Source organism: Endozoicomonas sp. ALC013, from assembly GCF_049310205.1.
In the GTDB taxonomy this organism is placed as follows: domain Bacteria; phylum Pseudomonadota; class Gammaproteobacteria; order Pseudomonadales; family Endozoicomonadaceae; genus Endozoicomonas.
Genome location: NZ_JBLYNS010000003.1, coordinates 1 through 57,671 on the forward strand (window position 1 = coordinate 1; position 57,671 = coordinate 57,671).

Below are 57,671 nucleotides of genomic sequence, written 5' to 3' on the forward strand. Positions count from 1 at the left end.
GCCAATTACTTACCCATAAAAAAAGAGCACCTTATGGTGCTCTTTTTCTGTTTTCCCGCAAAGGGAAAAGCTTATACTTTCTCTACGTTGGCAGCCTGAAGACCTTTCTGGCCCTGCTCAACGTCAAAGGTCACAGCCTGACCTTCAGCGAGAGTTTTGAAACCGTCACCAATGATGGCACGGAAGTGAACGAAAACGTCTGGACCGCCGTTATCCTGAGCGATAAAGCCAAAGCCTTTCTCTTCACTGAACCACTTTACCGTTCCGGTCGATTTAGACATGCAATGTCTCCTGAATATTTCTATAAAAATGCGTTGTACACGCGTTAAGCCAATGTGTAGTCACATCTTCATATATCTATTTAAGAGTAAAGCAATCAAAGCAGCATAACTTAAACTAAGAAGTGGTGTGACGATCAGGAAGTACTCAAAAAGTAAAACGATTTTTCGTTCTTCTCAATAATGGCCAATAGGAACTCTAATAGCTGTCCGAAGGGATGTCAAAGATTTTATCAAGTTTGTGAAAAACAAATTATCGGAGGAATTTTAACCACAAATCAGGGGTTGGAAGAGCCGTTTGGATAAGAAATTAATGCTTTGATTTATATAGTGTTTGTTACTTTTTGTTGACTGTTTTTCGCACTCTTGATTGGCAGTAACAGGTCATGGGTAATTGGAATAAAGTGACTGGACGATTGAATCAGGGAAGATGCTGTCAGCGCCTCAACACTGTAGACCTCAGTTTGCCGACCAAAATCCTGCTGCACCTTTTGCAATAGCAGGTCAAAGTCACCATCACCGGAAGCGAGGGCAATGGTATCGACCTCGGGTGCCCAGCTCATAACATCCAGTGTTATCCCGACATCCCAGTCCCCCTTTGAGGTGCCATCGCTTCTTTGAATATAGGGTTTCAGCTTTACTTCAAAGCCAATGGCTCGAAGAATGTCCTGGAATTGCCGCTGTTTTGGATCTCCGCGATCAATCGCGTAGGCGATGGCCTTGGTGATCTTTCTGTCTTTACTGACGAGTGCCCAGAATGCGTTGTAATCAAAGTGACTGTTATAGAACTGTCGGGTGGTGTAATAGATGTTCTGCACATCAACAAACAGCGCAACATGCTTTTCAGTCATAGGTTCTGGTCTCCCCGCGTTTGTTTGCCGCCTGTCTTATGATGATGGTGGCTGATGCTTTCTGGGCAAGATAAAGCAGTCCGCCAATGGAAAGAATCGATGCTATCACCACGACGATAACGGACAGATTACCTTGCGTCGGGTTGTTCAGTAAAGAGATCAGGTCTCTTGCCTGCATGCCTGCCCAAAGGGCAAACAGCGTTCTGGGTAACATGCCAATAAAGCCAGCGATCAGGAATGCAGGAAGGCGGATACCAATCGTGGGTAACACCAGGTTCATTAATGAAAAGGGCAGCACCGGGGAAATCCGGGTCAGAACGACCAGCGGCCACTGATGATGTTTCAGCTCCTCAAGCATCAGATGTATTCGGGAGTTCGGCGGGAGTGTTCGCATCAGCTTCCCATGATCCAGTGATTTCCCGACCAGATAACCGAGGACAGACGCTGCCGGGTAGGAAATCAGGATATAGAAAAGTGCTGTCCACCCCAGAAAATAGCCACTGATCAGGGCAATCAGCGTAGACGGTGTCAGGGCCAGCGCCATGGTCAGGGCGCTGGCTGAAAAGAGCCAGGCCCACTGGCTGATGGATAGCGTGGAAAGCATGTCCTGCCAGGTGATCGACAGTGTGGTGACCAGGGTGCTGCCAAAGAGGGAGGTAATACTGAGCAGGCCCATCAGTGAGAGTATCTGACGATTCTTTCTGAAAAAAGAGCCTCGCAAGAAAGCGCTACGAAACAATAAGCAATTCACTGGAAAAGACTGGCCGCTGCCTGTAAAACCCACAAGCATAATGGCTACGACAGAGAAGAGGCAATAATGCGTGGATAATTTCAGCGAGAGCCTGATCGTTTGTTGAGTTTTCGCTGCAGTGTCCTGCGGTGCATGCCCAGGCTTCGGGCGGCGGCAGAGATATTGCCATTGTGCTCCAGAAGGACTTTTTGCAGATACTCCCATTCCAGCTGGTAAACCGGCATTCTTGTTTCCGGGATGACAGGGCCGGGTTCATGAGGCCGCTGGCTGATATTGAGTGCCGAGAGTATCTGCAAGGTATCGACCGGCTTGCAGAGATAGTCTTTAGCCCCAAGTTTGATGGCGCTGACTGCGGTGGCAATGCTGGCATACCCGGTTAGTACGATGATCTCAATATCTGGATTGACGTTGCGTAACAGTGAAATAAGCCGGAGGCCACTCTCACTGCCGATTTTCAGATCAACAACCGCACTGGCCGGGCGGTGTTGTTGTTGCAGGGTGGTCGCCTTACTAATGGTGTCTGCCGTAATGGGGTTGAACCCCCTTTTTCTGAGAGAGGTGGCAAGGGTGTGTAACAGGATCTGGTCATCATCGGCAATCAAGATAGTCGATAACTCCAGAGCTTTTCCGGGGTTCATCGTCGCTTTACGGTTCCTGTTCTGGTTGGCTGAGGATGGGGAGTTGGACTTCAATCAAGCTTCCCCCGCAGGTCAGGGGGCGCATCTGTATCAGACCTCCCAGCCGTTCAATACTGGCCTGGCTGAGTAGCAAACCAATCCCGAGGCCATCTTCTTTTAAGCTATAAGGCGTCCTTGATAAGGTGGTTGGGTTCCCTTCTTTTATAGGGGCTGAGCTTTTTTTGGGTCTGCATTGCGGGAAGCCCGCACCTTTATCCAGAATCTGCAGGGTCAGGTTTTGGCGGTTCTGCATCACGTGCAGTGACACCTGGCCCGGGCTGGCATCTTCTGCATTATCAAGTAATGACGTGATTGCCTGATACAGTGTCAGATCACAGGGAATAGATACTGAAACAGGCCATTGAGCGGCGTTGTAACAAAGCTCGGATTCAGGTCTGATCAGCTGCCATTTTTGGATGACTTTAGTCAGAAAATCCTGGCTATCGATACTCTCAATACCTTTATATTGGCTTTCCGATACCAACTGTTGCAGCCTTTTCTTGCATTCATCGATCTGATCCCGGAGAAATATCAAGCGCTCAGCCAGTGCGCTGCCCTGGTATTCCTCCTGCAGATCCCTGAGCACAATGGCCATTGTGGTGAGTGGCGTTCCCAGTTCATGGGCTGCACCCGCTGCCTGAAGGGCAATGGCAAGAATGCTTTCATCTCTCAGTTGACGTTCTCTGCTGATGGCTATATCCCTTTGCTGTTTTCTCAGGGCTGAGGCCATCAGTTCGACAAAGTAATTGATCAGAAAGGCACTCAGCACAAACGTTAGCCACATGCCAAGCAAATGAATGTCGATCATCAGCTGCTGTTCTGGCAAGTGAAGCATCGAACCAGGGCCGGATGGAACGTACCATTTCATCAGCAGGGTATAGAGCAGCGTTGCAGTGAATGTCACGCCCCAGCTGTATTTGCCCGGCAGCAGTGCAGCGCCGATACAGACAGTGATCAAATAGGTCGATACCAGTGGGTTGGTATAACCACCACTAAAGAATAACAGCGTACTCTGGGAGAGAAGGTCCAGCAGCAGTTGAACAAAGAACTCCTGATCGCAGACATGGCTTTTGATCGCATGTAACCGAATGATAGTACCAATAATCATCAGCAAGGCGATGAAACCGGCCAGAACAAGGCCGGTGATCTGGATGTCAAAATGGCGGCTGGCCAGGAAAAAGGCCATACCCTCAACCGCAATCAGGGTTCCACGGAGCCAGCACAGGCGCTTGAGGTTCTCTGCACCAATCGAGAGGTTGGGTATTGTGTTCGTCCTCATTAAGTAACTAACCAAATCAAATCATATTGAATACCCTTAGACTCGAAAATTGGTTTTTTTATCCCGGTCAGGGATTTTCCACGTCATCCTCTGCATCTGCGCTCTCAATGGAAACCGAAATACTCTTTAGTTTTAATGAATGAATGGTCTTCCGATCACAAAGCAGCTCATCTGTCTGGGTACAAATAGTTTCTGCCTCTGCTTTGTGAGCAACGATTTTGTCTCGCAATGCGTTTTCACCCTCAGAGTTGCGATAACCCATTTCCATTAACAGGTCACCGAGTGACGTCACGATGAGCGAATGCATGTTGATCATTGGGAAATAAGAGTCTTTTCCCGAAAGGATTTCTTCCTGCACCGCTTTCTTAAGCCATTCCATCTCCTTATGGATAAACTGCTTACTGATTTCTTCCTGTTTAATTTTCAGTTCTTCCATAGTACTGGTATTTTCAAGCTGCATCAGTTCATCATACGCAATGGATTGCCTGACCAGGCCCGCACAATCAGTCATGTATTGTTCAGAGAATGCCAATCGACTGATTGCTTTATTAATGGCAACAGAGAGATTGGGGTACTTTTGCGAGCAGGCATTCAACGTCTTGATGACCGATTGACAAAACCATATAGACTTCCGGTAAGGAGCCAAAAAAAACTTCGCTTCCCGTAACGATTTGTTCAACATCTCCTCATTTTCAATGCTTTCTGGGGAGTCATCGTTATCTCTCTGATCCTTCCTTATCTGAGAAATTATTGCCTCATACTTCGTTTCGATAAGCTCAGTCCCTTGCAGGATGGGTAGTTCGGTATCAGCAGGTCTGATGAGAAGCAGGTCATCATCGTTCGTCGGTGAAGGTGCATAAACGGAAGAGACATAAGCTGCCTGGGGAACCTGGCCAGTTTCGATGATAGGGTGCTGCAATAAATCATGGCCGACATAATCTTTGTATTCAAGGAGCTGCTCGTCTGAGATTGACAGGTCGAAGCCATAATATGATACAGTTAAATTGTTAAAATCATTGATATTGTAAAGGGGCTGGCTTTTCTTGCTCAATGATCCATTCATATCATCCCCGGGCATAAGGAAAAATCCAGATTTTGCTAATTCAGCTATACGTTCATCAGATAATTGAGGATGCCTGGACGTATTGAAATGATAAAACGATTGACGCCTGTTCTGCTCACCAACCTCTCCAAGCGTTTGGTATTTATTGTCACTAACCAAGACAGCAACCCTGCTTTGCGCCAGTGTTTTCAGGGAGATTGTTTCACAGCGGTTAAAAAACTCAGCGGGCATAAATCGAATATCCGGATTGAGGCGAACTATTTCCGTGTCTATCGTTTTGAGCACGCGCTTATAATCAAAACCTCTAAATAAATACTCGTCACCATAATAATAAGAATAACTGGGTATAAACGGAATGGCAAAGTAGGCTGCTTTGACTGGCACCTGAAACAATTTAATAACATGATCTCGGTCATGCGGTTTCTCCCTGTGCGCTTGACCCTCCGTAAAATTGTCATCAGGTATGCTAAAGGGCTTGCCAAAAGTGGTGCAATTGGCAAACAGGCTGACATTCATTTTCATTTCCATCTGTTGCTATTGTATGTTGAGACTTGACAGGAGTTTTCCCGGGAGGCTGTCCTGTTTTCCGTCTTCTTAGACACTGGTTATCGTTAAATAGTTCTTGTCCAAAAACGCAATTCTCGGTCAGCCTCCTGGCCCGCTCCTTTATCCAGAATCTGTAGGGTCAGGAATTTTCAACGTCATCCTCAGCATCTGTGCTCTCAAAGGGAAACCGAAATACTCTTTAGCTTTAATGAATGAATGGCCTTCCGATCAGAAAGCAGCTCATCTGTCTGGGTACAAATAGTTTTTGCCTCTGCTTTCTGAGCAACGATTTTGTCTCGCAATGCGTTTTCGCCTGGTGAGTTGCGATAACCCATTTCCATTAACAGGTCACTGAGTGATGTCATGATGAGCAAATGCATGTTGATCATTTGGAAAAAAGAGTCTTTTCCCGAAAGGATTTTTTCCTGCGCCGCTTTCTTATGCCATTCCATCTCCTTATGGATAAACTGCTTACTGATTTCTTCCTGTTTGATTTTCAGTTCTTCCATCGTACTGGTATTTTCAAGCTGCATCAGTTCATCATACACAATGGCTTGCCTGACCAGGCCCGCACAATCAGTCATGTATTGTTCGGAGAATGCCAATCGACTGATTGCTCTATTAATGGCAACAGAGAGATCGGGGTGCTCTTGCGGGTAGGCATTCAACGTCTCGATGGCCGATTGACAAAAGAGTATAGACTCCTGGTAAGGAACCATAAAAAACTTCGCTTCCCGTAACAATTTGATCAACACCTCCTCATTTTTAAGAGGTGTTGGTTGACCAACGTTATTAGCCAGATCAATCGTTATCCGGGTAATTATTGCCTTATACTTCGTTTCGATAAGCTCAGTCCCTTGCAGCATCGGTAGTTTGGTATCAGCAGGCCTGATGAGAAGCAGGTGATTATCGTTCGTCGGTGAATAAACGGAAGAGACATAAGCAGCCTGGGCAACCTGGCCAGTTTCGATGATAGGGTGCTGCAATAAATCATGGCCGACTAAATGTTTGTATTCAGGAAGCTGCTCGCCTGAGATTAACTGGTCGAAACAATGATATTTTTCACTGAAACCATCAATATCATTGATATTGAAAACGGGATGGCTTTCTCTACTAAATGCTCCACTCAAATCATCCCCGGGCACAAGGAAAAATCCAAGTTTTGCTAATTCAGCTATACGTTCATCAGATAATTCAGGATGCCTGGGCGTATTGGAATGATAAAACGATTGACGCCTGCTCTGCTCACCAACCTCTCCGAGCGTTTGGTATTTATTGTCACTAACCAAAACAGCAACCTTCCTGTTCGCCAGTATTTTCAGGGGGATTGTTGCACAGCGGCTAAAAATCTCAGCGGGCATAAATCGGAGATCCGGATTGAGGCGGATCATTTCTGTGTCTACCACTTCGAGCGTATGCGCAAAATCATAATCTCCAGATAAATACCTAAACTTATAATTATTATAAGGCTCAGGCACAAACCGATTGGCAAAGTAGGCTGTTTTGACTGGCACCCGAATCAATTTAATAAGATGACTTCGGTCATGCCGCATCTCCCTATGCCCTTCACCCTTCGTAAAATTGTAATGAGGTGTGCTGCAGGTATTGGGCACGCCAAAAGTGGTGCCATTGGGAAACAGGTTGATATTCATTTTCATCCCCATCTGTTGCTATTTATGTTGAGACTTAACAGGAGTTTTCCCGGGAGGCTGTTCTGTTTTCCGTCGTCTTGGACACTGGCTATCGTTAAATAGTTCTTGTCCAAAAACGCAATCCGCTACTTTATCCAGAATCTGTAGGGTCAGGGATTTTCAACGTCATCCTCTGCATCTGTGCTCTCAATGGAAACCGAAATACTCTTTAGCTTTAGTGAATGAATGGTCTTCCGATCAGAAAGCAGCTCATCTGTCTGGGTACAAATAGTTTTTGCCTCTGCTTCCAGATCAACGATTTTGTCTCGCAATGCGTTTTCGCCCGGTGAGTTGCGATAACCCATTTCCATTAACAGGTCACTGAGTGATGTCATGATGAGCAAATGCATGTTGATCATTTGGAAATAAGAGTCTTTTCCCGAAAGGATTTTTTCCTGCGCCGCTTTCTTATGCCATTCCATCTCCTTATGGATAAACTGCTTACTGATTTCTTCCTGTTTGATTTTCAGTTCTTCCATCGTACCGGTATTTTCAAGCTGCATCAGTTCATCATACACAATGGCTTGCCTGACCAGGCCCGCACAATCAGTCATGTATTGTTCGGAGAATGCCAATCGACGGATTGCTTTATTAATGGCAACAGAGAGGTCGGGGTGCTCTTGCGGGTAGGCATTCAACGTCTCGATGGCCGATTGACAAAACTGTATAGACTCCTGGTAAGGAGCCATAAAAAACTTCGCTTCCCGTAACAATTTGATCAACACCTCCTCATTTTTAAGAGGTGTTGGTTGACCAACGTTATTAGCCAGATCAATCGTTATCCGGGCAATTATTACCTCATACTTCGTTTCAATAAGCTCAGTCCCTTGCAGCATGGGTAGTTTGGTATCAGCAGGCCTGATGAGAAGCAGGTGATTATTGTTCGTCGGTGAATAAACGGAAGAGACATAAGCTGCCTGGGCAACCTGGCCAGTTTCGATGATGGGGTACTGCAATAAATCATGGCCGACTAAATGTTTGTATTCAGGAAGCTGCTCGTCTGAGATTAACTGGTCGAAGCAATGAGATCTTACACTGAAACCGTCAATACCATTGATATTGAAAACGGGATGGCTTTCTCCACTATATGCTCCATTCACATCATCCCCGGGTACAAGGAAAAATCCAAGTTTTGCTAATTCAGCTATACGTTCATCAGATAATTCAGGATGCCTGGGCGTATTGGAATGATAAAACGATTGACGCCTGTTCTGCTCACCAACCTCTCCGAGCGTTTGGTATTTATGGTCACTAACCAAGACAGCAACCTTCCTGTTCGCCAGTATTTTCAGGGGGATTGTTGCACAGCGGCTAAAAATCTCAGCGGGCATAAATCGGAGATCCGGATTGAGGCGGATCATTTCTATGTCTACCTTTTTTTTGAGCATGTACTCAAAATCAAAATCTCCAAATAAATACCTTGCCTTGCCATAAGGCCTGGGTATAAACGGAATGGCAAAGTAGGCTGTTTTGACTGGCACCCGCATCAATTTAATAAGATGACTTCGGTCATGCAGTTTCTCCCTATGCCCTTCACCCTCCGTAAAATTGTCATGAGGTATGCTATAGGTCACGCCAAAAGTGGTGCCATTGGGAAACAGGTTGATATTCATTTTCATCCCCATCTGTTGCTATTTATGTTGAGACTTGACAGGAGTTTTCCCGGGAGGCTGTCCTGTTTTCCGTCTTCTTAGACACTGGTTATCGTTAAATAGTTCTTGTCCAAAAACGCAATTCTCGGTCAGCCTCCTGGCTCGCTCCTTTATCCAGAATCTGTAGGGTCAGGGATTTTCAACGTCATCCTCTGCATCTGTGCTCTCAATGGAAACCCAAATACTCTTTAGCTTTAATGAATGAATGGTCTTCCGATCAGAAAGCAGCTCATCTGTCTGGGCACAAAGAGTTTCTGCCTCTGCTTTCCGAGCAACGATTTTGTCTCTCAATGCGTTTTCGCCCGGTGAGTTGCGATAACCCATTTCCATTAACAGGTCACCGAGTGACGTCATGATGAGCGAATGCATGTTGATCATTGGGAAATACGAGTCTTTTCCCGAAAGGATTTCTTCCTGCACCGCTTTCTTATGCCATTCCACCTCCTTATGGATAAACTGCTTACTGATTTCTTCCTGTTTAATTTTCAGTTCTTCCATCGTACTGGTATTTTCAAGCTGCATCAGTTCATCATACACAATGGCTTGCCTGACCAGGCCCGCACAATCAGTCATGTATTGTTCGGAGAATGCCAATCGACAGATTGCTTTATTAATGGCAACAGAGAGATTGGGGTGCTCTTGCGGGTAGGCATTCAACGTCTCGATGGCCGATTGACAAAACCTTATAGACTCTTGGTAAGGAGCCATAAAAAACTCCGCTTCCCGTAACGATTTGACCACCCCCTCATTTTTAATACTTGTTGGTTGGCCAGCGTTAACGGCCCGATCAATCATTGCCTGATACTTCGTTTCGATAAGCTCAGTCCCTTGCAGCATGGGTAGTTTGGTATCAGCAGGCCTGATGAGAAACAGGTGATTTTTGTTCGTCGGTGAATAAACGGAAGAGACATAAGCTGCCTGGGAAATCTGACCAGTTTCGATGATGGGGTACTGCAATAAATCATGGCCGACTAAATGTTTGTATTCAGGGAGCTGCTCGTCTGAGATTAACAGGTCGAAGCAATGAAGTGATTCACCGAAAGTGCCGCTAAAATTGATATTGAAAACAGGCTGGCTTTCTTTCCTCAAAAATTTAAATGTACTCATTCTTTCCCCCTCCCAGGGCATAAGGAAAAATCCAGGTTTTGCCAATTCAGCTATACGTTCATCACATAATTCAGGATGCCTGGGCGTATTGGAATAATAATAAAACGATTGACGCCTGTTCTGCTCACCAACCTCTCCGAGCGTTTGGTATTTATTGTCACTAACCACGACAGCAACCTTCCTGTCCGCCAGTATTTTCAGGGGGATTGCTTCACAGCGGCTAAAAATCTCAGCGGGCATAAATCGGAGATCCGGATTGAGGTGGATCATTTCTGTGTCGACCATTTTGAGCATACGCTCAAAATCAAAATCTCCAATTGAATTCCTTGTTTCGCCACAAGGCATGGGCATAAACGGATTGGCAAAGTAGGCTGTTTTGTCTGGCACCGGAATCGATTTAATAAGACGACTTCTGTCATGCAGTTTCTCCCTACACCCTTGACCCTCCGTAAACCTCTCAGGAGGGACACTGTAGGGCACGCCAAAAGTGGTGCCATTGGCAAACAGGTTGATATTCATTTTCATCCCCATCTGTTGCTATTTTGTTGAAACTTGACAGGAGTTTCCCCGGGAGGCTGTCCTGTTATCCGTCTTCCTGGACGGCCATCGTCAAATAGTTCTTGTCCAAAAAGGCGACCCGTAGTCTAGCCCGGATATTTCATAAACGTGCTCCCGATCTCGCTTGTCCTTTGCCACTCTAAGGGAGTTTTGCTCAGTCGACCGTACTCCCCGGTACGGCGCTCCTTCACAAAATCCCTTAGAGCGACAAAGTCCTTCGCGATATTCGGGGCAGTTTATGAAATATCCGGGCTGGTGCATAAAAGCGTTAATACCCGTACACTACGTTCTGTTTCATGGGGTTAAGCCTGCAAAAAAAAAACCTGCTGTGCAGCCAAGGCACAGCAGGTTTTTTTGCAGGAGGAATCTTGCCGATCACGCTGTCAGGAAAATAAGGACACCTGGCAGAATGAAGAAGGCGATGAACAGATAGGCAAACGCATACATTCTGTTTCTGGCTGCCAGATCAGACAGTTTGTCAGCCATATACAGCGGGATCTCTCTCAGCCACTTGATGCCGTAAATAACCACAACCGCACAGAGGTTAAAGAAGAAATGCACCATGGCGATGGTTAGTGCCGGCAGGGCCGCAGGACCGGTAATTGCCGTGGCAGCCAGCAGGGCGGTAATGGTTGTACCGATATTGGCACCCAGGGTGAAAGGGTACATCTGTCGTACAGTAAACAGACCATTGGCCACCATTGGAACCATCAGGCTGGTGGTGGTTGAGGACGACTGAACCATCACGGTCATGGTCATACCGGACAGAATGCCGCTGATCGGACCCCGGCCAATGGACTTGTGCAGGGCATCTTTGGCTTTACCCACCATGACCTTTTTGAGCAGCTTGCCCAGACGAACCACCGAGAAAAAGATCAGGACAATACCGATACCAATCATGGCGATACCTGCCAGTGTGCTGTCCGGCAGTACCGATACAAAACCTTTGACAATGTCTTCAGCCGGAGAGGTTAATGGGTCAATAAAGTTCAGGCCTTTCATTGACATATTCTGACCGCCAACCAGCATGCTGGCTACCGATACAGAAAGCTTGCTCAACAGACCTGTGAACAGTTCCAGAGGCAGAAGAATGAGAACCGCCAGCCAGTTAAAGAAGTCATGAACGGTAGAGGCAGCAAACGCCTGCTTGAACTCTTTATGGCAGCGAATATGACCAAGACTTACGATGGTGTTGGTGATGGTTGTGCCGATGTTGGCACCCATAATCATCGGGATGGCCAGGTGAACCGGCAGGCCGCCAGCGACCAGGCCGACAATAACAGAGGTGACTGTACTGGAAGATTGTACGAGCGCTGTCGCCAGTGTGCCCGCCAGCAGACCCATGACGGCATTGTTGGCAAAACTGAACAGCTGTGCCGCGGCTTCACTGCCACCCACTGCCATTTTAAAGCCGGAGCCGATGACACTAACAGCTACCAGCAGAGCGTAAATCCATAGAACAACGCGTAGCCAGATACGACCGTAATGTCGCGTGGTCATGGTTTCGAAATCAGCGCCCTGTGAAGAAGCAGATGTCATTTCAGACATAGAGAGTGCACCCCGGTGCTTATAAAGTTGATGCTAAAAGTATCGAGTCTTTATTACAGTTTTATGACAATTTCTTCACAAACAATCAGCAGATTTTCTTTTTCGGGGGTTCATAACAGTCTGAAGCGCTCTCTTGATCGACCTGTTTTTGCAAAAAGTCGATCATATATTTTCTGTCTTCTTTCGGTTTTTCCCTGGCTCTGGCGATCTCTTTATCCAACAGTTCTTGCGCTTTTTCCGGTTGGGACTTGAAGGTGGTGAGCTGGTGTTTTAACAGCCATCCTGCGATATAGGGATCACTGAACTCCAATGCTCTCTCCAGGATACGTGGCGCAAATGGTCGCAATTCCTCAAGGGTTGCTCCTCCCACCTCTAATAACCAGTCAATTGGCTGGTGGGTGTAGATGGGCTCCACCACTTCTTCCCGGGAAAGATAGCCATCAAAATAACTGAGCAATGCTGAGGTGGCTTTACCGGGGTTCTGTTTGGCCTGGTGATTATCCATCAGCCATTGGGCTACCCGGGTATTATAATGGCTCATGGCCTGCTCAAATTGATGCTGGGCTTGCAGATTGGCTCCCTTATCAATCAGCCATCGGGCGTTGGCAAGATACCCGCAGTAAAGGGAGGTATTCAGAGCCTGGTTGAGCAGCGCAGCGGAGGCTTCAGGTGTCAGGCTTGCCCCATTGGCCAGCAGCCAGTCTGCCTGAATGGCCATATCGATATGAGTCTCAGCAATCACCTCCAGCAATGTTGTATTGATATCGTTGCTGAACGAGCCGATGCCCTGGGATCGCCTGTTGATTGATGGGGTGGTTGCTGTGGTGGTCAGGTGTTCTGTTATGTTGCCGGGCTGATTGGGATCTGACCGGGATTTCAGCTGGCGCAACGTTGTCATCGCTGTTTTGATATTTGCCCCGTTTTCCAGGCACCATTGTGCAGTTCTGGTATACCCCTGCAAAATAGCGTGGGGCAACAGCTTATCCAGTCTTTCGGATTCTGTCAGTTTCCTGAGTTCTTTACCCACCAGCGGTGTCAGCTCCAGATCCTTCCCGAACCGCCCTGAATTCCCGGCTTTACGCTGTTGGAGTTGCTGTAATTCACGACACTTTTCAAGCTGTGCAAACGCGGCATCCGGCAGATCGCTGGTTTCCCTGAGCCTGCCGACTCCCTTGGATTTAAGGTTTATTTTCGCGGTGACGACCGGATGCACTGGACCATCATCAAGTTCAGCCCAGAGTGTTTCTTTCATTGCCCAATTGACCAGAGTTTCATCATGCTTCCATTGTTGGCCGGTCCGGCTGACATCAAACAATAACTGATCGTCCACCCATGGGTTAAGAATCCAGCCCTCCAGGGCCAGAAAATCACTGTGAATCTCTGCTCTGAGGCGCTGGTCAGGGATATACCGGTCACTGTAAGGTATGACCCGCTGATAAATTGACCTGACGGTAAATGCACTCTGTCGAACCTCCGCCTCCGGGTGATTATGGAGAGTTTCGGTTGGTGCCGGTGCTGGCAGATCCGTTTTGCTGGCAGGCGGAGGAGGTAGTTTTGGATGGGCGGGATGGGTGGTCAATGTGCGTGAAGTATTCACGACGGGGGCAGGTAATCTTTGGCCCTGCGGCGCTTGCCTGACGTAACAGGCAGAAGCGTGGCTTGGCTGTAAGCTAAACCCAAGGTATCCGGACATCCGGTTGGCTGGTACATGGCTCCCGATATTGTCAGCCCCCCTGCCGGGACTTGTGTTAACCTCTCCGGTGTGCTGCTGAAGATGGCCACTGCTGTTATGTTGATGAATACAGCCCTTGGCGGCCTGTCTGTAGTACTCTCTGGAGAGAGGGGCCTTGAAATGGGCGTTATCCACGTTTCCACCAGTTCTTTTACGGAAGCATATAAAAATTGACCCGATATTCGATATTAAGTTCCACATCGGTGGTCATCGAGTGAAGGATAAACGTTAGTTTAAATTAGAAGGGAAATGGGAATAGCCTCGCGAATAAACGAGCAGGCTATTCTTATAGTGGCTAGTGCAGCTAGGACATGGTTTCAATGAGTTTGACGGGTTGTCGTGCCCCCGCACTCCGTTCGTCCTGAGCCTGTCGAAGGGCGGAAACTCCGGACTCTGATAGATCGTGCCAAGCACCCTTCGTCCGTGCATCCTGAGCGGAGCCGAAGGACGCTCAGGGTGAACGGAGACTGTACACGTCAAACTCGTTGAAACCATGTACTGGTTTATTTCAGCAGGTCATCAAACAGCTGCACATTCACCAGCTCACCCGCTGGTTTATCACCGTCTTCTTCCGCCAGTACGATATAGCAGTCAGAATGACTCATGGTGCTGAGAACTCCAGACCCCTGATGACCGCTTGACATAACCTGCAGTTCACCGGATTCCCGGTAAACCAGCTTTGCCCTCTGGAAATCCCGGCGTCCCGGGCGCTTTCTGAGCGGGGTTTCCGTCGCCAGTGTAAGCTCCACTTTTGGTTCCGGTTGCTGGTGCATCATATGGCGTAATGCTGGCGCGGCCAGCTGCTGGAAGGTGACGGTAGCCGATACCGGGTTACCGGGCAGGCCAAAGAAGACACTGTTCGGGAGCTGTCCAAAGGCAAACGGCTTGCCCGGTTTGATGGCCAGTTTCCAGAAGCCGGTTTCTCCCAGCTCATCAAGAATGTCTTTGGTGTAATCCGCATCGCCGACAGAAACGCCTCCGGAGCTGATCACTGCGTCAGCTTCCTGATCGGCTTGCAGAAAGGCTTCTCTTAACGCCGCTTTATCATCAGGAATTCTGCCAAGGTCGATGATGTCGACGGCCATTTTTTTCAGCATGGCTTTGATAACAAAACGATTACTGTCGTAAATATCACCCTGTTTCAGTGGCTCACCGGGCAGCTTTAATTCATCACCTGTGGAAAATACCGCAACTTTGACTTTCCGGTAGACCGTGACATTGGCAATACCCAGCGAGGCCAGCAGCCCGATATCCTGAGGGCGAACTCTCCGGCCCGGTGTGAACACCCGGGTGCCTTCCGGAATATCTTCCCCCGCTGTTCGGATATTGTTACCGGGCTGGTCCGGTTTCCGCAGAAATCGAATGCCTTGTTCTGTGGTTTCAGTCTGCTCCTGCATGACCACCACATCGGCACCTGCTGGAAGGCTGGCCCCGGTCATAATGCGGATACAATGTCCGGCGGGAATCTCCCCGGAAAAAGGGTGACCGGCCAGGGACTGGCCTGCCAGGGGTAAAGTATCACGGTTGTGCAAATCCTTCAGCGCCAGGGCATAACCATCCATGGCCGAGTTGTCATGGGAGGGCACATTGATGGGCGATACGATAGGCTCTGCGAGTACCCTGCCAAGGCTGTCTTCCAGGGCAACGGTCTCGGTTTCGGATACTGGCTTGACACTGCTGATCAGCGTTGCCAGGGCTGTTTCCAGCCTTATTAATCCATCAGTGGCACAGCAGTCACTCATGATTGCCCTCGTTCATTGACCATAGCGGGTGGAAAAAATAGCGTGTTTAACTCTCTGTGATGCCAGGTGGTGATGCAAGCTATTTTTCATGACAATAGTTTTCAATAAAGCTGGCAATATGTTCTGGGCTGTTGATATCCAGTTCTGCCAGATGACCAGGAAGGTTGATGCCGGGATTGCCATCCCAGGCGATGGCGATGATATGGGGGTCCTCAGTAAACAGGAAGGGCTTGTCATAATCACTGCGATGAAGCTCGATTTTAGCGATGGGAGCCTCACGAAAACCTTCCACCAGGATTAAATCCAGCTGATCCTGATTGAGAAGTTGCAGTTGCTCCTGCAGCTGTCGTTCATATCCATTCGGGTACTCGGTATAGCAAAGGGATCGACCAGGCATGCTCAACACCAGTTGACTGGCACCGGCATGGCGTAAACGGTAACTGTCTTTTCCCGGTGGGTCGGGTTCTATCCTGTGATGCGTGGCTTTGACCACACCGGTTCGAAGTCCCTGGCCTGCTAACAGTGGCAGTAGTTTCTCGATAAGCGTGGTTTTACCGGTACCGCTAAAGGCGGCGATACCAATAACCGGGATGGAGGCACTGATCTTTGGGGGTATCATCATAGAAGACATCTTTCGTTTTTTGCAACCTGCTCGTCCGGATATTTCATCAATCAAAAGGGGCCCATGGGCGGTAGGTTTACCGGGTAATCCAATAAAACAATAGTACCTGATAGCATGGTTTTTCGAGAAATAAGCAGGTAGGATTCACTGGGCTGTTGATAAAACGATCTCCCGGGAATTTTTTTTTAACAGTCAAATGAGGTTGTTTAACGTAGTGATTAAACTGAATTAACAAGCGAGCGCCGAGCTTCGGTACCTAATGGGTATGATCCTATGGACTGGAAGCCGCAGCCAGAGTGCGTATCACTGGCTGCCAGGGCTGTAAAAGAAACTTTGCAGCCTCCCGCGATTGGAAAGGTGTTCTATGCATTCTAATTTACCAGAGCTGCAGGACCGTCAGGGACGGAAATTCCCTTACTTGCGACTGTCAGTCACAGACCTGTGCAATTTTCGTTGCAATTACTGTTTGCCTGACGGCTGCCTTGACCATCATCACAGTGAAGCACTGACCATTGACGAAATACGTCGTCTGGTAACGGCTTTTGCTGCGGTCGGTGTGGAAAAAATTCGTCTGACCGGGGGGGAGCCTACCTTACGTCAGGACTTTTCCGACATTGTCAGAACCATCAAGCAGGTCCCCGGCATAAAAAAGCTGGCCATGACCACCAACGGCTACAAAATGGATCAGCGGGTTATGGACTGGCTGGATGCGGGTATTGATGCCATCAATGTCAGTGTCGACAGTCTTGACCCCCGGGCCTTTGAGCTGATTACCGGCCACAACCGGCTGCGGGAAATTCTGGCCGGTATTCAACACGCATTTGACCATGGTCTGCCATCTATCAAGGTGAATGCGGTGGCGATGAAAGGCATTAATGATGATGAACTTGATGCCTTTCTTGGCTGGATCCGGGATTATCCCGTCTCTTTTCGTTTTATCGAGTTGATGCAAACCGGGAACAATCAGGATTTTTTCCAGAAGCACCACTTCCCCGGAAAACAGATTCAGGAACTGCTCCTGGCGCGCGGCTGGGTAAGAAAAATGCGTCTGGCCGACGCCGGGCCTGCCCAGGAGTATTGCCACAGTGATTATGAAGGTACGGTTGGCTTGATTATGCCTTACAGCAAGGACTTCTGTAACGACTGTAATCGACTGAGGGTGACCAGTCTGGGGCAGCTCCAGCTTTGTCTGTTTGCTGAGTCCGGCATTGATCTGAGAGACCTTCTGCACAGCGATGATCAGCAGGAAGTGCTGGTGGCTCGAATTCGTGATTCCCTGCAGCTTAAAGACGACAGTCATTTCCTTGAGCAGGGCTGGACGGGTGGCACGGATAACCTTTCCCAGATGGGAGGCTAGTTCGCGGTTTCAATAAGTTTGACGTGTACAATCTCCGTTCACCCTGAGCGGAGTCGAAGGGTGCTTGGCACGATCTATCAGAGTCTGGAGTTTCCGCCTTTAGGCCCTATGGGGCCTTCGACAGGCTCAGGACGAACGGAGTGCGGAGGCACGACAACCCATCAAACGCATCGAAACGATGACCAGTACACTACCAAATCAATTTATTGAATAAGGTCGAACATAACGTGGAGAGGGAACTTATTTTAATGAAACCCGACTAACTTGTGCCACGCAACAACTTAGTGATGGGTGCTTTAACATGAATCCAATAACGAGTTCTTCCGATCAGCTTCCGGTACATCCACAAACAAGTTCTCTCAATTCCGGGTCAGGTGATGACAGCAGAGTAGCGGATCTGCAAGCCTCACTCAGCCGCATGAGTATTCCTGATGATCCGCCAGGAGCAGGCAGCACACCAAACCCGGTTAACATCACTGACAGATCGGCCAGTATTCCTGCCAGGCCGACAACCTACGACTATGTGTGCGCTACTGATGGTAAAACTTACAAGGTGCTACCTAAGCAATTTACCCATCGTGATGGTTCTTGCGGCCTTAGATTAAAGCTGGAAAATGGCGAAAGGTTTATGCAGTGCTCAATACGATTTTCCAGTTATTCTCAGCTGGTACGCAGCTATACCGATCCTGATTTTAATGAAGATCAACATATAAAAAAATTGGTGCTGATCAAGGACCTTGAAGGAAACAAAGGATGCCTGGATTTTCTGATAAAGAACGATATTGTAAAAGTAGTGGGCAAGGTGGATTCCGAGGGCGCTGACTGCACGATAGTTCAGTTAACTGCAGATAGAAAGTTAAGTAAAAAAAGTATTGGATTGGGTTCGGCTGATGCTATATCAGCCCGAATTGATGCCTTTTCCGCAAGAGTTCTTGTTCCCCTATCATCGAAATCATTTCAGAAATTTCTTGCAAAAGGAATGAGAACCAAGGAAGCAATGCCCCCAGCACAGTTGATAGTGCTCAGGAAATACGTTGCTGAAGGTGATCCGAAAATACTTGAACGCTCTTCTTTTAGACACATTGCTGCCTTTATTGATCATGGTCAACAAACGGACAGACTGCCCGTTGGCTGTAGTGATTTCGGCTACACGTTAGAAGAACTGAAACAGTTTCGTCTGGAAAAGAAAAGTTCAGTTGATGTTGCTTTTGAAGTGCTACTAAGGTAGCGGCTTTTCGACCTTGAATTATCTTTTTTTCATCTTCCGGGAGTGACGGGATATTCAACGTTTTAAGTTGGCCTGGCAGGGCATGGCCGCTTTTCTGTCTTCTAACTGCAACAATGATTTTTCTGAATCGATACTCAGAATTAGAATAAAGAGGCTGTAATGACTTACGGAACTATTGCTGACCGATACGCTTATGAATCACCCTGGTTAAGGAGTCGGACGAAGGAAGCATGCCCTGATAATGACCAAAAGTCGTGCATGGGGGCTCGTTCTGCTGAATCCGTCGAGCCTGATAGTTATTTATCCCGGGCTAAGGATCTTATTTGTTCTGTCCCCGGAACCTGCTATTCAATTTTATCAAGATCTGCGGTTGTCCTGACGCCTTTTCATTGGATGATTGAAAACCGGCTGGGGGTTGCCAAGGTTGTTGGTATTGCCCTGGTGCGATCGCAAGTGTTTCCATGGCTTGGCAAGACTTTTCCTGACAAGTTTCCGTGTCTGGCGAAATTTCCGGGCTTACAGGAAAGTCGTGAGATTGTTAAGGAAGCCTGTGAGGCAAACAATACCCATGGCTTTTGGTTTGAGCCGCTCCCGATTAAACATGATTCGGGCATATTGCAGGGTGTGATTTGTTATCCTCCCGACTGGGACCCGAATAATAGTCAATGCATTCTTTATCACAATCCAAATGGTATGGTTCTTTCACAGCTGCTGGGTAGAGGTTGTCTTCATCCGGGGTCAGCACCCGGACGAATACAGTCAGAAAAAAAATGCCCGGTCATTCTTTATGACTATAGGGGGACGGGGTTAAACCAGAGCGATGGGTTGTCGGGTTATCTGCCTTTCTCAACCTATGAAACCGTTGTTCAGGACGGTGCTGCGGCCCTGGGCTATGCGTTGGAAAATTTTGAGTATGTCTACGTCGCTGGGACTTCTCTGGGCGGAGGTGTGGCAACCGTCTCGCTTGCCAGACACCTTGAAGCCAGGGGAGGGCAGGATGATTCAAGGGTCGAGTTACTGTCCCATGACTCGTTTACCACAGCGCCAAGAGTTGTCATGCCAGACCGGCCCCGGCTTGCCAATTTTCTGGGGTGGCTGATAGGTGGGAATCTGGATGCTGAAGCCCCTATGCGTAAACTGATCGATCGTAAGGTTTACATCGTGTCACTGAACCATCGTGATGATCCGGTTATCCCGAAAGGGGCTCGTATGTCAGAATTTATTAAGTCGCTTCATCATGGTGAGCTGGATCCCGGGCAGGTATTTGCCAAGGAATTTTCCGGCAATAGCCACGCAGTACTGACTTATGAAATGGTAAAGTACCTTTGAGTGAATCAATGTTACTATGTCTGCACCATATAATAAGTAACCCGATTGGGTTGGAGTCTTATGAATCAAATTCCCCTGACTATTTTCCTACCTGAAGCCAGCAGAATCGCCGCCGGCTGTATGGGGTTGGGTGGAGGCTGGGATAATAACCCGGTTTCAAAAGATCATATGATGCAGGCGCACCAGTTTCTCGATAGTGCCCTGGAGAGCGGCATCAACTGCTTTGACCACGCCGATATCTATACCTTTGGTAAGGCTGAGCAGGTATTTGGTGGCGTGCTGGGTGATCGGCCGGAGCTGAGGGAGAAGATATTCCTGCAAGGCAAGTGCGGCATTCGCTTCGCCGAAGGGAGCATTCCCAATCGCTACGACTTCTCCCGGGATTGGATTCTGCACAGTGTGGAAAAGAGTCTTGCCCGTTTAAACACCGACTATCTGGACCTTCTGCTGCTGCACAGACCGGATCCGCTGATGCAGCCAGAGGAGGTTGCCGGGGCGTTTCATCAGCTGCAGAAAGATGGCAAGGTCAAGCATTTTGGCGTGTCAAATATGAATGGCCACCTGATCAAATACCTTCAGTCATTCCTTGATCAACCTATTGTGGTCAACCAGTTGCAGATGAGCCTGGCCCATCTGGACTGGCTGGATGAAGGTGTGCTGTTCAATCACCCGGAAGGGCAGGCGGTCAGCTTTACCCCGGGCACTGTTGAATATTGTCGCGGCCACAATATTCAGCTGCAGGCCTGGGGCTGCCTGAGCAACGGTCTGTTCACCGGGAAAGATACTCATGGTGAGCCTGAGTCTATTCAGAAAACGGCTGGGCTGGTCAAAACGTTTGCAGAGCAGCTGGGTGTTTCCAGAGAGGCTATTGTGCTGGCCTGGCTGATGCGCCACCCCGCAGGTATCCAGCCGGTGATTGGCACAACAAATGCCCAGCGTATCAGGGCCTGTAGCGAGGCTGAGACTATTCAGTTAAGTCGTGAGCAGTGGTATCAGTTGTATGTAAGTGCCCGGGGCCGTGCACTGCCGTAGCCTGAAACGATTGGGGTAATATCCATGGATGTGATAATCCCCTAGTTCATTCAGGGATAAAAACAGTATTCACTGTCTAAAAAACACGCTAGACTAGCAGACCTTTTTCTATCCCCATGTGCAGTCCTTCTTATGGACACAGGGGTTTGTTGGGAAGTCCTGGCACTTCGTTTCCTGCATTTAATCCGGCTGACAAGTAAACTGTCTGCTCTTTTGAAAGTCTATGGCAATCAAGAGCTCAGCCACTGGAAGATCAATAGATCTTATTATCCTCTGCCAATGCAGGCCAAGCTTGTTCATCAAGCCTCTCCAAACGCAGTCGTGGACCTCACAGGCGATTCGGTAACGTCTTTCTGTATTCGATCAGAGGGGTGTTCCGGATAGCGGCACCAGGAAGTCCATGGCTGCAAATTTTCCGAATGCTACTGGAACAGCGTCGGAAAAGTGTACTGCCATCCTATTTCTGTTTGCTCCAAACGTCGCCAGCACTATGAGCCGGTTTACCGGACGATCAAATGCCGTCTGATCCTGACAGCTTTTGACAGCAAAATGGCGGCATTTTTATGGCAAAGAATGAATTTACGGAGTATCAAATGACTGATACCAACAACGCAATGACTTTTGCGGACCTGCCCCTGTCGGAAGCGGTAATCAAGGCTGTTCAGGATGTCGGCTATGAGAGCCCGTCACCCATCCAGGCACAAAGTATCCCTCACCTGCTGGAAGGTCGTGACCTTCTGGGTCTGGCGCAGACCGGTACCGGTAAAACCGCCGCATTTGCATTGCCATTGCTGTCAGCCATTGATTTGAAACAGCGCGATCCGCAGGTTCTGGTCTTAACGCCGACCCGTGAGCTGGCAATACAGGTGGCAGAAGCCTTTCAACGCTACGCCCGTCACATGAAAGGATTCCATGTGCTGCCCGTTTACGGTGGCCAGGATATGCGCGGCCAGTTGCGCAGCCTTCAGCGTGGAGCCCATGTGATTGTGGGCACGCCGGGCCGGGTCATGGACCACCTGCGTCGTGAAAGCCTGAAGCTGGATAGCCTGAAAACCGTGGTTCTGGATGAAGCGGATGAAATGCTGCGCATGGGCTTCGTGGATGACATCGAATGGATCATGGAGCAAACACCCGCTGACCGTCAGGTGGCCCTGTTCTCTGCCACCATGCCTTACCAGATTCGCAAAATTGCAGATACTCACTTAAAAGAGCCTGCTACGGTGGAGATCAAAGCCAAAACGGCGACGGTTGACACCATTACCCAGAAGGTCTGCATGGTCAGCGGTTTCCACAAGCTGGATGCCCTGACACGGATTCTGGAAGTGGAATCATTTGATGCCATGATCATTTTCGTGCGCACCAAAACCGCCACGGTTGAACTGGCGGAAAAACTGGAAGCCCGTGGTTTCGCTGCGGCGGCGCTGAATGGCGATATGAGTCAGGCACTGCGAGAGAAAGTGGTGGATCGTCTCAAGAAAAAATCCCTGGATATTCTGATTGCTACCGACGTAGCGGCCAGGGGCCTGGATGTTGAGCGTATGAGCCACGTAGTGAACTACGATATCCCGTACGATACAGAAGCCTACGTTCACCGAATTGGCCGTACCGGGCGTGCTGGCCGTCAGGGCACTGCGATCCTGTTTGCTACCCATCGTGAGCGCAGGATGCTTCGTGCCATCGAAAGTGCTACACGACAGCGTATTGATACCATGCGCTTGCCTTCCATGAGTGACGTGCGTGATATTCGTATCCGTCAGTTCAAGGAAGATGTCGTCAAAGCAATGGACATGGGCGAAGAGCTGGATGTATTCCGTGAGATTGTTGCCGAGCTTGAGCAGGAAAATGCCCTGAGCTATGAAGATATGGCAGCAGCGCTCTGCTTTATGGCCCAGAAAGAACGCCCGTTCCCGGATGCCAAAGAACCGGAGCAGCCCCGTCGTGAAGGCCGTGATCGTGGCGAAAGACGTCGTGATGGCGAAAGACGTGGTGAGCGTGGCCGTGAACGCAACAATGATGGCATGGTCCGTTACCGTGTCGAACTGGGTCGCGACCAGGGCATCAACCCCGGTGACCTGGTGGGTGCCATTGCCAATGAAGGCAAAATTTCCGGACAGAGCATTGGCCATATCCGACTGTTTGATAACTGCTCGTCAGTCTATCTGCCAGAAGGAATGGACAAGAGCGTTATTGAAGCCCTGAAAGGTGCCAGGATTCGCAACCGGCCAATGGAGTTGAAACTGTGGACCGGTGACGAGCCTCAGACAGAGCGCCGTGGCCGACGTGATGGTGGTCGTGGTCGCTACGAAGGTGGTCGCCGTGAAGGCGGTGCCCGTCGTGAAGGTGGCCGTGGTGGCGATCGTCGTCCGCGTCGTGATAATAACGGCAATCGTTAATATCATTCCGGGCTATTGGTTTTTCCAGTAGCCCGGACTTTCTGAAACCGGGAATTTATCAGTTTTCTATCAGCTGTTTCACCTGAATGGCGTCCCTTACCCAGGAATTCTCAAAAGCACCCCGGCTGATCTCGATTTCCCAACCGTGGTATGGGTCTCGAATAAGAACAGACTTGTCTGTAACCGCATCAACAATAATGACGTGTCCTCCCGATTTGCATCTGCCTACGGAGACTATTGCAGACCCACGCTTATTAACCGCATTGGCCAGTTTTTCAAGATTTGAACACCGGGTTTTAATCGGGGTCAGGCCAGCAGTAGATAATGTTCGACGTATCAGCCTGTCATCGCCAAGGTTGGTTGACTGTAAGGCACTTACCGAAAAGGTGCGGTGATGTTGATGTAACAGCATTGCTGCGGCAGCGTAAGTACAGCCTCTGGTTGCCTGTTGTTGAATGATGGGTCTGCCATTACAGGTGTATTTGACTTCAATCGGTTTAAACTTCTCAGACTCCTGAATATGTTCTGTTCTTATCGGTTGATGCACTGTTAAGATTTCATGGTCAAGATATGTGAGCACATATCCATGCGCTCCAGAAAACGATATATTTTTGAGAACAGGGTCAAACCGGAAAGCATACTGGACAACAATTTCCAGCAGAGAGCCCGGTCTATTCCACATAAAATGATCTTTATTAAACATTTCCTCTCTCAGGCTTTCCGCTGCCAGAAATTTTTTAAAACCTCTATCCTCAAGTAACTTATAGGAGGCAATAATATCTTCAACCGTCTTTTTGGTTTGTTCACAGGTTGTCTCGTCACCCACACGAACGGTGTCAACAGTGGATACTGGTGGGTATTGTCTCTGGTAAACGGAAGAGGGGATACCAGCCAATTTTAACAGTGTGGCCATAAGTTCCGGCGTTGGTTTATAAAAGGGGTTACTACTCTTGCCAGAAGGAGAATTAAGCGGCGTACGCCGACCGGGTGATGTCAGTTCTGGCATTTGTGAGGCAGGCTTGCCTGACGGCCCACTGGCCTTAATTTGAATAATGGGAAGCCTGGCTCTGTGTAGCCTTGTTTTTTCATGAAATGGTTTTCGGCCATTGGAGGACAATGACGGACCTTGTTTCAGGGGAGAAGATATTGGTGGAACCTGTTTGACCAGATGGCCACTGGAATCTGCTGTTTGCTTACATGGAGAAATAACTTCGTCTTTCAGAGCGATGTCTGTTTTCGGAGCAGTATAGCCGGATGAGGGCTCGTTCAAGGGGATCATAAACCAGTATCTTCAAAAAGTGCTTTATTACCAGTACACGGTTTCGATGCAATTGACAGGCTCCTGCATAGACCTCAAGGCTCCATTCACCCTGAGTGGAGTCGAAAGACGCTCAGGGTGAACGGAGATTGTACACATCAAACTCATCGAAATGATGTGATGGTTTTGATTGAGTAATCGCCAAATAGTTTCCAGAGAAGCTAAAAAAAATTTATTTTTCTTCAGGCTGGCGGTAATACATGGAATAAAACCGAAAAGAAGTGACAGGCCGACCCACCTAATACAAAGAGATGCCAGATTGCGTGATTGAAAGGCAGCTTTTTCCATAAATAAAAGATCACGCCAACGGTATAAAGCAATCCACCGGCAACCAGCCAGTATATGCCATTGGTTGATAAGTTCTCTGCCAGCTCTTTGGAGGCTGCCAGAACCAGCCAGCCCATCAGAATGTACGTGGTTAACGACAGTTTTTTGTACCTGGCCCCAAACACCGCCTTGAAGATAATGCCCAATGCGGCCAGGGTCCAGATGACAGCAAAAAGAATCCAGCCAGTCACACTTCTCATGCTAACCAGAAGAAAAGGCGTGTAGGTTCCGGCAATCAGCAGATAGATGGAACAGTGATCCAGTATCTTGAAGACGCGCTTGGTTTTTGGATGTTGAAAACTGTGGTAAAGCGTAGAGGCCAGAAACAGCAGAATCAGGGTGCTGCCGTAGATGCTGAAACTGACCACCCGCCAGACATCAGCCTGATGGGCGGCATAGGTGACCAGTAGTGTCAGACCGGCGACACTGAGCAGAGCCCCCAGACCGTGAGTAATACTGTTGGCAATCTCTTCAGCCAGGCTGTAGCCACGGTTGATCAATTGGTTTCCTGCGGTAGATTTCGGAGCCATAAAGCGGTTTCTAATGGGAGCCAGTGCTGCTGATCATACTGAATCTTATGCCCTGATGCATGGGAATTATCAGCTCATCCTGAATGTAGTCTCGGACAGCCTCCCGGGGACCAGGTTCGGGTGGAAAATTAGAATGGCGGCAATACCTGATGATCGACTACTTTAACACTATCAGTTTCTGCTTTGCTGGCTGATCAAAGGGTATTTTTGCCAAGGTCATCTGCCCCAGGCAGTCACCCTCTACAGGTTATCGCTGATGGCTGTCCCGCAGGAGTCTCCTGAACTCAGACTTACCACCCACGCTTAAGTCCGACAGCCTGCAAGTTTATCTTTATTCCCGTTGCTGGAGTATGACATGAAAAGGTTGATCCACTCTTGTATTGTTTTGGTTGCAGGTGCTGCCCTGTTCGGGTGCAGCTCCCACAAGCTGACCAGTGTTGAGCCCCGGTTGGTTGAGAACAAAACCTGGGTATTGACGACAATGAACGGTCAGCCGGCATCGGGCCCGAGAGTCACCATGGAGCTTCGCCCTGCCACGGCCCTGGATGGACGCATTGGTGGCCAGGCACCTTGTAACCGCTACTTTGGCAACTACCAGGTTGCCAGCCATAAAATTCACTTTACCTCAATGGGGAGCAACCGAATGGCCTGCCCGCCACCATTGATGACCAGTGAAGCAGAGTATCTGGCAATGTTCCCAAAACTGGACAATATCACCATAAAAGAACATGGACTGGTATTGAACAGCGCAAGCAGTGACCAGGAACTGACCTACGTGACCGAGTCAGCCAATGTCAGCGGTCAGATTACTGCCAGTGAAGGCTCTTTTGCACCGGGCTCTGAAATTATTGTGGTTCTGCAAGATAGCGCCATGCCCGATGACCCGGCTGGCATCATTGGCATTGAGCGAATCCGGGTCGGCAGGGCGGTGGATGTAGTGGATTATGTGGTCCACTATGCACCTGAACTGGTGAATCCGGGCAGCAACTATGAGCTGTTGGCAGAAGTGATCCAGAATGGTCAGGTGATGTTTGCCACTGCGGTGAAGCCCTCTGTTCAGCTTAAGACTGCTCCGGCAAATCACTGAGTCGTTTGTGGGTGAAGTGCGCTACTGGTGCATGGTTTCAATGGGTTTGATGGGTTTGATGGGTTTTCGTGCCTCCGCACTCCGTTCGTCCTGAGCCTGTCGAAGGACCCATAGGGCCTAAAGGCGGAAACTCCGAACTCTGATAGATCGTGCCAAGCACCCTTCGACTTCGCTCAGGGTGAACGGAGATTGTACACGTCAAACTCATTGAACCATGCACTGGTGCACACTTACTCACAGCATCAAGCCATTTCCGGCACTTCTGACTCCTTCTCTGCCCTGATACGGTGCGGAGTCGGATTGCCCATTTCGTCAACACAGACAAACACAATACGATCAACGACGATAATCACCTGTCGGGTGACCTTATTGCGTACCACACAACAGATGGTCAGTGAGGTCTTACCGGTACTGACCACTTCAATACCGAACTCCAGAATATCACCGCAGGCGGCGGAGCTGACAAAGTCGATTTCTGACATATATTTGGTCACCAGCAATTTGCCCGGGCCCATTTTGCAGGAAGCATAGATAGCGGCTTCCTCATCAATCCAGGCCAGCAGTGTGCCACCAAACAGTCGGTATGCAGGGTTGAGGTCGCCGGGTTTTACCGCGCGGCGTGAAAAATACTTCATTCTGATGCTCCTTGCCTGATTATTATGACAACAGATTTATTGTGAATAATTTATATGACATTAATAAGGCAATTCTCATGCCGGAAAGAATTGGTCGGTGGCTAATGACGGGCACTTCCAGTAAACTGCTCCGGTTTTGCATTTCCCTTTTGCTCTCGTTCCGAGAGGTCAACATTTTCCAGCTTAACAGGTGATCAAATGGGCAAATTTTATACCCAGACCAATCTTCAAATTGACGATAAACAGGCTTACCGGGTTTTCGACGGTAAAAAACAAGCCCGTCTCGGAACAGAAAAGAACCCTGCCGTTCTTACTGTGCAGACCGAAGAGCGCCGGGCTGAGCTGGAACAAGAGTTTCTGGAGAATGGCTGGTTTTGCCAGATTCACGTGGATGAAGAAGCCGCAGAGGATACCTCTGCCCTGCAGCTGTTGAAGGATACGCCCAAAACCACAGTACTGGAAAAAGTGCCGGGCCGAAATGATCCTTGCCCTTGTGGCAGCGGGAAAAAATATAAAAAGTGCTGCGCCTGATAGCCAGGGTCTATTAAGGGTTTACTGCGAGCAAGCAAAAAAACTCTATAGGCCCGGGGTCAAACTCCCTTCAGATTGCTGGCAAAACACCGGATAAGTAGAAAAAATTCTAATTCAGTCCATTATTAGTACTGACAGGTTATTTATAGAGCCATGTTGTCGATCTATTTTATATAAGTTTCCCACTTTCAAAAGCCACTTTTAGTGGCTTTTGTTTTATCAAGCAGGTGGACCGAATATGAAAAGTCAGACGTTGGGTAGCAGCCTTCTGGTCGCCGGTACTTCCATTGGTGCAGGCATGCTGGCATTACCGCTGGTGTCCGCACTGACCGGTCTGGGCTGGGGCGTATTCCTGATGTTTTTGATGTGGGGGTTATCAACCTACGGCGGGCTGTTGATTGCCGAGGCCTGCCGGGCCTGCCCGGAAGCAGAGAATCTGCATGGTGTTATGGGGCGTTTGATGGGGCCGGTTGGCCAGGGTATTGCCGTGGTCGCCATGCTGTTTCTCTATTATTCCCTGTGCGCAGCTTACATTTCCGGTGGTGCCAACGTGCTGGGCAGCCTGCTGGCCAAAGAGGGGATTCATCTGCCTTTTCGCATCACGGCAACGGTGGTGGTGTTGCTGGTTGCCATTCTGGTGGTGACCGGTACCCGGGTGGTTGATGTGGTCAACCGGGTGATGTTCGCACTGATGCTGGCCCTGCTGCTGTATATCGTGGTGTCACTGTTGCCCGAGGTCAGTTTGAGTAATCTTCGGCTGGAGAACAGCACCCCTGGCATTTTATTCGCGGCGCTGCCGGTGTTATACACCTCATTTGGCTATCACTGTGCGGTACCCACCGTGGTTCAGTATGTGCAGGGAAAACCCCGGCGGTTTCGCTATGCCCTGATCGGTGGCAGCGCCCTTCCGTTCAGCATTTATGTGATCTGGATGGCGGTGGTGATTGGTGTGGTTTCTTCTGCAGTGGTGGTGACCATGGCACACCGTCCGGATGGTGTAACTTCGCTGATGGATGCCATAGGCCACCATTCCGGCGCGTCCGGTTTTGATTATATGATCAGTGCCTTTGCTGCCTTTGCCCTGGGCACGTCCTTCCTGGGGGTGGCTCTTGGGTTATTTGACTATCTGGCAGAAGTGTTCGGCCGTTCCCATGGTATTTGGGGGCGTATCGAAACCATCACGCTCACGCTATTGATTCCGTTGCTGGCGGCTATTTTTATGCCGGGGAGTTTTGTCACAGCCTTGGGGTATGCTGCTGTAGCCCTGGTGATTCTGGCGGTATTTATTCCCGTGGCCCTGGTCTGGAAGGTTCGTAAGCTCCATATGGAAGAACCCTATCAAGTGGCTGGCGGTATTCCGGCACTGGCCATTGCGATTATTGTGGGGCTTTTGGTGATTGTTGCCCAGTTTGGGGTGATCAGTGGTGTGTTGCCTTCTATTGGCTAAAAGGCTTTCTGGGAATAGACTCACTATTTCAGTGGCCCCGAACAATTCCTGCCGTGGTCAATTGGATCAAAAAGCAACTTGGAATCGTTCAGGAAGAGCAAAGAATGTCGGATGGATGTTGGTCGGTTTACATAATTCTTGCCAGTGATAGCAGCCTTTATACCGGCATCACCACGGATATTGAACGGCGCTGGCGTCAACATTGCGGTACTGCCGGGGGAGCCAGGTATTTCAGGGGGCGGAAGCCACAGCAGTTGGTCTATCTGGAAGGTAATCATAACCGTTCTTCGGCCAGCCGACGGGAAGCGGCCATCAAAAAGCTGACTCGCCCACAAAAGCTGAGCTTGCTCGCCTCACCGGAAAATTGCTGTGAACTCTGGGCTGGGAAATTGCTTAATACCCATCGCTGACTCCCATGATCAGAGAGTGTCACACAAGCCTGAAGAACACGCTCCGAAGCTGGTCGCTTCCCATTGCCCGCTGACCCCTGGTACATCATTTCGATGAGTTTGCAGGGTTCCCTCTATCAATGACGCCCAAACTCCGTTCGTCCTGAGCGGAGTCGAAGGGCGTAAACACCACACCCTGAATAAAGACTGTGCCAATCACCCTTCGTCCGTACATCCTGAGCTGAGCCGAAGGGCGCTCAGGGTGAGTGGAGATTGTACACCTCAAACGCATCGAAATGATGTGCTGGCCCGAAAGCTTTTTAGCGCAAAAAGAAGCATAAATTATCATTTTGGGTTCAAGGTTGAACGTTTAGATAGTATGATCCTCAGAAATAGATGAAGCAAAAAGGATTTTTGTAAGACACCTGCTTCATAAAAAGCAGGCCAGGGAAATAACTGTTTCATCGCCTTCCGATAACAACAAAAAATAAGTATGAGGTGTTCATGGAAGCCAGTTTTTGGGATGGCAAGCGCGCCCCCGGTATTGCAGACCAAATTGATCTTGAAAAGTTCAAAAACCTGGGCGAAGTCATTGAACATGCAGTTCATCAATACGGCGACCGGCCAGCCTATACCAGCATGGGCAAAACGGTTACCTACAACGAAATCGATCAGCTAAGCACCCGGTTTGCTGCCTATCTCCAGAACCATACGACACTGAAGCCCGGTGACAGTATCGCTATTCAGCTGCCGAACCTTATTCAGTACCCCATCGTCGTTTATGGCGCAATCAAGGCTGGCCTGGTTATCGTCAATACCAACCCGCTCTACACCGCCCGGGAGATGAAGCATCAGTTTACCGACTCAGGAGCCAAGGCGCTGGTCTGCCTCAATGTGGTTGGCCACCTGGTGGAGGAAATCATTCAGGATACGCCCATCAAGCACCTGATTGTCACTGAGCTGGCCGACCTGCTGCCCTGGCCCAAGCGATCACTGATTAATCTTGCCGTAAAACACGTCAAGAAGATGGTTCCCTCTTACCAGCTGCCACAGGCGCTGAGTTTCAATCAGGCCATGAAGCTTGGGGAAAAATCCCGGTACAGCAGGCCGCTACCGGCCAACCCTGATGATGTGGCGGTGTTACAGTATACTGGTGGCACCACCGGCGTGGCCAAAGGCGCTATGCTGACTCAACGTAGCCTGGTCAGTAATGTACTGCAGACGGTCAATGTGTTGTCCCAGACCGATGATAATGGTGTCCCAGTGGCAAAGCCTGATGGCAATACCGCAGTTGCGCCCCTGCCTCTTTATCATATCTACGCGTTCACCGTGCATCTGATGGCGTTCTTCCATCAGGGGGGACACAGCATTTTGATCGCCAACCCACGGGATATGGATACGTTCGTCAAGTCCCTGAAGCCCCACAGGGTGAATATCTTCATCGGCCTGAACACACTGTTTGTTGGCTTGATGAATCACCCGGAGTTTAAAGACCTGGACTTTTGTGAACTGAAGTTAACCATGTCCGGTGGTACTGCCTTGCAGGCGGCGGTTGCCAACCGCTGGCAAACTATCACGGGATGTTCGATTTCCGAGGGTTATGGCCTCTCTGAAACCTCACCCGTGGTATCCCTGAACCCCGCAGGCAGTTACTCCAAACTGGGCACTGTCGGCTTGCCAATGTCCGGCACGGCGCTGAAGACCATTGACGATCAGGGTAATGAGCTGCCATTGGGAGAGCGTGGGGAACTCTGTGTCAAAGGCCCGCAGGTGATGAAAGGTTATTGGCGGCGCCCGGAAGCCACGGCAGAAGTGATTGACAGCGAAGGCTGGTTTAAAACCGGAGACGTGGCCATTATCGATGAACAGGGTTATGTGCAAATCGTCGACCGGGTTAAGGATATGGTGCTGGTCTCAGGCTTTAACGTGTACCCCAACGAAGTGGAAGATGTGGTTTCCAAGCACGATAAAGTGCAGAACTGTGCCGTTATTGGTGTACCCGATAAGAAAACCGGCGAGGCCGTCAAACTCTTTATTATTCCACAGGACAAAAGCTTAACGGCGGAAGAGGTCAAGGAGTACTGCCGACTGAACCTGACCGCATATAAAGTGCCAAAGCAGGTTGAATTCAGGGATGTTCTGCCAATGACGCCAGTGGGTAAAATTCTGCGGAAAGATCTTCGCGCCGAAGAAATGAAGAAGCACGAAACGGTTGCCTGATTTTAGGCATCAGCAAAGCCCCGGTAAGTGTTCCGGGGCTTTGTAATTAAACTGACTTTTAATATGCTTGAAACTTATTGCTTCAATCCATTGATTCAGTTTCAGCCAGAGTTCCGGTTTTTTGGCGTATTTTTGAATATGAATTAAACTCAGTAGCTAGGCTTTCATGAAATAAGCAAGCGGCCACTTTTTATTTTTTCCTGAAATGTGAGTAAATGATTGATCAGTATTCTGGCTTTAATTAATCTTTCCTGTTTCATGCTGCTGATTTCTACCTTAACTGTTAACCTTTACTGACTCTCCAAACCATGTGATGAGGAACCTGATTCTTCGTATTATCCCTTATGACTTATGGCTCCGTCGTAATGTAATTGGCTGTTAAGTAGTTGGTTAACTACTTACGCATAACGATGTCTGAAAACACATTTTTGCGAGGTAATGGGAAAATATGCTCATTTTTTTATCAACTTTTTTACCAGCTATGCACGGGTTTTTGTCTATTTACAGGCAGAATTGTCAATGTTAAGTTTTTTACCAATTTTAAACCCTGCGTTTAATGGATCCTTTGATTTACCAGATTGGTTCAAACCATGAATATTTTTGATGAAGCTCTCGGTGTTCTGAAGTCTAAAGTTCAGGTGCGCAAGCTCTTTCACGATATGCACGCTGAAGACCTTCAGCGCGTCATCGGTCGCATTGAAGCCATTTACGAAGAAAAAGTGATGGCTCAAATGGAGGTGGAAGAGCAGCAGGCCCGCAAAAAAGAGGCGCTGGATGCGGTGGTTAAACAGATGAAAGAGCTTGGTCTCTCCCTGGGTGATATCAAAGACCTGTCAGAAGAGAAAAGCAGCGGTGGCCGTAAAGGAAAAACACGCCAGCGTTATTTGTTTCGCTACGAAGCCGTTGATGGTTCATCAGTGGATTGGGAAGGGGCAACAACCGGGCGTATTCCCGCGGATTTCTCAGACTATCTTGAGCGAACCGGTAAAGATCGCAAGGCCTGTATCGTTTCTGAAATCTGATGCTTTAAACCCTTGCTTATTAAAGAGCTTAACAGGAACAGTCTTTAATTAACTTGCCGGTTTGGAATACGATCTCCGTTCATCCTGATTGCCATTCACCCTGATCTCCGTTCATCCTGAGCGGAGTCGAAGGGTGCCTGGCACAATGGTGAGCCGGAGTTCACGCCTTTGTTACTTTCACTCCTGCCTATTTGATTTGACTGAGCCTTTTATCAATCATCTCCTTCAGAACATTTTCCTGGGTAAACCCACCCACCACCTCATCGGGAAACACCAGTGCCGGAGTTCCGGTAATGCCCAACCTCTGGGCCAGCATGATATTACGGTCCAGTTGTTTGTTAATCTCTTTATCATCTACTACGGCGGTTTTCAGTGCCTCCACATCCAGCCCCTGTTTTCTGACAATGCTGGCAATGGAAGCCGAGTCATGCCGGGCACGATGAGACATCAATGCTTTATGCAGCGCCAGATAGGCGTCATTACCTTCAGCCCTGGCTGCCAATAAGAGCGCCGCAGCCTCCCTTGAACTTGGCCCGAGGATGGGCATGTCTTTATAGATAATTTTCAGATCAGGGTAATTGTTGACCAGCACTTCCAGAACCGGGTCCTGCCGTTTGCAAAATCCACAGTTCACATCACCAAAGTAGGCAATGGTCAGTTTGGGGGTTGAGGAACCGGCAAAGGGATCATCACTGTGAAAAAGCTCGGCCATATTGCTGGTAAGCACCGAGTTTTGCGCCTGTGATTTGGCTAACTCTTCCCGCTTTTTCAACTCATTGACAACATCGAGAAAAATTTCAGGGTTTTCCATCAGGGCTTCACGCACCAGCTCTTTGACCTGTTGTTGCTGTTCCCGGTCCAGCGGTGCGGCCTGACTGCTGATTGGCAGGATAAGTGCGGTAGCGGCAATGGCCAGCAGCTTTTTCATGGTTAACGTCCAATGTAATGATCAGGAGTGTTTTTCACCATCATACCGGTTTGACGGGCGGTAATGGAATGCAGTCACCATTGGTTAAGGCAATAATCTTGTAAATATTGCTATTTTTATTCTGGTTATTTATTAATCGCTGCCTTTGCTGATCAAAAAAGCCGGGACTCCGGAAAAACTTGATCCAGGTCAAAGTACATCGGGTCCAACCTGCGTATGGTTTTTATAGGGATAGCTTAAAGAGACCGCTTGAGAGCGTAGCGTCAAGACCGCTGGAGTACCCGAAAGAACAGATTATCGGTATCAGCCAATGAGATTGGAGAAGCCAAATATACTTCATTTCAGGTGTTGTATTGGCTTCAGGCATTTGCCGGAAAAACCCATTAAGCGGCTAAATGATCGCAGCCGGGGCCGATAACAACAGTTCCTTAAAAAAACACGTAAAGGACTGAAACAATGAAAGTAATTGCTGTTGCTGTAGCGGGAATGTTATTGGCCGGTGCTGTTCAGGCTGCTGATAAAGCGGAAGATCTTCAAAAACAGGGTATAGTCTGTTACTCAATGGGCCAGGTCAATGCCGAAAGACAATCCGGTGGACGTGGAATGGCTCCGGACCTTACTGTCAATATTGCTCCGACTTTTTATATCACCAGTGACCGTGACTATAAAGCCTGCCGTAAGATGGCGGCGGAAAAGGGCGCTCATGTGATTGTTGATCCGAATGCTTGAGTTTTTGTTGAATCGCAAGGGCTTGAGGTGCTGAGTGAAAATGATCTCTTGGTATTTCAGGTCTGCGTTTAGGTTCTGATTTTGTTCCCACGGGGCTCCGTGGGAATGTCTGTAACTCCCTGCCAACTACCTGCGACAAGAATATCTGCGAACTTCCATATGCATTCCCACGCTGAACATGGGATTGACTCACCCTGACTCTTACGTGTGCTGTTTCGTAGTTGATGCTAATTCTGTCAGTAAGGTTTTTCTGTGGGAGGGTGTAGCTGGTATGCATTCCCACGGGGGAGCGTGGGAATGAGGTCAGAACTTATGGGTAGGCTTGGACAGGCGTACATCCCTGACCAACAAAGTCTGAGTTAATGATAGTCTGGCAGTTCCAGCTGCCATCAGCAGCTCGATAAAGTCTTACATCGTTGTTTATAACGGCAGCATTTCCCACATTAAAGGTGAACTGGACGTAGCCTGCACCATTGCCGTCGTCATTAAAGGCAATTACACCGTTACTAGGCTGTACAACACCTAGATCTTGTGGCCTTTCACCTCTAATAAATGGTACTGCTGGGTTACCATTTTGAGCAGGTTGAGCGGCCCGTTCAGCTGTTTGGCCATCAGGGAACTCGCCAAAATTAAGCACATAATCCTCAAGGCTTGTTCTGTTAGAAGTCAAGCTAGCAACTGCAGAAGATACGTTAGAACGACCAACATAATTCTGATACTGCGGAATAGCCACAGCCGCCAAAATACCAATGATCGCCACAACGATCATCAATTCAATCAGCGTAAAACCCTGTTGTTTTTTCATTTTTTCTGTCCCCCGGGAACATCATTTATAGTTTTTTTAGCATGCATCTTATTGCAAGACATGCGTCTTTTAACCACCCTACCCTGGGTACATCGTCCTTTCTCAGTGTGTATTCCACTAAGAGCTTATGGTTATCATTTATATAGCCCCGCAGAACACGAAAAAAGTAACATGGTTTGAAATGTGTCACAACACTAAAACCAGAGTTTTGCTAAGTTACAGCTTTTGTAGAACTCTCTCCTTGCGAGCCGACACCTGCTCCAACCCCCTAACTCCGTTCGTCCTGAGCGGAGTCGAAGGGCGTAAACTCCATGCCCTGAATAAAGACTGTGCCAATCACCCTTCGACTCCGCTCAGGGTGAACGGAGATGGTACACATCAAACACATTGAAATAATGCACGGTTACACGGTTCCAATGTATTTGATGGGTTCTCTCTATCAATGACGCCCAAACTCCGTTCGTCCCAAGCCCACCGACAGCATGATCAGCTTCAGGTATTTGTTCATAAATTATGAACTGCCCGCTCTATGGAAGAAGGCTGTCAGGAAGCGGTTGCCGTCAGGCGATGCGCCCACTTGGTTTTTGCTGCCAGCTGCATATCCACCACTTCGTCACTTTCATCGACGATTTCGCGGCCAAGCAGTGTTTCAATCATATCTTCCAGTGTCACGATACCACGGATATCGCCATATTCGGTGACCACCATGGCGATATGGCTGCGTTTTTCCAGGAACGTTGCCATCAGTTTTGGCAGTGGCTCCTTTTCCAGCACGGCAATAATCGGACGTTTCAGGCTTTCCAGTCTGGTACTGCCGCCTTCCCGAAGGTGGGAAAGCAGAATGTCATTTCTCATGACAAAGCCGTTGATATCATCCGGGTCTTCACCGTACACAGGAATACGCGAGAAGCTGGAACCGGTGAACTCCTTCATATAAGCGTCAGTGGTGGTAGATTCCGGTAATGAAAACAACACTGAGCGAGGCGTCATGATTTCCACAATCTGGAGATCACGAAACTTCAGCATGTTTTTCATCAGCTCAGACTCGACACCCTGTAGTGCACCCACCTGAAAGCCAAGGTCGGCCATCGCCTGAATTTCATCACGCAGATAAGGGTTCGTTTTGTCTTTTGGGCTCAGCTTGCTGGTCAGTAACTCGGTGATCCAGATAATGGGCAGTAGCAGCTTAACCATAAAGCGCACACCAACGGCCATGACCGGAACCAGGGATTGCCACCAGGACGCACCAATGGTTTTTGGAATAATTTCAGACAACACCAGGATCAGTAAGGTCAGCACGGCGGAAAAAACACCAACAGCAGCATCACCAAAGACTTTCGCCGCCTGGGCACCCGCACTTGCCGCACCAATGGTATGAGCAATGGTATTCAGGGTAAGGATAGCGGCCAGAGGGCGGTCAATATGATCGTGCAGCTCACGGACAATCTTTGCCCATTTGCTGTTTTTCTGCTCAAGGCTAACCACATAGGCCGGGGAGATACTGAGTAGGACGGCTTCAAACACCGAACAAACGAAGGACACCGCAATAGCGATGACAACATACGCAACAAGCGTAACCACGCATGGCTCCAAAGGTAATCAAGGGAATGCTATTCTAGCCTGAGAATTTAATCTTTGGCGATAGAAATTTCCGAATATTACATTGTAAAGCTACGGAACATTCTTGCGAAATTTTGGTCAGTATGAATTGTGTGGATCATTTGGCCAACTTCTGACTGGGGAAGACTTGCGGATATGAATGTTTTCGAAAGAATTTCCGGTTTATTCCTTGGTGGAATCTTTCCCTCCAGTCCTCCGGCTGTTGGCAATTCATCATCAAGTGACGAGTTATTTGATGAATACACGCCAATTCTTCAGATGTCACCGGAAGATGATACTTCTTCCAGTGGCCCGGGCCGTGAAAGACGGCCAATTCATAGCTTTGCTATTGCCGCAACGGAAAATAAGAGAGCGGATACCGCCAACCCGGTGAAGTTTGACTGTGTCATCATGCCGCCTGATGATGACGTAGATGCACTGTTGGACAGGCTGTCTACCTTTGAGTATCAACGTGCACAAAAGGGCGAGGCCGGTGCTGAGATTCACCTGATACAAAGTTTTGAAGATTTGTCCAGGGACAACCTGCGCCAGCGTATTCATCTGGAAGGTGGTGGCAAATGCCAGCGTTCCCCCGGCAAGCTATTTGACAACAGTCGCCCGATCCGGCTGGTGGTTGATTTACAGAAGATGCACCCCAGCGATACCGTGGCACTCAATGACCTGCTTGACCCGGAAAGCCCTGCGTTAAATAAAATCCGATTAGGCAGTCATGTTGAGATACTGGTCCTGGTGCAAAAAAAGCAGCTGCATACCGGTAATACCTTTTCATTGGGTGCCGATACCTGTCGGCGCATAAACCGGGTAGACAATACCTGGGATTATCAGAAAAAGCTGGCATCCCTCACCAGCGTTCCTGAAGCACACCGTCCTATTCTTGATATCCCTCCCTGCGCCCCGGATGACAATAACCCGGCCCATGAACATGAACAGTTCTCCATTAATTTGTGTCACGGCAGTGTTCCCTGGCGGCAAACACTGCTCGGGAGCTACGGTGTTAAGGCCGATCATGGCTTCGGCTGGGAGGCGGGAGCCATTGAGAGAGAGGCACCTAAAAAACTGTGGATAACCGATGCCCCCGAAGGGGATCCGGCATTTACCCAGGCGCTGCGGAATATAAAAATCACCCGGGAAATCGAAGCACAGGGAGAAAAACTGTCACTGCCGGAAGAGATGTTCTTCCGGGTCAGACAATCCGGGGGGGAAGACAGGTCCCGGCTCCTTGGCAGTATCAGGCTGCTAGTCAATATCCCTGACGGTCCGCTCATCACCATCAATTCCGCTAATGTTAAAAGCTGGCTGAGCACAGTGGGGATTAACTACAAAGGAGAGAGTTGCGAACACCATCCTCTGAAAGAAGCCATTCAGGCAGGAGGGGCAATAGTGGTGACCTCTTCATTGCAGGAGACGCAGTGGACACAATTACTTCATCGGCTCACAACGCTGATGGAAGCAAAAGAAACGAAAGTCCCGCTGACATTGCTCGAAACCAGACAACCAGAGTCTTTTTTTCCTGCCAGGCCTGACAGTTCGCCACAATTGGCGGGTGACGCATTTGAGCCAATGATCCGGATCCAGCGCAGTGAGGATCACGAAGCACTGGTGAATGATCTGTTCAACAGACACCCGGAGGCTGAGATTGTCCGTGTCAATCCTGAAACGACCCTGACACAGCTGGTTAATAACCCACACATAGCCTCTGAAGCCAGATACCAATACGGATTCCGCTGGTCCGGCTTGATGAAGGCTTTGCAGTCAAATAAACCGGTTATCTTGTGTGGCCTGGAGCAAAACCCCAGGTTGCAACTTGAGCTGGAAACCCTGCTGTTGAAACCGGGCCACTTCTTTGTCAATGGCAGTAAAGAGCAGATACCGGCGAATTCCAGAATTTATCTGGTATGGCCTGAAGGTGTCAGGACGGAATCGCTGGTATGGCACAGTGCAATTGCCCGGGAAGTGGCCGTGACTCCGCCGGTTCCTGAACACTCCCAAGCCTGGCACAAGCTGAAAGAGGGGCTGGAAAAACTGCACAGTGCTTTAAGGACGCTGCCGGAAAGGTTTGCCACTATAAATTGGCCAGCGTTGTCGGATGCCCTGGTGCAATCGGTACTCAATGAAGCCAATGCCATCGTCACGGAGGAAGGCGGCCCCGAAGCGCTTCCTGTCCACTACCGCAAAGCCGTTGCAACACTGGTGACACATGTCGCCAGAAAAGAAAAACAAGTCAGAGCGTTCGCAAAGTCAATTACCCGACAAATATGGCCCGACCCGAATGGCTATTGGGTGGATATTGATAAACTGACCGCGGTTCTTGGGGATGGTCACCTGATCAACAGTGCCTATATTACCAGCAACGGATGGGAGCTGGTTGAACTGTTCGGCGAGGGATTTTTCTCACACCCTGAGCCAATGGCGCTTGATTATAACCAGCCTGGCCACAGGAAAACACTGATCGCGCTGCTATGTCGCCACGCCCCCAGAGTTTACCAGCGGACGCTGAAAAAAAGACTTGGGTGTGATGATGAACTCTTGAATACACTGCCTGAGGCGACCTGCCGCTCATCCGTCATTACCCGGATTCTGAACAATGCCCTGTACGCCGGCTGGGATTTTCGGAAGCAACAGAGTATTCCGGTTCAGACACGACTGGACAACCTCTCCACCCGGATTCTGAGAATCCAGCAAAATGCCTCCGCAAACCAGCAGCGGAATTTGATCCACAGCTTGCTGGAACGGCAATTTATTTATATCAGTGATGATGATCCGTCGGTGCTGGAGCAAATACTCTCAAAACGCATATCCCAGTACAGCAGGGGGCTCAGGAGACTGGCCCGACTCAAACGACGAATCCGTGGTAATAAATTGATCACCCTTGAGGGCACCACCGGTACGGGCAAAAGCTATCTCGCCCATCAGGCGGCAAAATTGTCAGGCCCTACGTTTACCCTGACCATTGGCCCCAGCGCAGAAGAGAGCCATCTCCTCAAACGGTGGGTCTGGCAACCTCAGGGTGATGACCGTGAGATGACAGAGCAGGCGGGAATTATCCTGAAATGGGCCAGAACAGAGCCCGAACCCGGTGCGATGGTGACCCTGGTGGTGGATGAAGCGAATCTTGCCGCTAATCTTCTGGATAACGTGCTGGCCGGTATCTGGTCGGCAAATCCCCATATATTCTGTGGTTCCGAAAGAGTGGACATTTCACCTCAACACCGGGTTGTGTTCACCTGTAATCCCGGTGCCTACTCCGGCCGCAGTGAGCAAACGGTCCTGCAGGATCGGGGTATAAGGGTTCACTATCCCGCTTTAAGCCCTGAGTTCCTGAAAGAACAGGTGGTCTTGCCGACACTGAACAGGCTATTTTATGGGGCCTCTTTAAAAGGGCTGGATGACACTGCGGCCCGGCAGACTGCCGACACGGTGATGGAGCTGCAAAAGCAACTGAAACTGCTGCTGCCGGACCGGGTCTTCAGCCCCCGGGATCTCACCGACGTCTGTGGCTGGATGGCCTGTCAGCTCCATTACAGCGGCAGGCGTGTTACGCAAACCCAGCTTGATGATATGGTCTGGAACGGGTTTGACAGTGTCATCGCTCACTCACTGAATAATCAGACTCAGGCGTCTTACCAGATTTTAAAACTGTGGTTTGAGCACCGCTATGAGGCCCACAAACTGCCAGCCACCGTGACAGGATACGACCTGCGTCTTGATCAGCTTTACGACACATTCTGTTGCTACGTAAACCAGGCAAAACCTGAATTTGATACATCATCACAGTCCGTTAAATCATTAATGCAGACGCTGGCCCAGGATCTTGATCGCCTCCGCCTTGAGCATGAAAGTGGTGTTCGCCATTCAGGGCGCAGGGCAACACTGGTTGAAGGCCCGGCCGGCAGAGGCAAGGACGCAACATTGAAGTTGCTGCTGGATATGTGGGATGCCAGTGATGAGACGGGCAGGCCCACCAATGTCCGTTACTTCAATGCCGGAGACTGTGACTGGGCTGAACTGAAGCAAGCCATCAGGGAAGCCCAGCAGGAAGGGACGGTTCTGGTGGTTTCAGAGTTGAACATGATCAGCAGTGCCGACCTTGAAGGGGAACTCAATGATGTACTGACCGAGCCTTGCACGCCCGGCTTCCACCTTTTTGCCACCACCAACCCACCGGAATACAGCGGGCGCAGCGCATTTTCACCGGCACTTAATGATCGTTTCCGGATTATCAGAATCGATGATTACAATGAGCAGGAGCTGCGCAGGATTGCCCGGCAATTATTACCCCCGGAAAACCCGGATCAAACCGCTGAGCATATTGCCGCCCTGCATTGTTACGTTTACCAACGGTTAAAAAAATCCGGGCAGGCGCTGTTCCCGGTTTGCCGTGATCTGCAAAAGCTCGCGGCAGCAGTCACGGCACAATCGGATTTAACGGCCTTATTCTGTCAGCATTACTTCCTCTATATGGCAGCCGGAAAAATCGCCAAAGAGGAGGTTGCTGGTTTCCTTCGGGATTCAATGCCAGAGCAACCAACAGGGGTAGATGGTCATCGTTACGATCACGGGTTATGCCGCTGGCTTTTTCAAACCATTCCCGACCTGGACAGACCATTATTTATCCAACGCTCAACATCCGGTGGTTTTGGTGTCACGCAGACACGGGAACTCGTTATTGATGAGAAGCTGTCGGATAGCGATGCCAGGGCAGAAATTATCAAGCGGACTGCCCAGTGGTTATGGCGGCACGAGACCGATATGCCAGATGATCTGGGAGTCGGTGGTGATAAGCAAAGTAAGGCGCTCTATGTTATGCAGCAGCGACAGTGGTTTCGTGCACGCATAAAAGACAGCGACGTTCTACCTTCGGAGGTATTTAAGCTCAGCGGCTTTAAGGCTGGTCCTGCCGAGTTGCAGGTTTCAGCCGGGCACATGGATGCCTTGATGTACCTGAATGGGTTCCGACATATTTTTTCAGAAAGAGAGATCTGGGAGCGCTTATTGCGCGGTGACCTGCAAGTGGACATCGACAGGCCAGTTTCAGTCTGGGAGGCTTATCTGAAGCCTGCCTGTCTGCCGGTTGCGGTGGTTTGCTGTCTTCCCGCTCTTGCCATTGCACGGTGTTTGCCTTACTTGCGTCGAACAACTGGCAAGAAACTTGACGGTAATGTGACGTCTCCTGTTAGAGAGCAGCCCCGGCAACGTGTGGGTTGGAGAGATGGTGGGAATGGTTACCAATCCATAGAAACCAGAACGGTCATTGGGTGTTGTGGGTCTCAATCCGAGCCTGTAAGGAGGGAAAGAACATTCTACGGTGAGGACATCATGAAATATCGGTTAGATGTCATTCGTTATCAAGTGACCGGTGAAGGCGATATTTACACGAAGGATTGGACACCCGGAAAGAGCGATTTAATCAGGGTCTTTCCTGAGGCAATGGCTCCAAATACTACGGTTCAACTGTATCCGTGGGAATCTTATGGGTGTCATACGATCAAGGTTGGACCTGGCCATAAATTGTTTCCTCTGCCCGGCAGGCAACCCAGGGAGGAGATAACTGAACTTCGAACGGAGCCGGTGCGGGCTCACCAGGTATTCCTGGATAACTATACTGGCCAGCACTGGATTCGGTTTTCAGGTTTGATCATCAACTGCAGTATTCATGTCCACTATAAACTGAGCAAAAAATGCGGTGACGCTGGTCTGCTTGAAAAAGCCAATGTCAGAAAAGTGCATGATACTCAACCAGTAGAGACTCAGAAAAAAAACAAATACTGTTGCCTCCCGGCAGAACTGTTCAAATCCCATGATCGTAATCAGCGTGATGACCTGATCTCTCCACAAGGCAACCATTGTCCGGAACCGGTCAGGCATCGCGTTGATGTCCTGTTCAATACGGTGCGGGCAGCTGCACACGCCCCCATAACAATGCTGACCGATAAGCAGCAGTTGGTACTGGATATTATCAACGCAACGGATGATCAGGGGCGCATTGCCGCAGCAGCGGAATATTGTCGTCAGTTTGACAATCAAAGTTACCTTAAGATCAAAGATGATTTGGCACAGATTCTGCTCTCAGAGGCTGTTGGCGCTTGCAGGCACCGTGCACCTGTTTTCAAGTTTATTATGCAATATTTTGGTATCACCTGCCGTATTGTTAAAAGTGAGATCCATGTCTGGGCAGAAGTCTGGAATGGCCATGATTGGGAAACCTATGATTTGGGCGGTGCTTATTCGGAAGAGGATATTCATGGCCACAATCCTTACTTTCCAAAAATTGATGTTCATGATTTCGCAGAGCGGGAGACTGACCAGTACTCCCTTACTGCTTTAGCCCCCGGGGTAGTAGGGCATTTCAAAAAAGCCAATCTGGAAGGCTTTAGTCAGGGATGTGAACGCTTGTCAACCTGCAAACAATATGACAGCTCCTTCGTTGAAGAACAAAGGCAGGTGGAAGAGTCATTATTGGCTGGTTTGAATCAAATGGCTGAGTCGGGTTCAGATGACTGCAGGCAGGTTGTGGAACATATTGAATATGCTCAACATCAACTTGATGCACCGTCTCGCTACCATCCTCCGAAGAAAATGTGGGGTTTCCTTGAATCGGTACTGACTAAGCACTTGAAGCACTGCATTGAAAAAAAAGTGACTAATATCGGATGGTGTTCTGTTTTGGCTGCTTTTATTGTCCAAAAAAAGTGGTTTAAACCCAGAGTAGACTATTCATTTAATCTCTTTCTAAATCTCAAACAGTGGCGCTGGATCGAAGCAAATGTCCCATCGTTGGGAATGCTTGCCAACCAGAATATTGAAAACTGGTATGATCTCTGGAAGAACAATGAACTCCCTTTCTCTTTCTCTAGGCGTTATACCCAAGAGCTCAATGAGATGGTGACGGAGATAGATGAAGACACCCTGCCCACCGGGTGCTCGGAAACCTTTGAAACGTTGTTGGGCGCTTCTGCCAAAATTGAGCAGTGGACTGATCAGCCAGAAGATGGAATACCCGATATCAGTCGTCTTCTCCATGGGATCCCTGCCTACAGAAAAGTGACCTCAAGCCAGTCCCAGGTGGGTAAGCCTCTCTTCCTGATGACCAATGGCTTTATCGATACCCGCAACCAGCCGGAAGAGACTCAAACCCGTTTTGCCCACTATCTTTACAAGCGTGCCCAATCTTTGAAGGCACCCATGAGCATTGGTCTGGCCGGAAGAGAGAATCTCAGTTTCAGACCGTTCCATGTGGTAAAACCAACAAGCACGGTTCACGTTAAAAATCTGCTACTCAACTATGATAAGGTCTTTGCTACAGATAAGTACTACGTTGCTGAGCATGTCTCTGAGTATGTTGCCAAACAGAAAGACAATGTAGAAATGTTGGAAAACACCAGAATCAAAAAAATGATGGATAGCGAGGATCTGGTGGTTATCAGGTCAGAAGATGTCCAAAAGATTTATGATGAATATATTGAAAGCCTGGGGGTTCAAAGCTGAAGTGGGTGGGTGCTGTTCAGCTTCTGCGGTAGACTTTAAGCATCTATCCATTTAAGTGACTACTGTTCTGTGTTTGAACCACCAACCCATGGACTCTTTGTTCAACGCTTGTCAGCCATAGGCCAGCTTTAGTCTTGCGTCCCTTCAATCGCTTGTATTTACCTTTACTTAGTGTAATCGATCTCGTTTTTTGGTTTATAAGTGTGGTTTTTCATACTTTTAGTGGGTTTTTCTTGTACTTCTTTTGCTTTTGATTAGTAAAAACTCTAATACTACGAAAGTGCATAGAAAATTATTTTGTGTGTTGGTAATTCAGTTCAACGTTGTTGGAGTGATGGGGAATGGGAAGGTCGCTCCCCTCGTCTGAATGCACTCATTATAAAGAGAGTTTCTATGTGGAATAAACTGAACAAGTCGATGATGTTCTGCCAAATGATGTTTGGCTTATCTTTTTATGGCGTAATGGTCATTTTGACCCGTTTCTTCCTTGAAGAGCTGCAATACAGTGAAGCAGACACCATGATGATTGTTGGTGCCTTCTCTTCTATAGGCCCTCTGTTCGCCATTGCCGGTGGCTTCATTGCTGACAAATTTCTGGGGGCCAAACGCTCACTGACGCTGGCTTACATGGCATTCGCAGCAGGTTACGCGCTGCTGGCATTTGGTGCTTCCATCACCAATGCTCCAATGGCTCTGCTGGGGATTGCTCTGGCCAGTTATGCCCGGGGCCTGATGTCTCCTTCTTACCCAAGCCTTTATAAGCGTACTTTCAAATCTCAGGAAGACTTTGAAAACTGCTACCCGATTAACTACTCGGTTAACAATATAGGTGCCCTGCTGGGTCAATATCTGTACCCAATGCTGGTGCTGGTTATTGGCTTTAAAGGTGGTTTTGCTCTTTCTTCTATCATGGCGGCTCTGGCGGTTACCATGCTGGTTATTTTCCACAAGCCACTGGTCGAGATTGGTGAAGATATCGACAAGCAGCCATTGAGCTCTATGAACATTGCTATCTTCCTGGCGCTGTCTGTTATCATGCTCGGTATGGTGTTCTTCATGTTCTCCGACATGGATACCGGCAAGTACGTTGTATACGCCATTGGTGGTACCGCACTGTTGTATTTCATCTCCCTGATGTTCAAAGCCAGTCGGTCGGATGCTCTGAAAATGGGTACCATCCTGATCATGGCATTTCTGGCGACTGCATTCTTTGTGTACTACGGCCAGATGATGACTTCCATGACCATGGTGACTATCAATACCATGCGTGGTGAACTGCTTGGCTTTATCCCTCTGGCTCCAGAGGCATCCATGGCGATGAACCCTCTGTGGTGTATTGTTGCAGGTCCGGCCATTGCCGCGAGTTTCACGGCTCTTGAGAAGCGTGGTATTAACCTGTCTACTGCCAGCAAAGTATCCATCTCTTTCGTACTGGTGACTATTGCGTTTGGTATTCTGACCATGGCAGTTAAAGGCATTGATACCGATGTTATTATCAGCCCGGATGTATTCCTGGTGATCCACGGTTTCCTGGCCTTTGGTGAAGTGATTGTAGGTTCTCTGGTGGTTGCCTTTATTCTTTCGGTAACACCCAAGAAGATTGAGGGTTTCTCCGTGTCCCTGTTCTACATTGCCATGGCTCTGTCTGGCATCATCGGTGCGGTGATCTCCGGCAGTATTGCCATGGAAAAAGGACAGGAAATCACCCAGCAGTTTGTTCAGGGTGTTTACGGTGACTACTTTGCCATGCTGACAGCAGCCGCGGTGGCGATGGTGATTATTGCCCAGGTGTTTTCTTTTGTTATTCGCAAGATGCTGGACAGTGCAAATCGGCCTGAAGAAGATCTGACTTCTGCGTCCCAGACACCGCTCAGGCAATAACTGGTTATCCACTGAACTCATCATGGAGCAGCACAAACTTCCATTTTTGATGCCATCGAACCGCATTTCGAGACGTATCAGCTTGTTTGTGCTCATCTCATGATCTCACACCTGACGCAGTCAAGCTGCGTCTTTTCTGTAACGCTCACCACAGCGGTTCTGTCTTTAACTTCCCAAGGCAGTGGGTCGCTATAGTTCTTAAGGAATCTTCCTGACCATCAAACCCTGCCACTTGTACTGTTGAAGATAAAACCTGAGCCAACTATCAGCGGCAAGAAACACCTTTTATTCTTCCTTTCTTATGAGTGGAATAAGCAATAGTGTGGAATTTATAGAACTTTTTGCGTCAAGGAAGGTCTAAATGGAATGAGTATCTTATCAGGCATACGTTATAACCTTATTCAACGCATTTCTCCTGTACCCTTACACGCCGACGTTGTGAAGCAGTGTTCTGTTTGCCTGGACGATATAACCGGCTCCCGGAGAGTTTCTGTCAATATTTGCAATCATTATTATCATACATCGTGTATTAAGAAATGGCTGAAGACAAGTAAAAATCCAACTTGCCCATTGTGTCGTCGTGATATTTGTATTATCACCGATACGGGGTTACCTCTCCACTATGCAGCTGCTCACGGCCAGCAGAAAGCCATTGGTGCTCTGATTGACAGAGGTGCGAACGTCAACTCTCGAACCAAAGACGGGAGGACGCCCCTCCACTGTGCAGCCGCTTAAGGCCAGCTGGAAGCCATTGGGGCTCTGATTGCCAGAGGTGCTGACGTCAACTCTCGAACCAAAGACGGAAGGACGCCCCTCCACTGTGCAGCCGAGACAGGCCGGCAGGAAGCCATTGATACCCTTATTGCCGCAGGTGCGGACGTCAACGCTCGAACCAAAGACGGGAGGACGCCCCTCCACTGTGCAGCCGAGACAGGTCGGCAGGAAGCCATTGATACCCTGATTGCCGCAGGTGCGGACGTCAACTCTCGAACCACAGACGGGAGGACGCCCCTCCACTGTGCAGCCGAGAACGGCCAGCGGAAAGCCATTGATGCCCTTATTGCCAGAGGTGCGAACGTCAACGCTCGAACCGAGGAAGGAGATACGGCCCTAAAAAGGGCCAGCGACAATAAAAAGTTAAGTCTCTCAATGATCAAGAGTTTTGCTAATGCTGGATTTGATGTTAATGCACCGTGTAATTATTTAGGTTCAACAATGCTTGTGTGTGCCGCTGAGGCTTGTGATTGGGGGTTCGTCGACGAATTGATGGCCAAAGGTGCTGATATTAACGCCCCCAGGAATATAAAGACTAAATATACGCCCCTCCACTTTGCAGCCGAGCAAGGCCAGCAGGAAGCCATTGATGCTCTGATTACCAGAGGTGCGAACGTCAACGCTCGAACCGAGAAAGGAGATACGGCCCTAAAAAAGGCCAGTGAAAATAAAAAGTTAAGTATCTCAATGATCAAAAGTTTTGCTAATGCTGGATTTGATGTTAATGCACCATGTAATCATTTTGGTTCAACAATGCTTGCGTGTGCCGCTGAGGCTTGTGATTGGGAGTTCGTCGACAAATTGAAGGCCAAAGGTGCTGATATTAATGCCCCCAGAAATATAAAGACTAAATATACGCCCCTCCACTTTGCAGCCGAGCAAGGCCAGCAGGAAGCCATTAATGCTCTGATTACCAGAGGTGCGGACGTCAACGCTCAAACCACTGACGGGAGGACGCCCCTCCACTTTGCAGCCGCTCAAGGCCAGCAGCAAGCAATTGATGCTCTGATTGCCAACGGTGCCAACGTCAACGCTCGAACCGAGAAAGGAGATACGGCCCTAAAAAGGGCCAGCGACAATGAAAAGATAGATATCCCAATGATCAAGAGTTTTGCTAATGCTGGATTTGATGTTAATGCACCATGTAGTAATTCAGGTTCAACAATGCTTGCGTGTGCCGCTGCAGCTTGTGATTGGGTGTTCGTTGACAAATTGTTGGACAAAGGTGCTGACATTAATGCCCCCAAGAATATAAATACTCAATATACGCCCCTCCACTTTGCAGCCGAGAAAGGCCAGCCGGATGCCATTTATGAACTGATTGCCAGAAAAGCGGACGTCGATGCTCGAACCAAAAATGGGTTTACGCCCCTCCACTATGCAGCCGCTCAAGGCCAGCCAGAAGCCATTGATGCCCTTATTGCCGCAGGTGCGGACGTCAACGCTCGAACCAAAAACGGGTTTACGCCCCTCCACTATGCAGCCGCTCGAGGTCAGCAGGAAGCCATTGATGCTCTGATTGCCGCAGGTGCGGACGTCAGCGCTCGAACCAAAGACGGGGTTACACCCCTAAAAAGGGCCAGCGACAATAAAAAGATAAATGTCCCAATGATCAAGAGTTTTGTTAATGCTGGATTTGATGTTAATGCACCATGTAATAATTTAGGTTCAACAGTGCTTGCGTGTGCCGCTGCGGCCTGTGATTGGGAGCTCGTCGACAAATTGGTGGCCAAAGGTACTGATATTAATGCCGGGGATATAAGTAAATATACGCCCCTCCACTATGCAGCCGAGAAAGGCCAGCAGAAAGCCATTTATGCTCTGATTGCCAAAGGTGCGTACGTCGACGCTCGAACCAAAAACGGGGCTACGCCCCTCCACTATGCAGCCGGGAAAGGCCAGCTGGAGGCCATTTGTGCTCTGATTGCCGAAGGAGCAGACGTCAGAGCTCGAACCAAAGACGGGTTTACGCCCCTCAAATATGCAACCCAGCAACGTCAGCAGGCAGCCGTTGATGCCCTGATTGCCTACGCTGCAAAGCTCAAGAAGAGAACCACCGGTGCTCATGTCCGAAAAAAAACAGTAAGACAATGCTAAAAATCACTGCAAAAACAGCAGTAACGCAACCATTTAATGGAAGCCCCTGATAACAGAGGCCTTTTGAGGGTGGGGGATCAGGAAGTCATATCGTCAAAGAACTTCTTGACGCCATCAAAGAAGGACTGCTTTTTAGGCGACTGGTGACCGGCACCTTCTTTTTTGAAGGTGTCATCCAGCTCCTTGAGCAACTCTTTCTGACGCTCCGTCAGTTTCACCGGAGTCTCAACCACAACCCGGCACATCAGATCTCCGGCACTGCCACCACGGACCGGGACAACACCCTTGCCACGCAGACGGAACAGTTTACCCGTCTGGGTTTCCGCTGGAATCTTCAGCTTCACCCGGCCTTCCAGGGTGGGGACTTCCAGTTCACCGCCCAGTGCTGCATCCACAAATGTGATGGGTACTTCGCAGTAGAGGTGTTTGCCGTCACGCTGGAAGATCGGATGATCAGCAACACTGACCTGAACGTACAGGTCTCCGGCTGGTCCACCATTCACACCCGCTTCGCCTTCACCGGCCAGACGGATACGGTCGCCGGTATCAACACCGGGAGGAATCTTGACGGAGAGGGTCTTGTATTCCTGAACGCGGCCTTCACCGTGACAGACGTTACAGGGGTCCTTAATCATCTTGCCTGTGCCGCGACAGTCAGGGCAGGTTTGCTGCACAGAGAAAAAGCCCTGCTGCATACGCACCTGACCAATACCGCCACAGGTTGTACAGCTGACAGGCTGAGTGCCTTTTTTTGCGCCGGAGCCATCACACCCGGTACAGCTCACCAGTGTCGGAATACGGATTTTCTTGCTAACGCCGCGAACGGCTTCTTCAAGGCTGAGTTCCAGTTGATAGCGGAGATCGGCACCACGCTGGACGGAACTGCGGCTGCGACCACCGCCAGCACCGAAAATGTCACCAAAGACATCGCCGAAAATATCGCCGAAATTACCACCGGCAAAACCGCCAGCACCGCCCATGCCACCCATGTTCGGGTCAACACCGGCGTGGCCGTACTGATCGTAGGCCGCTTTTTTCTCGCTGTCGGAAAGAATTTCAAAGGCTTCGTTGATTTCCTTGAAGCTCTCTTCCGCTGCTTTATCACCCGGGTTACGGTCGGGGTGATATTTCATGGCCATACGACGATAGGCCTTTTTTATGTCCTTGTCTGAAGCGCTCCTTTCTACACCCAGCACTTCGTAGTAGTCGCGTTTTGACATCAGAAAAACCCTGAGCTACCTGCATTCACCAGTCGAGCATGAAAACACAGAGCTAACTGGATTCATGGTCAAGTCTGACAAAGCCATCATTTTGATATATACGACAACGCGGGAATGAATCCCGCGTTGTGACCTTATCATCAGTCATTGATGATCGAGTTGGTCTTACTTCTTGTCATCTTTTACTTCTTCAAACTCAGCGTCAACGGCGTCGTCAGCTGCATCCGCCTTTTGGTCGGCACCGGCATCAGCCTGGGCTTCGCCCTGCTGCTGAGCTTCAGCATACATCTTCTGGGCCAGACCGGCAGAGGCTTCAGACAGTGCCTTGGTCTTGGCTTCGATCTCTTCCTTATCGTCACCTTTGACCGCGGCTTCAACGTCTTCGATCGCCTTGGTGATGGCCGCCTTCTCTTCTTCAGTGGCCTTGTCACCGGCTTCTTCCAGCGTCTTGCGGGTTGCGTGCGCCAGACTGTCAGCCTGGTTACGGGCCGCCGCCAGCTCTTCGAACTTCTTGTCGTCTGCTGCGTTGGCTTCAGCATCCTTGACCATTTGATCGATCTCTTCGTCCGACAGACCGGAAGATGCCTTGATCACAATAGACTGTTCTTTGCCAGTTGCCTTGTCTTTTGCCGAAACATTCAAAATACCGTTGGCATCCAGGTCGAAGCTGACTTCGATCTGTGGCATGCCGCGAGGTGCTGGCGGAATGTCTGCCAGGTCGAAACGGCCAAGGGACTTGTTGTGAGTCGCCTGCTTGCGCTCACCTTGCAACACGTGAATGGTGACTGCGCCCTGGTTGTCGTCGGCCGTAGAGAACACCTGGGACTTTTTGGTCGGGATGGTGGTGTTCTTTTCGATCAGTGGCGTCATTACGCCGCCCATGGTTTCGATACCCAGGGTCAGCGGAGTAACGTCCAGCAGCAGAACGTCTTTGACGTCACCGGCCAGAACCGCAGCCTGGATGGAAGCACCCATGGCCACCGCTTCGTCAGGGTTAACGTCCTTGCGAGGCTCTTTACCAAAGAACTCGGCCACTTTCTGCTGAACCAGTGGCATACGGGTCTGACCACCCACCAGGATAACTTCGTCGATGTCAGACAGGTCCAGGTCAGAGTCCTTGACCGCGATGCGGCATGGCTCCAGAGAACGGGCAACCAGGTCTTCTACCAGGGATTCCAGCTTGGCACGGCTGACTTTAACGTTCAGGTGCTTGGGACCGGTGGCATCGGCAGTGATGTAAGGCAGGTTGACGTCTGTCTGCTGAGTAGAAGACAGTTCAATCTTGGCTTTCTCAGCGGCTTCTTTCAGACGCTGCATGGCCAGTGGGTCGCCTTTCAGGTCGATGCCCTGGTCTTTTTTGAATTCGTCGGCAAGGTATTCGATCAGGCGCAGGTCGAAGTCTTCACCACCCAGGAAGGTGTCACCGTTGGTGGCCAGTACTTCAAACTGGTGCTCGCCATCTACGTCAGCGATCTCGATGATGGATACGTCGAAAGTACCGCCACCCAGGTCATAAACGGCGATGGTCTGGTCGCCTTTTTTCTTGTCCATGCCGTAAGCCAGCGCCGCAGCGGTTGGCTCGTTGATGATCCGCTTGACCTCCAGACCCGCGATACGGCCTGCGTCTTTGGTAGCCTGACGCTGGGAATCGTTGAAGTAGGCAGGAACGGTAATAACCGCTTCAGTTACTGACTCGCCCAGATAGTCTTCAGCGGTTTTCTTCATCTTCTTCAGGATTTCGGCAGAGATCTGAGGCGGTGCTTTCTTGTCACTTTTAACCTCAACCCATGCATCGCCGTTGTCCGCTTCGATGATTTTGTACGGAACCATCTTGATGTCTTTTTGAACGACGTCGTCTTTAAAGCGACGGCCGATCAGACGCTTGATGGCGAACAGGGTGTTGTCGGGGTTGGTAACCGCCTGGCGCTTGGCTGGCTGGCCTACCAGAATCTCACCGTCGTCGGTGTAGGCGATGATGGAAGGGGTGGTACGTGCGCCTTCAGCGTTTTCGATGACTTTGGATTTATCGCCGTCCAGGATCGCCACACAGGAGTTGGTGGTACCCAGGTCAATACCAATGATTCTGCCTTTACTCATTTTGAGTCTCTCCATTGCCCGTAATCAGGGCGGAAAACTTTGAAATCTTTGTTCGCTGCCCAATGCTTTCAACCGATGTTGAGTCTGGTGAAACAGCGTTTAGGTGGTGATTACCACGATCTTGGTTTGCTATATGGGAGCGGTCTTTGCTTTTTCAAGGGGCTCTTGCAAGATTCTCGATCAGCCTCCCGGAGCCCCTCTTTGGTTAAGCCGCTTTGGAAACCACCACCATGGCCGGACGGATAACACGACCGTGCAGTGTGTAGCCTTTTTGGAAGACATTCATCACGGTGTTGGGTTCCATATCCGGGTTGGGCACCATGGAAATGGCCTGATGGAAGTTCGGGTCGAACGGCTGGCCTTCAGGGTTAACCTGCTCAACACTGAATTTTGCCAGGGCATCCAGCAGCTGCTTGTGGGTCAGGCGCATGCCTTCGAGCATGGTCTCGTGCTGACCTTCACCCTGTTCTGCGCTTTCAATACCTTTTTCCAGGCTCTCAACCACAGGGATCAGTTCGTTGACGAACTTCTCCAGGGCAAATTTGTGGGCTTTTTCAACGTCCTGCTCTGCGCGGCGCTTGGTGTTCATGGCTTCGGCATGAGCGCGCAGCGCCTGGTCTTTAGCCTGGGCTAGCTGCTCTTCGAGTTCTTCGATTCGTCTGGCGCTATCGTCGTTGGCCTGCTCTTCGGCTTGATCTTCTGAATCAGCCGCCTCTTCCAGAATCGGGTCAACGGCTGCCTCAGCGTCAGCAGAAATTTCAGTTTCGTTGGCTTCAGGTTGCTCGGCCTGATCTTCTGCTTTGGTGTTTTCTACAGTCATTCCAACGTTTCTCCGGATGTCAATCCAGCCTGAAATGCTGGCTGGAACGTGTCTTCGTGTTATGGGCCGTATTGCTTCCGTAGGGCCCCGGCAAAAGTAAATATTAAGTGATAGCCTAATATGGGGTTCATGGCAGCTTATTCAAGGGGAAATTTGCTTTACCAATTCGGGTTTTAAGTTTACTGTATAAATAAACAGTAACCCGATATGCAATTGGGATCGTGAGAGCTGCCATGCTGAACCAAATTTCCATCAGCAACTATGCCATCGTTGACCACCTTAACCTGGACATCAATCCCGGGATGACCGCCATCACCGGGGAAACCGGTGCCGGTAAATCCATTATGCTGGATGCCCTCGGGCTGGCCCTGGGAGGCCGGGCGGGCAGCGACTGTGTGCGTGATGGCGCTGATCGGGCCGATATCCGCGCCTGCTTTGACCTTCAGCGCATACCTGCCGCAATAGAGTGGTTGCAGGAGCGAGATTATGACGGTGAGCATGCTGGCGGTTCCGAATCCTCGGCGAACGAATGTATTTTGCGCCGGGTGGTTACCCGTGAAGGTCGCTCCCGGGGCTATATCAATGGTATCCCGGTCACACTTGCCGAGTTGAAGGGGCTGGGGGAGCTGTTAATCGATATTCACAGCCAGCATGCCCACCAATCATTGTTGAAAAAGAGCAATCACGCTGAGCTGCTGGATGAGTTTTCCGGCTCGCTGGCGCTGTCCCGGGAAGTAGCGGATATGGCCGCAGATTACCGCCAGACCTCTGCGCAATTGCATGCTTTATTGTCCGATCAGCAGGACCGGGAAGAGCGGGTTCAATTGCTGAGTTATCAGTTGCATGAGTTGGAGCAGTTAAACCTTCAGCCCGGGGAGGTTGAGCAGTTGGAGCAGGAGCATCGCCACCAATCCCAGGCCGGTGCAACCTTATCGGCCTGCCATCAGATCACCCGGGTTTGTACCAGTGATGATGGTGATAATTTGCTGCAGCAGCTCTCTTTTTGCCTGCACCGCCTCAGTGAACTGCAGCTTGAGCATGCCGCCATCAATAACTCTCTGGAGATGCTGTCATCCGCGCAGATTCAGGTGGAGGAAGCGGTTGGCGAGCTGAATCATTTTATTGATCACTTTGATGCCGATCCGCAAAGGGCCCGGGAAATCGAAGACCGGCTCAGTGCTATTTTTGATCTGGCCCGCAAACACCGTATCCAGCCGGAAGCGTTGCTGGAAAAACAACAGCAGATCAGCGAAGAGCTGGAAAAAGTTCAGTGTCATGATGAACAGGTCGCCGACCTTGAACTGTCCCTGGAACAGCAGCAGAAAAAACACAATCAGTTAGCCGAAAAACTGTCTGCCAGACGTAGGGCCGCTGCGCGCAAACTGGAACAACAGGTGTCTGAACGCATTGCCTTGCTGGGTATGCCCAAAGGTAAGTTCTGTGTCGAGCTGACAGACATTCCTGATCGCACGGTTGCCTCTCAGGGCTTTGAATTCATCGAGTTTCTGGTGACCACCAACCCGGGGCAACCTCCGCGCGCCCTGGCCAAAGTGGCTTCCGGTGGAGAGCTTTCCCGTATCAGTCTGGCCATTCAGGTGATTATTGCACAAACCACATCAACGCCAACGCTGGTGTTTGATGAGGTGGATGTCGGTATTGGCGGCGGCACAGCAGAAATTGTGGGCAGTATGTTGAGAGAAGTGGGTAAAAAAGGGCAGGTGCTGTGTGTTACCCATCAGCCCCAGGTGGCATCCCAGGCCCATCAGCATCTGCACGTTAGTAAAAAAGTCAGTCGTAAGGCGTCCAGCACCCGTATTCTCGAGCTGGATGGTGAACATCGCGTACACGAAATTGCCCGAATGCTGGGAGGTGTTGAGCTGACCGCACCAACATTGAGTCATGCCCAGGAGATGCTGTTTCAGGCTCAGGTGCAAGCCGTATAAATGCTTCCGGTAAAGTTGCTTTAAATGAATTAAAGCAACCTCACAGGTTTGGATGTGGCGGAGTTAATGAAAATTTTTACCTGGTTTGCCACCTTTTTTGTCTGCTTCATTATCTGATTCTGATTCTGGTTCTGTCTCTGCATCAGCCTTTGTCTTTGCTTCAGGGTCGAGCTGAACCTCAATATCAATTTCAAAATCACCTTCCACGGGCTCAAGGGCTACGATTGGAAAGGTTGAGTGTCTGAGTTTTTCATATTCGAACCACTCGCAGCAGTAACTATAAGTACCATCCTCCATCGGGTATTCATAGGTAACGCAAAGTACTGGGCCACCGGCTCTCAGGCGGACGAGTTGACCGATTTTTGCTCTTATTTCCATATCTTTGAATCCTTATGCAAGTTTGATAGTTTTTTTAATAGACATTGTTTAATCATATTAGTTCCATCGTTTATTCTTGAATGAGTATTAGTGATAGTTTTTACCCTTATCGCCCTCTTCTGCTTCCGCTTCTGTATCTACTTCTGCTTCTGCTTCTATTTCCACTTCGGTGCCGGGCTGACCCTTAATACTGGCTTCAAACTCACCTTCCACCGGTTCAAGGGCTACGATTGGAAAGGTGTAATCTCTCAGTCTGTCATCTTCAAACCACTGGCAGGTATAGCTATAAGATCCATCAGCCATAGGGTATTCGCACGTAACACACAGTACGGGACCACCGGCTCGTAAGCGGACAAGTTGACCGATTCTGGCTCTTATTTCCATTTGCTTGATTCCTTTTGATTGAAAGTCTTTATATAGACATTTTTTTATTATGTTAGTTCCATCGTTTTGCTCTTGACGGAGTTTTTGATTGGATAGTTACGTTTAACTATCTGGTTTGGCACAAAAATCAAGGGATCAATTACGAAACGAATGTTGATCTATCCGTTCTGATTAATTTCACTAACCAATTGAAGAAAAAATGAATTCCCCCTCGGCAGAAGCAGAGGGGGCAAGTGATCTCACAGGTTAGAGGTTAACTCTTGTTTTTTTCTTTTTTAATGCTGCTTATTTTTTCTTCTTTGGACGTACATAGATCACCAGATTGTGATCCACAATTTCAAAGCCGTGCTTTTCAGCAATGGCGTACTGACGTTTCTCGATTTCTTCGTCAATAAACTCGATAACGTCTCCGCTCTCCATGCAAACCATATGATCATGGTGCCCCCCGCGGGCGAGCTCAAACACGGAATGACCGCCATCAAAGTTATGGCGAACCACTAAACCGGCACTCTCAAACTGGGTCAGTACCCGGTAGACGGTGGCCAAACCCACATCCTCTTCAGCTTCAAGCAGAGCCTTGTAGACATCTTCCGCCGACATATGCTTCTCTTCGGCACCTTCAAGGATCTGCAGAATCTTCACACGAGGCAGGGTGACTTTTAGTCCTGCTTTGCGTAACTCTTGATTTTCCAACACGTTTCCCTAACCCTTTGCAAGATAATCCTGCTATTATCACATTTTCGTGCAGCTTTTTCATTTTGCTCTGCGAGCAGGCTGCTAGTCATTTTTGAGCAAGATAGTGGAAGTCTGAAACCGATGCCAAAAACCACGATCGCCCTGGCCGCCGCACTTTTCTCAGCCACCCTTCTGACAGGGTGCGCCAGCTCCACGGACAGTGGTTCGAAGCTTATCAGTTTCCCCGGTGCCTATAAAATTGATATTCAGCAGGGAAATGTCATTACCCGGGAGATGGTTGACCAGCTCCGTCCGGGCATGACCCGAGCCCAGGTCCAGTATGTCATGGGTACGCCTTTGATCGAGGATACGTTTAACAGCAATCGCTGGGATTACATCTACAGCTTGCAGCCCGGTGGTAAGAGCCGTGAGCAGAAGACGGTTACGCTGTTTTTCGTAAACGATCAACTTCATTCCATTCAAGGTGACCTGGTACCCGGTAGTAATCAGCAGTAATCACTGCTGATACCATTCCTGAAGAACATCATCCTCAGTTATTACTGTACAGAATTCTTCTGTTTCGCCTGTTCAGCCCTGCGTTTGCGAACCTCTTTCGGGTCGGCAATCAAGGGGCGGTAAATCTCAACCCGTTCGCCTTCTTTCAGTGCCTGTTCTGCGGGCTTTAACACGGCCTTGCCAAAGATGCCCAGTTTCGCCTCGGCCAGATTAATCTCCGGAAAGTAATCAACAATGCCTGATTCCCTGGCCGCTTCCAGAACTGTAGTTCCCTCTTTGACCTTCAGTGCGATAATTTTCTGCTCATGGGCTCTTGCATAGGCCACTTCTACGTGGATAGTGGGTTCATCCATTAACATCTTAGCCATAAATCTGCT

Annotated in this window: 45 protein-coding genes and 1 riboswitch (1 of these 46 running past the window's edge); of the genes, 18 read left to right on the forward strand and 27 right to left on the reverse strand. The window is 49.4% G+C overall.

Going from position 1 to position 57,671, the window contains the following annotated elements:
- Positions 1-71 precede the first annotated feature (71 nt).
- The 13 genes from ACO6V1_RS01125 to mobB all read right to left on the reverse strand — a co-directional run bounded on the left by ACO6V1_RS01125 (position 72) and on the right by mobB (position 16,097).
- The gene (locus ACO6V1_RS01125) at positions 72-281 is read right to left on the reverse strand and encodes a cold-shock protein (RefSeq protein ID WP_101745061.1); all 210 of its coding nucleotides are present in this window, start codon (positions 279-281) and stop codon (positions 72-74) included.
- 320 nt (positions 282-601) lie between these two features.
- Entirely contained in the window at positions 602-1,129 is a 528-nt protein-coding gene (locus ACO6V1_RS01130; protein WP_422450052.1) for an NYN domain-containing protein, read from the reverse strand.
- Positions 1,122-1,805, reverse strand: coding sequence for a TVP38/TMEM64 family protein (locus tag ACO6V1_RS01135; protein WP_422465458.1), 684 nt, complete (start codon positions 1,803-1,805; stop codon positions 1,122-1,124). Before ACO6V1_RS01135 ends, ACO6V1_RS01130 begins: the two co-directional genes overlap by 8 nt.
- Positions 1,806-1,960: 155 nt before the next feature.
- Positions 1,961-2,572, reverse strand: a complete 612-nt coding sequence (locus ACO6V1_RS01140; protein ID WP_269675553.1) for a response regulator transcription factor — start codon at positions 2,570-2,572, stop codon at positions 1,961-1,963.
- On the reverse strand, positions 2,526-3,836 hold the full coding sequence (locus tag ACO6V1_RS01145; protein WP_422460341.1) for an ATP-binding protein: 1,311 nt from the start codon (positions 3,834-3,836) through the stop codon (positions 2,526-2,528). The genes ACO6V1_RS01140 and ACO6V1_RS01145 overlap by 47 nt, the downstream gene beginning before the upstream one ends.
- A 67-nt stretch (positions 3,837-3,903) precedes the next feature.
- Positions 3,904-5,415, reverse strand: coding sequence for a hypothetical protein (locus ACO6V1_RS01150; protein WP_422465459.1), 1,512 nt, complete (start codon positions 5,413-5,415; stop codon positions 3,904-3,906).
- Between the two features lie 206 nt (positions 5,416-5,621).
- Positions 5,622-7,097: a hypothetical protein gene (locus ACO6V1_RS01155; RefSeq protein WP_422460338.1), complete on the reverse strand. Its 1,476-nt coding sequence runs from the start codon at positions 7,095-7,097 to the stop codon at positions 5,622-5,624.
- A 149-nt stretch (positions 7,098-7,246) separates the two neighbouring features.
- Positions 7,247-8,749 (reverse strand): hypothetical protein, encoded by a 1,503-nt coding sequence (locus tag ACO6V1_RS01160; RefSeq protein WP_422465461.1) that lies wholly within the window; start codon positions 8,747-8,749, stop codon positions 7,247-7,249.
- A gap of 168 nt (positions 8,750-8,917) precedes the next feature.
- On the reverse strand, positions 8,918-10,414 hold the full coding sequence (locus tag ACO6V1_RS01165; protein ID WP_422465463.1) for a hypothetical protein: 1,497 nt from the start codon (positions 10,412-10,414) through the stop codon (positions 8,918-8,920).
- Between the two features lie 414 nt (positions 10,415-10,828).
- Positions 10,829-12,001, reverse strand: coding sequence for a Na/Pi symporter (locus ACO6V1_RS01170; protein ID WP_422465465.1), 1,173 nt, complete (start codon positions 11,999-12,001; stop codon positions 10,829-10,831).
- Positions 12,002-12,086: 85 nt separating this feature from the next.
- A complete protein-coding gene (locus ACO6V1_RS01175) occupies positions 12,087-13,868 on the reverse strand; it encodes a hypothetical protein (protein ID WP_422465467.1) in 1,782 nt (593 codons plus the stop codon).
- Positions 13,869-14,236: 368 nt separating this feature from the next.
- The gene (gene moeA, locus ACO6V1_RS01180; protein ID WP_422460332.1) at positions 14,237-15,475 is read right to left on the reverse strand and encodes a molybdopterin molybdotransferase MoeA; all 1,239 of its coding nucleotides are present in this window, start codon (positions 15,473-15,475) and stop codon (positions 14,237-14,239) included.
- 79 nt (positions 15,476-15,554) lie between these two features.
- On the reverse strand, positions 15,555-16,097 hold the full coding sequence (mobB, locus tag ACO6V1_RS01185; protein ID WP_422460330.1) for a molybdopterin-guanine dinucleotide biosynthesis protein B: 543 nt from the start codon (positions 16,095-16,097) through the stop codon (positions 15,555-15,557).
- 228 nt (positions 16,098-16,325) lie between these two features.
- A riboswitch (molybdenum cofactor riboswitch) is annotated at positions 16,326-16,473 on the forward strand.
- Here mobB and moaA point away from each other — a divergent pair.
- The 5 genes from moaA (at position 16,462) to ACO6V1_RS01210 (ending at position 23,436) form a co-directional block, all read left to right on the forward strand.
- Positions 16,462-17,454: a GTP 3',8-cyclase MoaA gene (moaA, locus tag ACO6V1_RS01190; protein ID WP_422460328.1), complete on the forward strand. Its 993-nt coding sequence runs from the start codon at positions 16,462-16,464 to the stop codon at positions 17,452-17,454. Its footprint overlaps the riboswitch before it by 12 nt.
- Before the next feature lie 301 nt (positions 17,455-17,755).
- Positions 17,756-18,682 (forward strand): hypothetical protein, encoded by a 927-nt coding sequence (locus ACO6V1_RS01195; RefSeq protein WP_422465469.1) that lies wholly within the window; start codon positions 17,756-17,758, stop codon positions 18,680-18,682.
- A gap of 159 nt (positions 18,683-18,841) precedes the next feature.
- A complete protein-coding gene (locus tag ACO6V1_RS01200) occupies positions 18,842-20,011 on the forward strand; it encodes a hypothetical protein (protein WP_422450065.1) in 1,170 nt (389 codons plus the stop codon).
- A 60-nt stretch (positions 20,012-20,071) separates the two neighbouring features.
- Complete coding sequence (locus ACO6V1_RS01205; protein WP_422465471.1) at positions 20,072-21,043, forward strand: aldo/keto reductase; 972 nt, start codon at positions 20,072-20,074, stop codon at positions 21,041-21,043.
- Positions 21,044-21,636: 593 nt separating this feature from the next.
- A complete protein-coding gene (locus ACO6V1_RS01210) occupies positions 21,637-23,436 on the forward strand; it encodes a DEAD/DEAH box helicase (protein WP_422450067.1) in 1,800 nt (599 codons plus the stop codon).
- Positions 23,437-23,494: 58 nt separating this feature from the next.
- Here ACO6V1_RS01210 and ACO6V1_RS01215 read toward each other — a convergent pair whose 3' ends face one another.
- Together ACO6V1_RS01215 and trhA are read right to left on the reverse strand one after the other, a co-directional pair.
- Positions 23,495-24,442 carry a cysteine peptidase family C39 domain-containing protein gene (locus ACO6V1_RS01215; protein WP_422450068.1) on the reverse strand — a complete coding sequence of 316 codons (948 nt, stop codon included), beginning with the start codon at positions 24,440-24,442 and terminating at the stop codon, positions 23,495-23,497.
- Positions 24,443-24,936: 494 nt separating this feature from the next.
- Positions 24,937-25,611, reverse strand: coding sequence for a PAQR family membrane homeostasis protein TrhA (gene trhA / locus ACO6V1_RS01220; RefSeq protein ID WP_422450069.1), 675 nt, complete (start codon positions 25,609-25,611; stop codon positions 24,937-24,939).
- 355 nt (positions 25,612-25,966) lie between these two features.
- Here trhA and ACO6V1_RS01225 point away from each other — a divergent pair, with 355 nt between their 5' ends.
- Complete coding sequence (locus ACO6V1_RS01225) at positions 25,967-26,698, forward strand: META domain-containing protein (RefSeq protein ID WP_422465473.1); 732 nt, start codon at positions 25,967-25,969, stop codon at positions 26,696-26,698.
- A gap of 242 nt (positions 26,699-26,940) precedes the next feature.
- Here the strand turns inward: ACO6V1_RS01225 and ACO6V1_RS01230 are convergent, their stop codons facing one another.
- Positions 26,941-27,333 (reverse strand): acyl-CoA thioesterase, encoded by a 393-nt coding sequence (locus tag ACO6V1_RS01230; RefSeq protein ID WP_422450070.1) that lies wholly within the window; start codon positions 27,331-27,333, stop codon positions 26,941-26,943.
- Positions 27,334-27,531: 198 nt separating this feature from the next.
- Here ACO6V1_RS01230 and ACO6V1_RS01235 point away from each other — a divergent pair, with 198 nt between their 5' ends.
- From ACO6V1_RS01235 to ACO6V1_RS01255, 5 genes are all read left to right on the forward strand, one after another.
- Positions 27,532-27,864, forward strand: coding sequence for a PBPRA1643 family SWIM/SEC-C metal-binding motif protein (locus ACO6V1_RS01235; RefSeq protein WP_101745038.1), 333 nt, complete (start codon positions 27,532-27,534; stop codon positions 27,862-27,864).
- A gap of 238 nt (positions 27,865-28,102) precedes the next feature.
- Positions 28,103-29,311 (forward strand): aromatic amino acid transport family protein, encoded by a 1,209-nt coding sequence (locus tag ACO6V1_RS01240; RefSeq protein ID WP_422460316.1) that lies wholly within the window; start codon positions 28,103-28,105, stop codon positions 29,309-29,311.
- A 104-nt stretch (positions 29,312-29,415) separates the two neighbouring features.
- Positions 29,416-29,721 carry a GIY-YIG nuclease family protein gene (locus tag ACO6V1_RS01245; RefSeq protein ID WP_422465475.1) on the forward strand — a complete coding sequence of 102 codons (306 nt, stop codon included), beginning with the start codon at positions 29,416-29,418 and terminating at the stop codon, positions 29,719-29,721.
- A gap of 483 nt (positions 29,722-30,204) precedes the next feature.
- Complete coding sequence (locus ACO6V1_RS01250) at positions 30,205-31,920, forward strand: AMP-binding protein (protein ID WP_422465477.1); 1,716 nt, start codon at positions 30,205-30,207, stop codon at positions 31,918-31,920.
- A gap of 590 nt (positions 31,921-32,510) precedes the next feature.
- Positions 32,511-32,942, forward strand: a complete 432-nt coding sequence (locus ACO6V1_RS01255; protein ID WP_422465479.1) for a hypothetical protein — start codon at positions 32,511-32,513, stop codon at positions 32,940-32,942.
- Positions 32,943-33,129: 187 nt separating this feature from the next.
- Here ACO6V1_RS01255 and ACO6V1_RS01260 read toward each other — a convergent pair whose 3' ends face one another.
- Positions 33,130-33,870 carry a DsbA family protein gene (locus tag ACO6V1_RS01260; protein WP_422450076.1) on the reverse strand — a complete coding sequence of 247 codons (741 nt, stop codon included), beginning with the start codon at positions 33,868-33,870 and terminating at the stop codon, positions 33,130-33,132.
- 456 nt (positions 33,871-34,326) lie between these two features.
- On the opposite strand from ACO6V1_RS01260, the gene ACO6V1_RS01265 reads away from it, so the two are divergent.
- Positions 34,327-34,599: a hypothetical protein gene (locus ACO6V1_RS01265; protein ID WP_422465481.1), complete on the forward strand. Its 273-nt coding sequence runs from the start codon at positions 34,327-34,329 to the stop codon at positions 34,597-34,599.
- Between the two features lie 310 nt (positions 34,600-34,909).
- Here ACO6V1_RS01265 and ACO6V1_RS01270 read toward each other — a convergent pair whose 3' ends face one another.
- Positions 34,910-35,404: a pilin gene (locus ACO6V1_RS01270; protein ID WP_422465483.1), complete on the reverse strand. Its 495-nt coding sequence runs from the start codon at positions 35,402-35,404 to the stop codon at positions 34,910-34,912.
- Positions 35,405-35,947: 543 nt separating this feature from the next.
- A complete protein-coding gene (locus ACO6V1_RS01275) occupies positions 35,948-36,985 on the reverse strand; it encodes a CNNM domain-containing protein (protein ID WP_422450078.1) in 1,038 nt (345 codons plus the stop codon).
- A gap of 174 nt (positions 36,986-37,159) precedes the next feature.
- On the opposite strand from ACO6V1_RS01275, the gene ACO6V1_RS01280 reads away from it, so the two are divergent.
- The 4 genes from ACO6V1_RS01280 to ACO6V1_RS01295 all read left to right on the forward strand — a co-directional run bounded on the left by ACO6V1_RS01280 (position 37,160) and on the right by ACO6V1_RS01295 (position 49,261).
- Complete coding sequence (locus ACO6V1_RS01280) at positions 37,160-44,509, forward strand: hypothetical protein (protein WP_422465485.1); 7,350 nt, start codon at positions 37,160-37,162, stop codon at positions 44,507-44,509.
- Between the two features lie 393 nt (positions 44,510-44,902).
- Entirely contained in the window at positions 44,903-46,390 is a 1,488-nt protein-coding gene (locus ACO6V1_RS01285) for a peptide MFS transporter (RefSeq protein WP_422450080.1), read from the forward strand.
- Positions 46,391-46,756: 366 nt separating this feature from the next.
- The gene (locus ACO6V1_RS01290; protein ID WP_422465487.1) at positions 46,757-47,125 is read left to right on the forward strand and encodes an RING finger domain-containing protein; all 369 of its coding nucleotides are present in this window, start codon (positions 46,757-46,759) and stop codon (positions 47,123-47,125) included.
- A gap of 6 nt (positions 47,126-47,131) precedes the next feature.
- Positions 47,132-49,261: an ankyrin repeat domain-containing protein gene (locus ACO6V1_RS01295; protein ID WP_422465540.1), complete on the forward strand. Its 2,130-nt coding sequence runs from the start codon at positions 47,132-47,134 to the stop codon at positions 49,259-49,261.
- Positions 49,262-49,338: 77 nt separating this feature from the next.
- On the opposite strand, the gene dnaJ is transcribed toward ACO6V1_RS01295, so the two are convergent.
- The 3 genes from dnaJ to grpE all read right to left on the reverse strand — a co-directional run bounded on the left by dnaJ (position 49,339) and on the right by grpE (position 53,398).
- Positions 49,339-50,481: a molecular chaperone DnaJ gene (dnaJ, locus tag ACO6V1_RS01300; RefSeq protein ID WP_422465489.1), complete on the reverse strand. Its 1,143-nt coding sequence runs from the start codon at positions 50,479-50,481 to the stop codon at positions 49,339-49,341.
- 165 nt (positions 50,482-50,646) lie between these two features.
- Entirely contained in the window at positions 50,647-52,578 is a 1,932-nt protein-coding gene (dnaK, locus tag ACO6V1_RS01305; protein ID WP_422450083.1) for a molecular chaperone DnaK, read from the reverse strand.
- 205 nt (positions 52,579-52,783) lie between these two features.
- The gene (gene grpE, locus ACO6V1_RS01310; protein ID WP_422450084.1) at positions 52,784-53,398 is read right to left on the reverse strand and encodes a nucleotide exchange factor GrpE; all 615 of its coding nucleotides are present in this window, start codon (positions 53,396-53,398) and stop codon (positions 52,784-52,786) included.
- A gap of 233 nt (positions 53,399-53,631) precedes the next feature.
- On the opposite strand from grpE, the gene recN reads away from it, so the two are divergent.
- Entirely contained in the window at positions 53,632-55,341 is a 1,710-nt protein-coding gene (recN, locus tag ACO6V1_RS01315; RefSeq protein ID WP_422465491.1) for a DNA repair protein RecN, read from the forward strand.
- Positions 55,342-55,404: 63 nt separating this feature from the next.
- On the opposite strand, the gene ACO6V1_RS01320 is transcribed toward recN, so the two are convergent.
- The 3 genes from ACO6V1_RS01320 to fur all read right to left on the reverse strand — a co-directional run bounded on the left by ACO6V1_RS01320 (position 55,405) and on the right by fur (position 56,799).
- Entirely contained in the window at positions 55,405-55,719 is a 315-nt protein-coding gene (locus ACO6V1_RS01320) for a DUF2158 domain-containing protein (RefSeq protein ID WP_422450086.1), read from the reverse strand.
- 87 nt (positions 55,720-55,806) lie between these two features.
- Positions 55,807-56,103: a DUF2158 domain-containing protein gene (locus ACO6V1_RS01325; protein WP_422450087.1), complete on the reverse strand. Its 297-nt coding sequence runs from the start codon at positions 56,101-56,103 to the stop codon at positions 55,807-55,809.
- A 285-nt stretch (positions 56,104-56,388) separates the two neighbouring features.
- Positions 56,389-56,799, reverse strand: coding sequence for a ferric iron uptake transcriptional regulator (gene fur, locus ACO6V1_RS01330; protein WP_101745083.1), 411 nt, complete (start codon positions 56,797-56,799; stop codon positions 56,389-56,391).
- 120 nt (positions 56,800-56,919) lie between these two features.
- Between fur and ACO6V1_RS01335 the strand changes: the two genes are divergently transcribed.
- Positions 56,920-57,294 carry an outer membrane protein assembly factor BamE gene (locus tag ACO6V1_RS01335; RefSeq protein WP_101745082.1) on the forward strand — a complete coding sequence of 125 codons (375 nt, stop codon included), beginning with the start codon at positions 56,920-56,922 and terminating at the stop codon, positions 57,292-57,294.
- Between the two features lie 41 nt (positions 57,295-57,335).
- Here the strand turns inward: ACO6V1_RS01335 and ACO6V1_RS01340 are convergent, their stop codons facing one another.
- Together ACO6V1_RS01340 and ACO6V1_RS01345 are read right to left on the reverse strand one after the other, a co-directional pair.
- On the reverse strand, positions 57,336-57,662 hold the full coding sequence (locus ACO6V1_RS01340; protein WP_422461400.1) for an RnfH family protein: 327 nt from the start codon (positions 57,660-57,662) through the stop codon (positions 57,336-57,338).
- On the reverse strand, positions 57,655-57,671 hold the 3' end of the coding sequence (locus ACO6V1_RS01345) for a type II toxin-antitoxin system RatA family toxin (RefSeq protein WP_269675517.1). It continues 415 nt past the right edge of the window; the window shows 17 of its 432 coding nt (coding positions 416-432); the start codon falls outside the window, past its right edge — the gene reads right to left on this strand; its stop codon occupies positions 57,655-57,657. The genes ACO6V1_RS01340 and ACO6V1_RS01345 overlap by 8 nt, the downstream gene beginning before the upstream one ends.

Bases quoted from the DNA above. Each gene is read 5' to 3' on its own strand.
- ACO6V1_RS01320 (WP_422450086.1), bottom strand. From the start codon at position 55,719: ATGGAAATAAGAGCAAAAATCGGTCAACTCGTCCGCCTGAGAGCCGGT.
- ACO6V1_RS01255 (WP_422465479.1), top strand. From the start codon at position 32,511: ATGAATATTTTTGATGAAGCTCTCGGTGTTCTGAAGTCTAAAGTTCAG.
- ACO6V1_RS01335 (WP_101745082.1), top strand. From the start codon at position 56,920: ATGCCAAAAACCACGATCGCCCTGGCCGCCGCACTTTTCTCAGCCACC.
- ACO6V1_RS01215 (WP_422450068.1), bottom strand. From the start codon at position 24,442: ATGCCAGAACTGACATCACCCGGTCGGCGTACGCCGCTTAATTCTCCT.
- ACO6V1_RS01325 (WP_422450087.1), bottom strand. From the start codon at position 56,103: ATGGAAATAAGAGCCAGAATCGGTCAACTTGTCCGCTTACGAGCCGGT.
- ACO6V1_RS01340 (WP_422461400.1), bottom strand. From the start codon at position 57,662: ATGGCTAAGATGTTAATGGATGAACCCACTATCCACGTAGAAGTGGCC.
- ACO6V1_RS01170 (WP_422465465.1), bottom strand. From the start codon at position 12,001: ATGTCTGAAATGACATCTGCTTCTTCACAGGGCGCTGATTTCGAAACC.
- ACO6V1_RS01285 (WP_422450080.1), top strand. From the start codon at position 44,903: ATGTGGAATAAACTGAACAAGTCGATGATGTTCTGCCAAATGATGTTT.
- ACO6V1_RS01160 (WP_422465461.1), bottom strand. From the start codon at position 8,749: ATGAATATCAACCTGTTTCCCAATGGCACCACTTTTGGCGTGACCTAT.
- ACO6V1_RS01230 (WP_422450070.1), bottom strand. From the start codon at position 27,333: ATGAAGTATTTTTCACGCCGCGCGGTAAAACCCGGCGACCTCAACCCT.
- ACO6V1_RS01265 (WP_422465481.1), top strand. From the start codon at position 34,327: ATGAAAGTAATTGCTGTTGCTGTAGCGGGAATGTTATTGGCCGGTGCT.
- ACO6V1_RS01155 (WP_422460338.1), bottom strand. From the start codon at position 7,097: ATGAATATCAACCTGTTTCCCAATGGCACCACTTTTGGCGTGCCCAAT.
- moeA (WP_422460332.1), bottom strand. From the start codon at position 15,475: ATGAGTGACTGCTGTGCCACTGATGGATTAATAAGGCTGGAAACAGCC.
- ACO6V1_RS01200 (WP_422450065.1), top strand. From the start codon at position 18,842: ATGACTTACGGAACTATTGCTGACCGATACGCTTATGAATCACCCTGG.
- ACO6V1_RS01130 (WP_422450052.1), bottom strand. From the start codon at position 1,129: ATGACTGAAAAGCATGTTGCGCTGTTTGTTGATGTGCAGAACATCTAT.
- ACO6V1_RS01135 (WP_422465458.1), bottom strand. From the start codon at position 1,805: ATGGGCCTGCTCAGTATTACCTCCCTCTTTGGCAGCACCCTGGTCACC.
- ACO6V1_RS01210 (WP_422450067.1), top strand. From the start codon at position 21,637: ATGACTGATACCAACAACGCAATGACTTTTGCGGACCTGCCCCTGTCG.
- ACO6V1_RS01250 (WP_422465477.1), top strand. From the start codon at position 30,205: ATGGAAGCCAGTTTTTGGGATGGCAAGCGCGCCCCCGGTATTGCAGAC.
- ACO6V1_RS01165 (WP_422465463.1), bottom strand. From the start codon at position 10,414: ATGAATATCAACCTGTTTGCCAATGGCACCACTTTTGGCGTGCCCTAC.
- ACO6V1_RS01270 (WP_422465483.1), bottom strand. From the start codon at position 35,404: ATGAAAAAACAACAGGGTTTTACGCTGATTGAATTGATGATCGTTGTG.
- grpE (WP_422450084.1), bottom strand. From the start codon at position 53,398: ATGACTGTAGAAAACACCAAAGCAGAAGATCAGGCCGAGCAACCTGAA.
- ACO6V1_RS01150 (WP_422465459.1), bottom strand. From the start codon at position 5,415: ATGAATGTCAGCCTGTTTGCCAATTGCACCACTTTTGGCAAGCCCTTT.
- mobB (WP_422460330.1), bottom strand. From the start codon at position 16,097: ATGATGATACCCCCAAAGATCAGTGCCTCCATCCCGGTTATTGGTATC.
- ACO6V1_RS01145 (WP_422460341.1), bottom strand. From the start codon at position 3,836: ATGAGGACGAACACAATACCCAACCTCTCGATTGGTGCAGAGAACCTC.
- ACO6V1_RS01195 (WP_422465469.1), top strand. From the start codon at position 17,756: ATGAATCCAATAACGAGTTCTTCCGATCAGCTTCCGGTACATCCACAA.
- ACO6V1_RS01205 (WP_422465471.1), top strand. From the start codon at position 20,072: ATGAATCAAATTCCCCTGACTATTTTCCTACCTGAAGCCAGCAGAATC.
- trhA (WP_422450069.1), bottom strand. From the start codon at position 25,611: ATGGCTCCGAAATCTACCGCAGGAAACCAATTGATCAACCGTGGCTAC.
- ACO6V1_RS01240 (WP_422460316.1), top strand. From the start codon at position 28,103: ATGAAAAGTCAGACGTTGGGTAGCAGCCTTCTGGTCGCCGGTACTTCC.
- ACO6V1_RS01125 (WP_101745061.1), bottom strand. From the start codon at position 281: ATGTCTAAATCGACCGGAACGGTAAAGTGGTTCAGTGAAGAGAAAGGC.
- dnaJ (WP_422465489.1), bottom strand. From the start codon at position 50,481: ATGTCAAAACGCGACTACTACGAAGTGCTGGGTGTAGAAAGGAGCGCT.
- ACO6V1_RS01245 (WP_422465475.1), top strand. From the start codon at position 29,416: ATGTCGGATGGATGTTGGTCGGTTTACATAATTCTTGCCAGTGATAGC.
- ACO6V1_RS01290 (WP_422465487.1), top strand. From the start codon at position 46,757: ATGAGTATCTTATCAGGCATACGTTATAACCTTATTCAACGCATTTCT.
- ACO6V1_RS01260 (WP_422450076.1), bottom strand. From the start codon at position 33,870: ATGAAAAAGCTGCTGGCCATTGCCGCTACCGCACTTATCCTGCCAATC.
- recN (WP_422465491.1), top strand. From the start codon at position 53,632: ATGCTGAACCAAATTTCCATCAGCAACTATGCCATCGTTGACCACCTT.
- ACO6V1_RS01235 (WP_101745038.1), top strand. From the start codon at position 27,532: ATGGGCAAATTTTATACCCAGACCAATCTTCAAATTGACGATAAACAG.
- ACO6V1_RS01280 (WP_422465485.1), top strand. From the start codon at position 37,160: ATGAATGTTTTCGAAAGAATTTCCGGTTTATTCCTTGGTGGAATCTTT.
- moaA (WP_422460328.1), top strand. From the start codon at position 16,462: ATGCATTCTAATTTACCAGAGCTGCAGGACCGTCAGGGACGGAAATTC.
- dnaK (WP_422450083.1), bottom strand. From the start codon at position 52,578: ATGAGTAAAGGCAGAATCATTGGTATTGACCTGGGTACCACCAACTCC.
- ACO6V1_RS01225 (WP_422465473.1), top strand. From the start codon at position 25,967: ATGAAAAGGTTGATCCACTCTTGTATTGTTTTGGTTGCAGGTGCTGCC.